The sequence below is a fragment of the Pseudomonas sp. GW822-FHT03F08 genome (assembly GCF_058801265.1).
Window position 1 is genome coordinate 622,270 of the sequence record NZ_JBXANC010000002.1, and the last position, 55,581, is coordinate 677,850.

At 60.2% G+C, this 55,581-nt stretch carries 58 protein-coding genes (2 of these 58 cut by a window edge); 33 read left to right on the top strand and 25 right to left on the bottom strand.

Features of this window, described 5'->3' with window-relative positions; genetic code table 11:
• Positions 1-789, top strand: partial view of an iron uptake transporter deferrochelatase/peroxidase subunit gene (efeB, locus tag AC1RME_RS06610; protein ID WP_096821486.1) — the 3' portion only. Its footprint begins 510 nt before the window's first position; the window shows 789 of its 1,299 coding nt (coding positions 511-1,299); the start codon falls outside the window, past its left edge; its stop codon occupies positions 787-789.
• 21 nt (positions 790-810) lie between these two features.
• Positions 811-1,635, top strand: a complete 825-nt coding sequence (gene efeO / locus AC1RME_RS06615) for an iron uptake system protein EfeO (protein WP_096821487.1) — start codon at positions 811-813, stop codon at positions 1,633-1,635.
• A 63-nt stretch (positions 1,636-1,698) separates the two neighbouring features.
• On the opposite strand, the gene pssA is transcribed toward efeO, so the two are convergent.
• Positions 1,699-3,042 carry a CDP-diacylglycerol--serine O-phosphatidyltransferase gene (gene pssA / locus AC1RME_RS06620; protein WP_096821488.1) on the bottom strand — a complete coding sequence of 448 codons (1,344 nt, stop codon included), beginning with the start codon at positions 3,040-3,042 and terminating at the stop codon, positions 1,699-1,701.
• A gap of 235 nt (positions 3,043-3,277) precedes the next feature.
• Between pssA and AC1RME_RS06625 the strand changes: the two genes are divergently transcribed.
• Together AC1RME_RS06625 and AC1RME_RS06630 are read left to right on the top strand one after the other, a co-directional pair.
• The gene (locus AC1RME_RS06625; protein WP_096821489.1) at positions 3,278-3,844 is read left to right on the top strand and encodes a TetR/AcrR family transcriptional regulator; all 567 of its coding nucleotides are present in this window, start codon (positions 3,278-3,280) and stop codon (positions 3,842-3,844) included.
• Between the two features lie 52 nt (positions 3,845-3,896).
• Complete coding sequence (locus AC1RME_RS06630; protein ID WP_096821490.1) at positions 3,897-4,376, top strand: nuclear transport factor 2 family protein; 480 nt, start codon at positions 3,897-3,899, stop codon at positions 4,374-4,376.
• Between the two features lie 42 nt (positions 4,377-4,418).
• On the opposite strand, the gene sfnG is transcribed toward AC1RME_RS06630, so the two are convergent.
• The gene (gene sfnG / locus AC1RME_RS06635) at positions 4,419-5,513 is read right to left on the bottom strand and encodes a dimethylsulfone monooxygenase SfnG (RefSeq protein WP_096821491.1); all 1,095 of its coding nucleotides are present in this window, start codon (positions 5,511-5,513) and stop codon (positions 4,419-4,421) included.
• Between the two features lie 256 nt (positions 5,514-5,769).
• On the opposite strand from sfnG, the gene AC1RME_RS06640 reads away from it, so the two are divergent.
• On the top strand, positions 5,770-6,549 hold the full coding sequence (locus AC1RME_RS06640; RefSeq protein WP_027611974.1) for a TSUP family transporter: 780 nt from the start codon (positions 5,770-5,772) through the stop codon (positions 6,547-6,549).
• On the opposite strand, the gene nudC is transcribed toward AC1RME_RS06640, so the two are convergent.
• The 3 genes from nudC to AC1RME_RS06655 form a co-directional block, all read right to left on the bottom strand.
• Positions 6,517-7,347 (bottom strand): NAD(+) diphosphatase, encoded by an 831-nt coding sequence (gene nudC / locus AC1RME_RS06645; RefSeq protein WP_096821492.1) that lies wholly within the window; start codon positions 7,345-7,347, stop codon positions 6,517-6,519. The genes AC1RME_RS06640 and nudC overlap by 33 nt on opposite strands.
• A gap of 6 nt (positions 7,348-7,353) precedes the next feature.
• Entirely contained in the window at positions 7,354-8,166 is an 813-nt protein-coding gene (locus tag AC1RME_RS06650; RefSeq protein WP_096821493.1) for a crotonase/enoyl-CoA hydratase family protein, read from the bottom strand.
• An 82-nt stretch (positions 8,167-8,248) separates the two neighbouring features.
• Complete coding sequence (locus AC1RME_RS06655) at positions 8,249-9,022, bottom strand: class I SAM-dependent methyltransferase (RefSeq protein WP_096821608.1); 774 nt, start codon at positions 9,020-9,022, stop codon at positions 8,249-8,251.
• 157 nt (positions 9,023-9,179) lie between these two features.
• On the opposite strand from AC1RME_RS06655, the gene AC1RME_RS06660 reads away from it, so the two are divergent.
• From AC1RME_RS06660 to pncA, 4 genes are all read left to right on the top strand, one after another.
• The gene (locus tag AC1RME_RS06660) at positions 9,180-9,713 is read left to right on the top strand and encodes a tetratricopeptide repeat protein (RefSeq protein WP_096821494.1); all 534 of its coding nucleotides are present in this window, start codon (positions 9,180-9,182) and stop codon (positions 9,711-9,713) included.
• Positions 9,714-9,775: 62 nt separating this feature from the next.
• Positions 9,776-10,261, top strand: coding sequence for an RNA polymerase sigma factor (locus AC1RME_RS06665; RefSeq protein ID WP_141401792.1), 486 nt, complete (start codon positions 9,776-9,778; stop codon positions 10,259-10,261).
• On the top strand, positions 10,258-11,016 hold the full coding sequence (locus AC1RME_RS06670; protein WP_096821495.1) for an anti-sigma factor family protein: 759 nt from the start codon (positions 10,258-10,260) through the stop codon (positions 11,014-11,016). The genes AC1RME_RS06665 and AC1RME_RS06670 overlap by 4 nt, the downstream gene beginning before the upstream one ends.
• 51 nt (positions 11,017-11,067) lie before the next feature.
• Positions 11,068-11,694, top strand: coding sequence for a bifunctional nicotinamidase/pyrazinamidase (gene pncA / locus AC1RME_RS06675; protein ID WP_096821496.1), 627 nt, complete (start codon positions 11,068-11,070; stop codon positions 11,692-11,694).
• A 39-nt stretch (positions 11,695-11,733) separates the two neighbouring features.
• On the opposite strand, the gene AC1RME_RS06680 is transcribed toward pncA, so the two are convergent.
• Together AC1RME_RS06680 and AC1RME_RS06685 are read right to left on the bottom strand one after the other, a co-directional pair.
• Entirely contained in the window at positions 11,734-13,035 is a 1,302-nt protein-coding gene (locus tag AC1RME_RS06680; protein ID WP_096821497.1) for an ATP-binding protein, read from the bottom strand.
• Positions 13,036-13,039: 4 nt separating this feature from the next.
• Positions 13,040-13,741 carry a response regulator gene (locus AC1RME_RS06685; protein WP_007960391.1) on the bottom strand — a complete coding sequence of 234 codons (702 nt, stop codon included), beginning with the start codon at positions 13,739-13,741 and terminating at the stop codon, positions 13,040-13,042.
• Positions 13,742-13,961: 220 nt separating this feature from the next.
• On the opposite strand from AC1RME_RS06685, the gene AC1RME_RS06690 reads away from it, so the two are divergent.
• From AC1RME_RS06690 to AC1RME_RS06725, 8 genes are all read left to right on the top strand, one after another.
• Positions 13,962-15,119 (top strand): efflux RND transporter periplasmic adaptor subunit, encoded by a 1,158-nt coding sequence (locus AC1RME_RS06690; protein WP_096821498.1) that lies wholly within the window; start codon positions 13,962-13,964, stop codon positions 15,117-15,119.
• Positions 15,120-15,134: 15 nt separating this feature from the next.
• On the top strand, positions 15,135-18,233 hold the full coding sequence (locus AC1RME_RS06695) for a multidrug efflux RND transporter permease subunit (RefSeq protein ID WP_096821499.1): 3,099 nt from the start codon (positions 15,135-15,137) through the stop codon (positions 18,231-18,233).
• Positions 18,234-18,312: 79 nt separating this feature from the next.
• Positions 18,313-18,954: a DUF1345 domain-containing protein gene (locus tag AC1RME_RS06700; protein ID WP_096821500.1), complete on the top strand. Its 642-nt coding sequence runs from the start codon at positions 18,313-18,315 to the stop codon at positions 18,952-18,954.
• Positions 18,955-19,112: 158 nt separating this feature from the next.
• Positions 19,113-20,138 (top strand): LacI family DNA-binding transcriptional regulator, encoded by a 1,026-nt coding sequence (locus AC1RME_RS06705; protein WP_096821501.1) that lies wholly within the window; start codon positions 19,113-19,115, stop codon positions 20,136-20,138.
• A gap of 63 nt (positions 20,139-20,201) precedes the next feature.
• Positions 20,202-20,984, top strand: coding sequence for a sugar phosphate isomerase/epimerase family protein (locus tag AC1RME_RS06710; RefSeq protein WP_096821502.1), 783 nt, complete (start codon positions 20,202-20,204; stop codon positions 20,982-20,984).
• Positions 20,977-21,927 carry a sugar kinase gene (locus AC1RME_RS06715; protein ID WP_096821503.1) on the top strand — a complete coding sequence of 317 codons (951 nt, stop codon included), beginning with the start codon at positions 20,977-20,979 and terminating at the stop codon, positions 21,925-21,927. Before AC1RME_RS06710 ends, AC1RME_RS06715 begins: the two co-directional genes overlap by 8 nt.
• A 64-nt stretch (positions 21,928-21,991) precedes the next feature.
• On the top strand, positions 21,992-23,290 hold the full coding sequence (locus AC1RME_RS06720; RefSeq protein ID WP_096821504.1) for an MFS transporter: 1,299 nt from the start codon (positions 21,992-21,994) through the stop codon (positions 23,288-23,290).
• A 21-nt stretch (positions 23,291-23,311) separates the two neighbouring features.
• Positions 23,312-24,280 (top strand): 2-hydroxyacid dehydrogenase, encoded by a 969-nt coding sequence (locus AC1RME_RS06725; protein ID WP_096821610.1) that lies wholly within the window; start codon positions 23,312-23,314, stop codon positions 24,278-24,280.
• A gap of 6 nt (positions 24,281-24,286) precedes the next feature.
• On the opposite strand, the gene AC1RME_RS06730 is transcribed toward AC1RME_RS06725, so the two are convergent.
• From AC1RME_RS06730 to AC1RME_RS06745, 4 genes are all read right to left on the bottom strand, one after another.
• The gene (locus tag AC1RME_RS06730) at positions 24,287-25,474 is read right to left on the bottom strand and encodes a pyridoxal phosphate-dependent aminotransferase (RefSeq protein ID WP_096821505.1); all 1,188 of its coding nucleotides are present in this window, start codon (positions 25,472-25,474) and stop codon (positions 24,287-24,289) included.
• 41 nt (positions 25,475-25,515) lie between these two features.
• The gene (locus AC1RME_RS06735; RefSeq protein WP_096821506.1) at positions 25,516-27,141 is read right to left on the bottom strand and encodes a methyl-accepting chemotaxis protein; all 1,626 of its coding nucleotides are present in this window, start codon (positions 27,139-27,141) and stop codon (positions 25,516-25,518) included.
• Positions 27,142-27,365: 224 nt separating this feature from the next.
• On the bottom strand, positions 27,366-28,505 hold the full coding sequence (locus AC1RME_RS06740) for a glycerate kinase (protein ID WP_096821507.1): 1,140 nt from the start codon (positions 28,503-28,505) through the stop codon (positions 27,366-27,368).
• A gap of 91 nt (positions 28,506-28,596) precedes the next feature.
• Positions 28,597-29,721: a sugar diacid recognition domain-containing protein gene (locus AC1RME_RS06745; RefSeq protein ID WP_493090813.1), complete on the bottom strand. Its 1,125-nt coding sequence runs from the start codon at positions 29,719-29,721 to the stop codon at positions 28,597-28,599.
• 171 nt (positions 29,722-29,892) lie between these two features.
• Between AC1RME_RS06745 and AC1RME_RS06750 the strand changes: the two genes are divergently transcribed.
• Positions 29,893-31,203: an MFS transporter gene (locus tag AC1RME_RS06750; protein ID WP_096821509.1), complete on the top strand. Its 1,311-nt coding sequence runs from the start codon at positions 29,893-29,895 to the stop codon at positions 31,201-31,203.
• A 63-nt stretch (positions 31,204-31,266) separates the two neighbouring features.
• Here AC1RME_RS06750 and AC1RME_RS06755 read toward each other — a convergent pair whose 3' ends face one another.
• Complete coding sequence (locus AC1RME_RS06755; RefSeq protein ID WP_096821510.1) at positions 31,267-31,638, bottom strand: DUF6124 family protein; 372 nt, start codon at positions 31,636-31,638, stop codon at positions 31,267-31,269.
• Positions 31,639-31,989: 351 nt separating this feature from the next.
• Positions 31,990-32,355: a VOC family protein gene (locus tag AC1RME_RS06760; protein ID WP_096821511.1), complete on the bottom strand. Its 366-nt coding sequence runs from the start codon at positions 32,353-32,355 to the stop codon at positions 31,990-31,992.
• 97 nt (positions 32,356-32,452) lie between these two features.
• On the opposite strand from AC1RME_RS06760, the gene AC1RME_RS06765 reads away from it, so the two are divergent.
• From AC1RME_RS06765 to rarD, 3 genes are all read left to right on the top strand, one after another.
• The gene (locus AC1RME_RS06765; RefSeq protein ID WP_096821512.1) at positions 32,453-33,352 is read left to right on the top strand and encodes a LysR family transcriptional regulator; all 900 of its coding nucleotides are present in this window, start codon (positions 32,453-32,455) and stop codon (positions 33,350-33,352) included.
• Positions 33,353-33,421: 69 nt separating this feature from the next.
• Complete coding sequence (locus AC1RME_RS06770) at positions 33,422-34,435, top strand: aldo/keto reductase (RefSeq protein WP_096821513.1); 1,014 nt, start codon at positions 33,422-33,424, stop codon at positions 34,433-34,435.
• A 139-nt stretch (positions 34,436-34,574) separates the two neighbouring features.
• On the top strand, positions 34,575-35,456 hold the full coding sequence (rarD, locus tag AC1RME_RS06775; RefSeq protein WP_096821514.1) for an EamA family transporter RarD: 882 nt from the start codon (positions 34,575-34,577) through the stop codon (positions 35,454-35,456).
• A gap of 60 nt (positions 35,457-35,516) precedes the next feature.
• Here the strand turns inward: rarD and hppD are convergent, their stop codons facing one another.
• Both hppD and AC1RME_RS06785 read right to left on the bottom strand, forming a co-directional pair.
• On the bottom strand, positions 35,517-36,593 hold the full coding sequence (gene hppD, locus AC1RME_RS06780) for a 4-hydroxyphenylpyruvate dioxygenase (RefSeq protein ID WP_096821515.1): 1,077 nt from the start codon (positions 36,591-36,593) through the stop codon (positions 35,517-35,519).
• Positions 36,594-36,839: 246 nt separating this feature from the next.
• Positions 36,840-37,787: a DMT family transporter gene (locus AC1RME_RS06785; protein ID WP_096821516.1), complete on the bottom strand. Its 948-nt coding sequence runs from the start codon at positions 37,785-37,787 to the stop codon at positions 36,840-36,842.
• A gap of 77 nt (positions 37,788-37,864) precedes the next feature.
• On the opposite strand from AC1RME_RS06785, the gene AC1RME_RS06790 reads away from it, so the two are divergent.
• From AC1RME_RS06790 to AC1RME_RS06800, 3 genes are all read left to right on the top strand, one after another.
• Entirely contained in the window at positions 37,865-38,737 is an 873-nt protein-coding gene (locus AC1RME_RS06790; protein ID WP_096821518.1) for a LysR family transcriptional regulator, read from the top strand.
• A 115-nt stretch (positions 38,738-38,852) separates the two neighbouring features.
• On the top strand, positions 38,853-40,388 hold the full coding sequence (locus AC1RME_RS06795) for an EAL domain-containing protein (RefSeq protein ID WP_096821519.1): 1,536 nt from the start codon (positions 38,853-38,855) through the stop codon (positions 40,386-40,388).
• Between the two features lie 235 nt (positions 40,389-40,623).
• Positions 40,624-40,989, top strand: coding sequence for a histone-like nucleoid-structuring protein, MvaT/MvaU family (locus tag AC1RME_RS06800; RefSeq protein WP_096821522.1), 366 nt, complete (start codon positions 40,624-40,626; stop codon positions 40,987-40,989).
• 208 nt (positions 40,990-41,197) lie between these two features.
• On the opposite strand, the gene AC1RME_RS06805 is transcribed toward AC1RME_RS06800, so the two are convergent.
• A complete protein-coding gene (locus tag AC1RME_RS06805; protein ID WP_096821524.1) occupies positions 41,198-41,716 on the bottom strand; it encodes a DUF4946 domain-containing protein in 519 nt (172 codons plus the stop codon).
• Between the two features lie 142 nt (positions 41,717-41,858).
• Between AC1RME_RS06805 and gloA the strand changes: the two genes are divergently transcribed.
• Positions 41,859-42,380 carry a lactoylglutathione lyase gene (gloA, locus tag AC1RME_RS06810; RefSeq protein WP_065260490.1) on the top strand — a complete coding sequence of 174 codons (522 nt, stop codon included), beginning with the start codon at positions 41,859-41,861 and terminating at the stop codon, positions 42,378-42,380.
• 92 nt (positions 42,381-42,472) lie between these two features.
• Here gloA and ahpF read toward each other — a convergent pair whose 3' ends face one another.
• The 3 genes from ahpF to AC1RME_RS06825 form a co-directional block, all read right to left on the bottom strand.
• Positions 42,473-44,035: an alkyl hydroperoxide reductase subunit F gene (gene ahpF, locus AC1RME_RS06815; protein WP_096821525.1), complete on the bottom strand. Its 1,563-nt coding sequence runs from the start codon at positions 44,033-44,035 to the stop codon at positions 42,473-42,475.
• A gap of 128 nt (positions 44,036-44,163) precedes the next feature.
• Positions 44,164-44,727, bottom strand: a complete 564-nt coding sequence (gene ahpC / locus AC1RME_RS06820; RefSeq protein ID WP_003224621.1) for an alkyl hydroperoxide reductase subunit C — start codon at positions 44,725-44,727, stop codon at positions 44,164-44,166.
• A gap of 136 nt (positions 44,728-44,863) precedes the next feature.
• A complete protein-coding gene (locus AC1RME_RS06825) occupies positions 44,864-45,802 on the bottom strand; it encodes a site-specific integrase (RefSeq protein WP_096821526.1) in 939 nt (312 codons plus the stop codon).
• A gap of 177 nt (positions 45,803-45,979) precedes the next feature.
• Here AC1RME_RS06825 and AC1RME_RS06830 point away from each other — a divergent pair, with 177 nt between their 5' ends.
• Complete coding sequence (locus AC1RME_RS06830; protein ID WP_096821528.1) at positions 45,980-46,984, top strand: DNA-binding protein; 1,005 nt, start codon at positions 45,980-45,982, stop codon at positions 46,982-46,984.
• Here the strand turns inward: AC1RME_RS06830 and gorA are convergent.
• Both gorA and galU read right to left on the bottom strand, forming a co-directional pair.
• Positions 46,981-48,339, bottom strand: a complete 1,359-nt coding sequence (gene gorA / locus AC1RME_RS06835; RefSeq protein WP_096821530.1) for a glutathione-disulfide reductase — start codon at positions 48,337-48,339, stop codon at positions 46,981-46,983. The two genes, AC1RME_RS06830 and gorA, sit on opposite strands and share 4 nt — an antisense overlap.
• A gap of 129 nt (positions 48,340-48,468) precedes the next feature.
• A complete protein-coding gene (gene galU, locus AC1RME_RS06840; RefSeq protein ID WP_085710029.1) occupies positions 48,469-49,308 on the bottom strand; it encodes a UTP--glucose-1-phosphate uridylyltransferase GalU in 840 nt (279 codons plus the stop codon).
• A gap of 247 nt (positions 49,309-49,555) precedes the next feature.
• On the opposite strand from galU, the gene AC1RME_RS06845 reads away from it, so the two are divergent.
• Complete coding sequence (locus tag AC1RME_RS06845; protein WP_096821531.1) at positions 49,556-49,744, top strand: hypothetical protein; 189 nt, start codon at positions 49,556-49,558, stop codon at positions 49,742-49,744.
• Positions 49,745-49,894: 150 nt separating this feature from the next.
• Positions 49,895-50,176, top strand: a complete 282-nt coding sequence (locus AC1RME_RS06850; RefSeq protein ID WP_176504872.1) for a hypothetical protein — start codon at positions 49,895-49,897, stop codon at positions 50,174-50,176.
• A 3-nt stretch (positions 50,177-50,179) separates the two neighbouring features.
• Here AC1RME_RS06850 and AC1RME_RS06855 read toward each other — a convergent pair whose 3' ends face one another.
• Positions 50,180-50,410: a hypothetical protein gene (locus tag AC1RME_RS06855; RefSeq protein ID WP_096821535.1), complete on the bottom strand. Its 231-nt coding sequence runs from the start codon at positions 50,408-50,410 to the stop codon at positions 50,180-50,182.
• A 72-nt stretch (positions 50,411-50,482) separates the two neighbouring features.
• A complete protein-coding gene (locus AC1RME_RS06860) occupies positions 50,483-50,839 on the bottom strand; it encodes a hypothetical protein (RefSeq protein WP_096821537.1) in 357 nt (118 codons plus the stop codon).
• Between the two features lie 211 nt (positions 50,840-51,050).
• Here AC1RME_RS06860 and AC1RME_RS06865 point away from each other — a divergent pair, with 211 nt between their 5' ends.
• The 5 genes from AC1RME_RS06865 (at position 51,051) to ada (ending at position 54,188) form a co-directional block, all read left to right on the top strand.
• Positions 51,051-51,353: a DUF1883 domain-containing protein gene (locus AC1RME_RS06865; RefSeq protein ID WP_007958929.1), complete on the top strand. Its 303-nt coding sequence runs from the start codon at positions 51,051-51,053 to the stop codon at positions 51,351-51,353.
• 28 nt (positions 51,354-51,381) lie between these two features.
• Positions 51,382-51,558, top strand: a complete 177-nt coding sequence (locus tag AC1RME_RS06870) for a hypothetical protein (protein ID WP_169430549.1) — start codon at positions 51,382-51,384, stop codon at positions 51,556-51,558.
• Between the two features lie 92 nt (positions 51,559-51,650).
• Positions 51,651-52,364, top strand: coding sequence for a 2OG-Fe(II) oxygenase (locus tag AC1RME_RS06875; RefSeq protein ID WP_096821538.1), 714 nt, complete (start codon positions 51,651-51,653; stop codon positions 52,362-52,364).
• 5 nt (positions 52,365-52,369) lie between these two features.
• Positions 52,370-53,032, top strand: a complete 663-nt coding sequence (gene alkB / locus AC1RME_RS06880) for a DNA oxidative demethylase AlkB (RefSeq protein WP_493090818.1) — start codon at positions 52,370-52,372, stop codon at positions 53,030-53,032.
• Positions 53,033-53,120: 88 nt separating this feature from the next.
• Positions 53,121-54,188, top strand: a complete 1,068-nt coding sequence (gene ada, locus AC1RME_RS06885; protein ID WP_096821541.1) for a bifunctional DNA-binding transcriptional regulator/O6-methylguanine-DNA methyltransferase Ada — start codon at positions 53,121-53,123, stop codon at positions 54,186-54,188.
• On the opposite strand, the gene AC1RME_RS06890 is transcribed toward ada, so the two are convergent.
• Together AC1RME_RS06890 and acuI are read right to left on the bottom strand one after the other, a co-directional pair.
• Positions 54,185-54,643 (bottom strand): GyrI-like domain-containing protein, encoded by a 459-nt coding sequence (locus tag AC1RME_RS06890; RefSeq protein WP_096821543.1) that lies wholly within the window; start codon positions 54,641-54,643, stop codon positions 54,185-54,187. The two genes, ada and AC1RME_RS06890, sit on opposite strands and share 4 nt — an antisense overlap.
• Before the next feature lie 61 nt (positions 54,644-54,704).
• Positions 54,705-55,581, bottom strand: partial view of an acrylyl-CoA reductase (NADPH) gene (acuI, locus tag AC1RME_RS06895; protein ID WP_096821545.1) — the 3' portion only. Its footprint extends 107 nt past the window's final position; the window shows 877 of its 984 coding nt (coding positions 108-984); its start codon lies off the right edge, out of view; its stop codon occupies positions 54,705-54,707.

Consider the following 55,581-nt stretch of genomic DNA (forward strand, 5'->3'; position numbering starts at 1 on the left):
GATTGCTGCCACGGCGACCTGAGCCTGCAGTTCTGCTCCAACACCGCCGACACCAACATCCACGCCCTGCGCGACATCGTGAAGAACCTGCCGGACCTGCTGCTGGTGCGCTGGAAACAGGAAGGCAGCGTGCCGCCGCAAGCCCCGGCGAAACCCGGTGTGCCAGCGCAATCGGCGCGTAACTTCCTCGGTTTCCGCGACGGTTCGGCCAACCCGGATTCCAACGACGGCAAAGCCATGGACCGCATCGTCTGGGTGCAACCGGGCAGCGACGAGCCGGCCTGGGCCGTTCACGGCAGTTATCAGGCCGTGCGGATCATCCGCAACTTCGTCGAACGCTGGGATCGCACGCCGTTGCAGGAGCAGGAAAGCATCATCGGCCGAGTCAAAACCACCGGCGCGCCGATGGGCGCCAGCCATGAGACCGAAGTCCCTGATTACAGCAAGGACCCGGAAGGCAAGCTGACCAAGCTCGACGCGCACATTCGCCTGGCCAACCCGCGCACCACCGCGAGCCAGGCCAACCTGATCCTGCGCCGCCCCTTCAACTATTCCAACGGTGTGAACAAGAACGGCCAACTCGACATGGGCCTGCTGTTCATCTGCTACCAGGCCGATCTGGAAAAAGGCTTCATCACCGTGCAGACCCGCCTCAATGGCGAGCCGCTGGAGGAATACCTCAAGCCGGTCGGCGGCGGTTACTTCTTCACCCTGCCGGGTGTTACGGGCGACAAGGATTTCATCGGTCGCTCGTTGCTCAACGCTACCCAACCAAAAACAACTGCATAGCATTCAACAGGAGCCGCCCCCATGAAAAAGACGCCCATCGCGTTATTGCTGACCCTCGGTCTACTCAACACCCCGCTGTCGGCGTTCGCGGCGACCGCACCGCTGGATCTGGTCGGGCCGGTTTCGGACTACAAGATCTACGTCACCGAGCAACTGGACCAACTGGGCACCCACACCAAGCAATTCACCGATGCCGTGAAAAAGGGTGACCTGGCTACCGCGCAGAAGCTCTATGCACCGACCCGCGTCTACTACGAGTCGATCGAGCCGATTGCCGAGCTGTTCAGTGACCTCGATGCATCCATCGACTCCCGCGTCGATGACCACGAAAAGGGTGTGAAGGCTGAAGACTTCACCGGTTTCCACCGCCTCGAGTACTCGCTGTTCTCGGAGAAGAGCACCCAGGGCCTGAACGATCTGGCCGACAAACTGGATAAAGACGTCCAGGACCTGCAGACCCGCGTCGCCGGCCTGACCTTCCCGCCCGAGAAAGTCGTGGGCGGCGCTGCCGCACTGCTGGAAGAAGTCGCTGCCACCAAGATCTCCGGAGAAGAAGACCGTTACAGCCACACCGACCTCTATGACTTCCAGGGCAACATCGACGGCGCGAAGAAAATCGTCGACCTGTTCCGTCCGCAGATCGAGAAACAGGACAAAGCCTTCGTTGCCAAAGTCGACAAGAACTTCGCCACCGTGGACAAGATCCTGGCCAAGTACAAGACCAAGGACGGCGGCTTCGAGACCTATGACAAAGTGAAGGAAAACGACCGCAAGGCGCTGGTGGGCCCGGTCAATACCCTGGCGGAAGACCTGTCGACCTTGCGTGGCAAGCTCGGTCTGAACTGAGTTCTGCGCATAAAAAAATCCCCCGGACGCGTCCTGCGTTCGGGGGATTTTCGTTTTCCGGTCTTACAGAATCCGGTACAGCAACCGCTCGACCCTCACCCGGCTCACGCGTTTGAGGAATTTGGCCACCCCGCTCGGATAATCCGGCAAGGCTTCCAGATCCTGGAATCGTGCGATTCGCTGGGTGTGTTCGAAGATGTTTTCCAGCTCCAGACGCCGAGGCTCCAGCCACTCGCCTTTCGGGTCATCGATCAACAGCGCATTTTCCAGATCGAGACGAAACGCCCGCGGATTGAGGTTGTTGCCGGTCAGCAAGGTGTAGCGCTGATCGATCCACATCCCCTTGAGGTGATAGCTGTTGTCGCCCTCACGCCACAGATGCAGGTTCAACTGACCGCTGTCGATGTTGCGCTGATGGCGCTTGGCGAAACGGCGCAGGCTGATCTCGTAGAGATACGGCAGCGCGGCGATCACCTTGAACGGCTCGGTCGGCGGAATGTAGAAGTCGTTGGCGGTCTTGTCGCCGACCACGATGTCGATCTTCACGCCGCGAGCCAGCGCCCGGTTGATCTCGCGGATCACTCCCAGTGGCAGGTTGAAGTACGGCGTGCAGATGGTCAGTTGCTTCTGGGCGCTGGCGATCAGCTCCAGAATCACTCGGTTCAGCGGGTTGTTCTTGCCCACACCGAGCAACGGGCTGACGGACAGGCCGGTATGCGCCGTGCTGCCGGCGCTGGTGTCGTACGTCGCGTATTTGAGGCGGCTGCGCAGGTCGCCGATGTCGTTGCGCAGGCTGCGGGTGGTCGGCAGGTTCGGCAAGTCGAGGCGATGCACCGCTTTCGATTCGATCAGGCCGTGCTTGACCAGATGGTGCATCGAATCCGCCAGTTCCCGGCTCTGCAGCACGTGATAACGGTCGAAGCGGTACTTGTCGAACTTGTGCAGATAGACGTTGTTCAGGCTCGCACCGCTGTAGACCACGCAATCGTCGATCACGAAGCCTTTGAGGTGCAGCACGCCGAACAGCTCACGAGTCTGCACCGGCACGCCGTAGACCGGCACCACGCTCTGGTGGGTGCGAGTCATTTCCTGATACCAGGCCGAGTTACCTGGCTGCTTGCCGGCACCGATCAAGCCGCGCTGGGCGCGCAACCAGTCGACGACCACAACGATTTCAAGCTCGGGACGCTTGAGTTTGGCGGCGTGCAAGGCATCGAGGATTTCCTGACCGGCTTCGTCATTTTGCAGATAGAGCGCGACGAGGTAGATGCGCTGGGTCGCCTGGGCGATTTTCTCCAGCAGGCAACGACGGAACTCGGCGGCGCCGGACAGAATGGTCACGGCCTCGGCGGTCAGCGGAAAGCTGCGCAACTTGGGCAGCAGAGAGCGTTTGAAAAGCAACGGCATAGGGCTCGCAATGGGTCGAATCCGAAGAACCCGAGAGCTTACACCATCAACTCCTTCGGGTCTTCCCGCCTGATTGATCGTTCCCACGCTCTGCGTGGGAATGCAGCCCGGGACGCTCCGCGTCCCTTCCAGAGCTGGAACGCGGAGCGTCCCTTGAGGCATTCCCACGCAGAGCGTGGGAACGATAAATAAAAAACATTTGACCAAGGAGAACGATCGTTCTACTGTTCGCTACATGAACGAAATCACCAGCAACGACACGACCCGCGACATCATTCTGGATGTCACCGAAAAGTTGATCTACAAAAGTGGCATCGCCGCCACCGGGATGGATCTTCTGGTGAAAACCGCCGGTGTCTCCAGAAAGAGTATCTACCGCTACTTCGCCAACAAGGAGGAGCTGACCGTCGCCGCCCTGCAGCGCCGCGACGTGCGCTGGATGCACTGGTACAGAAGCGCCGTCGATCAGGCCGAAACCCCGGCCGATCGCCTGCTCAACCTGTTTACCGTGCTCAAGGGCTGGTTCGCCTCGGAAGGCTTCCGGGGCTGCGCCTTCATCAATACCAGTGGCGAAACCGGCGATCCGCAGGATCCGGTGCGCCTGGTCGCCAAAGACCACAAACAAAAGCTGCTCGACTACGTGTGCGAGCTGTGTACCGAACATGGTGCCGAGGACCCGCAACTGCTGGCCAAACAGTTGCTGATCCTGATTGACGGCGCCATTACCGTAGCGCTTGTGATGGGTGATCACAGTGCCGCCGATAATGCGCAATGCATGGCGCGAAAGTTATTGGACCTGTAAAGCCTCAATAAGCGACAAGTTGTTCAATCGTTAATTTGATCGGGAGACAAACATGTCTACTGCAGCCGAAGTGCGTCCGCCATTGCCACCCTTCAACCGTGAATCGGCCATTGAAAAAGTTCGCTTGGCCGAAGATGGCTGGAATTCCCGCGACCCGCACCGCGTATCGCTGGCTTATACCCTCGACACAAAGTGGCGCAACCGCGCCGAATTCGCCAACAACCGCGAAGAAGCAAAAGGCTTCCTGACCCGCAAATGGGCCAAGGAACTGGATTACCGCCTGATCAAGGAGCTCTGGGCGTATTCCGACACCCGCATCGCCGTGCGCTACGCCTACGAATGGCACGACGACTCGGGCAACTGGTTCCGCTCCTACGGCAACGAGAACTGGGAATTCGACGAGCACGGCCTGATGTTCCAGCGTTATGCCTGCATCAACGATATGCCGATCAAGGAAAGCGAGCGCAAGTTCCACTGGCCGCTGGGCCGACGCCCGGATGATCATCCGGGGCTGTCCGAGCTGGGTCTGTAATTAAGCCGTCGATCCTTCCTGCAGATTGTGCAGGAAGGGTCTTCAGGCCACTTCGGCGCTGTGCTTCAGCGTTGCTTTGGCTTCCAACTCCCGCACCAACGGCAACACTCGCTTGCCGAAATACTCCACCTCTTCCTGAAAGTGCAGGAACCCCGCCAATACCAGGTCCACTCCCACCGCTTTCAACGCCACGATCCGCTCGGCAATCTGCTGAGGCGTGCCGATCAGATTGGTCTTGAAGCCATCGTTGTACTGCACCAGATCTTCAAACGTCGATTTCGCCCAGTTGCCCTCGCCCTCCGGCGACGCCCTGCCCGCCTGTTTCGCCGCATCACCAAAGGCATTCACCGCTTCCGGGTCAGCCTGATCGATGATCTGCGCCAACACCGCTTTGGCTTCTTCTTCGGTATCCCGGGCAATGACAAACGCGTTCACCCCGATTTTGACTGAATGATGGTTCGCTGCCGCTTTGGCGCGAATGTCATCGACCTGGGCCTTGATGCCTTCGACGCTGTTGCCGTTGGTGAAATACCAGTCCGACACCCGTGCCGCCATGTCCCGCGCCGCACGGGAGCTGCCGCCCTGAAAGATTTCCGGCCGGCCCAGCGGTTTAGGCTTGAGGCTGTAGTTGTCGAAACGATAGAAATCGCCACGGAAGGTGAAGTTGTCCAGGCTCCAGATCCCTCGCAATGAACGGATGAACTCTTCCGAGCGACGATAGCGCTCGTCGTGCTCCAGCCAGTGTTCGCCAATGGCCTGGAACTCACCCTTGAACCAGCCGCTGACGATGTTCACCGCGATCCGGCCGTTGGTGAGTTGATCGATGGTCGCCAACTGTTTGGCCGCCAGCGCCGGTTGCCACGGGCCGGGCAGAATGGCGGCAATGACTTTGAGCTTGCTGGTGGCGGCGAGCAGCGCGTGGCTGAACGCCACCGATTCATGCTGGAACTCGGCGCCGTAGCCGGCGGTGAAGCGGATTTGCGTCAAGGCGTATTCGAAGCCCGCCGCCTCGGCCAGTTGCGCCAACTTGCGGTTGTAGTCGATGCCCCAGTCGGTGCGTTGTTCGATCTTGCTGACCACCAGCCCACCGCTGACGTTCGGCACCCAGTAGGCAAATTTCACGGCTTGCTGACTCATTGGCGTGTCCTCGGGACAGTTGATGAAGGTGAGAGAGGTAGAGCAGCAAGCGTGCCAGCCTCGATAGCCCGGTTTTATTGAGGCTTCAGGTGATCGGGATGCATGACGGGAGGGTGATTTGTTGTGTGCGTGTTGGCTGGGCAACAGTTGAACAGTCGGTGCCCGGGCCTTATGGGTCGCCGCAACACTTGGAAATGAGTAACATGACTGCCCTCCCCGCAGCCCAGCTCTGCAACCTGCCGAATAAGCCGATTCCATGCCTTTCGAACTCAGCGTTGACCTCACTACCCTGGCCGTTCTGGCCCTTGTCGCTTTCATTGCCGGATTCATCGACGCCATCGCCGGCGGTGGCGGTCTGTTGACCACACCTGCATTGCTCACCGCCGGTCTGCCGCCGCACCTGGTGCTGGGCACCAACAAGTTGAGTTCGACCTTCGGCTCGGCCACCGCCAGCTTCACCTTCTACCGGCGCAAGCTGTTTCACCCAAGGCAGTGGATGCACGCCATCGTCGGCACGCTGGTCGGCGCGCTGACCGGTGCCATCGTCGCCCACTATCTGCCGGCGGAATGGCTGAACAAGATGCTGCCGGTAATCGTGTTCGCCTGTGGCCTGTACCTGTTGTTTGGCGGCACGCCGAAGGCCCCGCTGGACAGCGATGCACCGATCAAGAAGAAGTGGCAATCGACCCAGGGCTTCAGCCTCGGTTTCTACGACGGCGTGGCCGGCCCCGGCACTGGCGCCTTCTGGACTGTCAGCAGCCTGCTGCTGTACCCGATCGATCTGGTCAAGGCCAGCGGCGTGGCGCGCAGCATGAACTTCGTCAGCAACATTGCGGCGCTGTCGGTGTTCGTGTTTTCCGGGCAGGTGGACTGGATCATCGGCCTGAGCATGGGCCTGTCGGTGATGGTCGGCGCGTTCTTCGGGGCGCGCACCGCGATCAGCGGCGGCGCCAAGTTCATTCGTCCGGTGTTCATCACCGTGGTGCTGGGGTTGACCGTGCGTCTAGCCTGGCAACACTGGTTCAGCGTGGCCTAAGCGCCGCGCCACGTAGACGTCGATCAGGTAACGGGCAATCGATTTGGACGCCGGCAACGGCGGCAAATCGTGCACGTTGAACCACTGGGCGTCCTCGATCTCGTCTTCCTGACAGACAATTTCGCCGCCGGCGTATTCGGCATGGAAACCCAGCATCATCGAGTGCGGGAACGGCCAGCACTGGCTGCCCAGGTACTGGATGTTCTTCACTTCGATGCTGACTTCCTCTCGCACTTCGCGAATCAGGCAATCCTCGGCTGACTCCCCAGGCTCCGCAAACCCCGCCAGCGTGCTGTAGACCCCGGTGACGAAACGCGGCGAACGCGCCAGGAGCACTTCATCGCCACGAGTCACCAGCACGATCATGCTCGGCGAAATACGCGGATAACTGCGCAGATCGCACGGTTGGCAATACATCGCCCGCTCCCGTGGCACTTGAGTCATGGCCTGACCGCAGTTTCCGCAGAAACGGTGTTCACGGGCCCACGTCCCGATCTGCGCCGCATAACCCAACACTTTGTAGATCGTGTGATCGCCGTCGAGCATGAACGCCCGCAAGCCTTTCCAGTTGCAGCCCGGCACCTCGCTGGTGCTGCGCAGTTCCAGCAGGTAGACCGGCTCGCCATCGAGATGGCCGATGCCATGCTCGGCGAGGATCGACAAGTCCTGACGCTTGAGCCATTCCCGGGGGAACAGCGCGCCGTTGTCATCGAACAGAAAACCCTCGGGGCTGCGCGCGACGGCCCAGCCGCCGGGTTGATCGGTGTCCAGTACTGCGGTGGTCCAGCGAGATGTCATGGTTTCTCAATCCAGAAATTCGGGTTTCTGTTTGCTCATATGGGCGGCCATGGCCACGCGCAAGTCGGTGGATTGCAACATGGCGGCGTTCCAGGTGGCAACGTACTCCAGACCATCGTCGATACGGTGGTCGCGCATATAGCTGATCATTTCCTTGGTGCCGGTGACCGCGATCGGCGACTTGCCGGCGATGTCCCGGGCAATGTCCATCACACCTTCGATCAGGCTGTCCTTGTCGCTGTAAACGCGGTTGACCAGCCCGATGCTGCGCGCTTCGTCGGCGCCAAAGGTGCGACCGGTGTAAGCCAGCTCACGCAGCATGCCGTCACCGATGATCCGTGGCAACCGTTGCAAAGTGCCTACGTCAGCCGCCATACCGATATCGATTTCTTTAATAGAGAATTGCGCGTCTTCGGCAGCGTAGCGCATGTCGCAGGCCGCGATCAGGTCGATGGCACCGCCCAGGCAATAACCCTGGATCGCCGCGAGCACCGGCTTGCGGCAATTGTCGACGGCATTGAACGAGGCTTGCAGGGTCAGGATCTTTTTGCGCAGCAGGCGCGCGTTGCGGCCGACGTCCTTGCCCAGCTCATTGGCCACGCCGGCCAGCATCATCAGGTCGATGCCCGAGGAAAAGTGTTTGCCGGCACCGCTGAGCACCACCACCCGCACTTCGTCGGTGTCGTCGATCCACTGGAACACCTCGACGATTTCGCTCCAGAACGCGGCGTTCATCGAGTTGATCTTTTCCGGACGGTTGATCTGCACATGGGCGATGTTGTCGGCCAGTTCGACGCTGAAGGCGGTGTATTGAGTCATGGCAGAAATCCTTTACCGGTCTGAAAATGAGGCCTGAACTATATCAAGGCCTCAGAACGGCGGTTCGGCCAAATGCAGGACTCTAGCCGCCCTTCACCGCCACGAACGCGGCAGTCTCGTAAGGCACGGTCATCACATCCCTGCCCCGCAGCTCGGGATCGGACGCGACCAGCGCCCGCAGCTGCTCATCGATCCGGGCTCGCTCTGCATCCGGCAGCGCCGCGATGAAACTGGTGGAACGCACCCGGTTGAAAATCACATCCTCCGGCGAGCCCGTATGACCATGGTGAAAATGCTGAGCCTGCAACGGCCCGAACGCCGGGTGCGGAAACACCTTGCGCCAGGCGCCGGTGTAGTAACGCGGCGTGTCGCCTTCCTGAGCGTTGACGATGGCATCGAGCTTCGGTACCCAGCCGACCTTGGTGTCGCGCAGGTTCCAGATCAGCCCGAGCTTGCCGCCGGGCTTGAGCACCCGGGCGATTTCGTCCAGTGCCTCGGTGCTGGCGAACCAGTGAAAGGCCTGGGCGCAGACCACGGCGTCCACCGAGGCATCGGGCAATGGCAAATCGGTCGCCATGGCGCTGACGGCCAGCACTTCCGGCCAGTTGGCAGACAGTTTTTCCAGCATCTGCGCCACCGGCTCCACGGCAATCACCTGGGCTCCGGTCGCCACCAGCCGTCCGGTGAACTTGCCGGTGCCGGCGCCGAGGTCGATAACAGTCTTGTGGCCATCCAGGTCCAGTGTTGTCGTCAGCCATTCGGTGACCGCCGGCGGATAGTCCGGCCGGCCTTTGATGTACGTGTCGGCGGCGGTCTTGTAACCGGCGGCAGCCGAGTGGTGAACCTGATCTTTCATGGCGCGACTCCCAATGTGGAACGGCGGATCGACGACAGACGTCAGGAGCATAGCGCTCGGGTTTGCGCTTTCCTTGAATGGCACCTGACAAAGCAATGAATAAAACTTCACCTTGCGGTGTTCAACGTGAAACATGACCCACTATGGAGCCTTGCCCATGACTTTCCGTTCCGTTATGTTCGCCGCCCCGTTGCTGATGGCCGCGATGTTGTCCAGCCCTTTGGCCCTGGCCCACGGTGATGAAGACGAGCCGGTGCAGAAACCCAACTGCCCGAAAGGCCAGGTGCTCGATAGCAAGACGCAGAAATGCGTCAGACAGACCAGCAGCCTGGTGCCGGACGCCGACCGCACCGACTACGCCTATCGTCTGGCCAAGGACGGTCGATATGAAGAAGCCCTTGCCTTGCTCGACACCCTGAAACAACCGAACACCGCCAAGGCCCTCAACTATCGCGGTTACGCCACGCGCAAGCTGGGCCGAACCGACGAAGGCATCGGTTATTACCTGCAATCGGTCAAGCTTGATCCGCAGTACGCGCAAGTCCGCGAATACCTGGGCGAGGCCTATGTCATCAAGGGTCGCGTCGATCTGGCGCAGGAACAGTTGCAGCATATCCAGAAGATTTGCGGCACAACCTGCGAGGAATACCGGGACCTGGCCGAAGCCATCAACGATTCATCGAAAACCTGACACGACACGCGGAGGCGAACATTTTCAGCGATCAGGCATTCAGAGCCGAACTCGGACAACACCTGGCGCGCCTGTGGCGCTACGGCTTGCTGCTGTCGCGCAATCGGCACGTGGCCGAGGATCTGGTGCAAGCCACTTGCGTGCGAGCGCTTGAACGTTCAGGCCAGTACGTGGCCGGCACGCGCATGGATCGCTGGCTGCTGAGCATTCTGCATTCGATCTGGCTCAATGAAGTGCGCGCCCGCCGGGTGCGCCAGGGCCAGGGTGTGGTGGACGCCGACAGCCAACTGACGTTCGACGGCGAATACGCTGCGCAGACTCACGTGATGGCGGCGCAGGTGATCCGCCGCGTCGATGCGCTGCCGGAAACCCAGCGCGAAACGGTGTATCTCGCCTACGTCGAAGGCCTGTCCTATCGCGAAGTCGCCGAGATCCTGCAAGTGCCGATCGGCACGGTCATGAGTCGCCTCGCCACCGCACGCCTTAAACTGGCCGAATACCCGCCGCTGCAAGCGGTACCGAACACCCCCGCAGGAGACCGGCAATGAATACGCCTTCGGACGAGCAACTGGTGGCGTATCTGGACGATGAACTGGACCGCGAACAACGCAGCCAGCTCGACAGCCTCATCGCCGACGATCCGCTGCTTAATCTTCGGGTGCAGTGGCTGAGCCGCAGCAACCTGCCCTATCGCGACGCCTACAATGAACTGGCCCGACAGGCACCGCTTGATCGCCTGCAAGCGCGACTGGATGCCGCGCCCTCCCCGCAGCGGCCCGGTTTCAGCCGGCGCTGGTTTATCGGCGCGGCGGCAGCGGGCATGGTGCTCGCGGGAGTCGCGGCCGACCGTCTGTTCCTTGGCTGGCAAGCGCAACAATCGCACAACTGGCGCGAGCTGGTGGGCGATTACATGGCGCTGTACGTACCGCAAACCCTTGAACATCTGGCCACCGACGAAGCCTCTGAGCTGGCGCAGTTACGAACTGTCGATGCGCGGCTGGGCCTGAGCCTGTCGCCGGCGAAACTGAAACTGCCCGGTGCACAATTCAAACGTGCGCAACTGCTTGAGTATGACGGTGTGCCGATTGCACAGATGACCTGGCTCGACGCCACCCATGGCCCGCTGGCACTGTGCGTCACGCGCTCCAACAGCGGCAGCCAGCCGCTGGCCCATGAACGCCGGCACGGGATGAACGTGGTGTACTGGACCGAACGCGAACACGCGTGGATGCTGATCGGGCATAACCCGGCCACCGAGCTGGAAGGTCTGGCAAAAATGTTTAAAGAGCGGCTGAGCACATGAGCCAGCCAGTCACTATGCTTGGCGAGTGATTATCCAGGGAGGAACCCTTACATGGCGATTTCACCGCGTACTGCATTGCTGGTCATCGACGTCCAGAACGACTTCACTCCCGGCGGCCAACTGGCCGTGCCCGAGGGTGACCAGATCGTCCTGCTGATCAACCGTCTCGCCGAGCAGTTCAAGCAAGTGGTCATTGCTCAGGACTGGCACCCGGCGGGTCATGCTTCATTTGCGTCAAGCCATCCCGGCCGTCAGCCCTACGACGTGATTCAACTGCCGTACGGCGAACAGACACTCTGGCCGGATCACTGCATTCAGGGCACACACGGTGCCGAGTTTCACTCGGGTCTCAACCTGCCCCACGCGCAACTGATCATCCGCAAGGGCTGCAACCCGGACATCGACAGTTATTCGGCGTTTCTGGAAGCGGACCGTGCCACCACCACAGGACTGGCGGGTTATCTCAAGGAGCGCGGTGTCGACACGGTGTACATGGTCGGGCTGGCGCTGGATTTCTGCGTGATGTTCTCCGCGCTGGATGCGCGGGCGGCGGGGTTCAATACGTTTGTGGTGCTGGACGCCTGTCGGGCGATCGATATGAATGGATCACTGGCGTCGGCGATCGAGCGGATGCAGGTGGCCGGGGTCGGGTTGATTCAATCCACTGAATTGCTCTGATCACCGATCGCTCCCGCGCCATGCGCGGGAGCGATCGAATCAAACCGGGGTCGGCAACCAAAGCCTGAACCGCGCTCCGCCCAACGGCGAACCTTCCACGGTCAACGTCCCACCCTGCGCTTCCAGCGCCCGACGGCTGATCGCCAGTCCCAGGCCAAACCCGCCGGTCGCTCGGTCGCGGCTGCGATCCAGTCGATAGAACGGTTCGAAAATCCGCTCCCGCTCGTCTTCCGGGATACCGATGCCATCGTCATCCACCCAGATCTCACAGCCTTTCGGGCAGACCTGAACACCGATCTGAATACGTTTTTCGCAGTAACGCATGGCGTTGCGCAACAGGTTCTGAATCGCGCGGGCCGTCAGGCGCGGGTCGAGGGAGAAGCGTTCCAGCTGATTGTGCAGCAGCACGTCGATGACGATTTCCGGGGACTCCAGCTCTTCGTCGACGCTGCCCAGAATACTGTCGATGAACTCGTCCAGCGCCACCTCGACCTGTTCCGGCAGACGCGCCGGGTTTTGCAGGCGGCTGTAGGACAGCAACTCCAGCACCAGTTCATCGAGTTCACGAATGTGCGCGACCAGACCTTGCAGGCGTTCGCGGCTGGCTTGCGGCAAATCATCGGATAACGCCAGCGCCAGGCCGAAGTCCAGACGGGTCAGCGGCGTACGCAATTCGTGAGACACCGCGTTGAGCAAATCACGCTGCTGGTTGAGCAGGTTTTCGATGTCGCCGGCCATGGTGTCGAACACCGTGGCCAGGCTGCCGATGTTCGAGCTCGAGCCGATTTGCGTACGCTCGCTCAAGTGGCCTTTACCGAAGCGTTCGGCGGTGCCCTTCAGGCGTTCAAGATCACGCCAGTGCGGCCGCAGCCACAGCAACAGGCACGCCAGCAAGCTCGCGCCGATCAGGACGTTGATGCTCCAGTACAGCAAGTTCACGTCCATTGGGTCCGGCGGCACCACCATTTGCACGGCCACCTGGTCGTTCAGCGGCGTCACCGCCAGCGTGCGCCAGCCCCAGTCGCCGATGCGCACCACGTTTTCGCCACGACGCAGGCGTTCCTGCTCGATCGGGGTGAAATCGGCGTTATCGATGCGGGCGAGGACGATGTGCAGCGGCTGGAAATCCTTGTCCATCGCAGCGGCGACCGCCGGCCACTGATCCTGCGGCACCGCGCGAAACTGCTTGGTGATCAGCGATTGCAGGCCACGGGAATAATCGAGGTTGTAGGTGACGAACCGATCCCTGAACGCCATCACCACCAGATCCGGCACCAGATAGATCGCCGCGCTGTAGGAAACGATCGTCACCAGATAGAGGCGAAACAGGATTCTGAACATCGACTCAGCATTCCCACTCGGAACGGCTGAACAGATAACCCTTGCCCCACACGGTCTTGATCTTGCGCGCTTCGCCCGCGTGGTCGTCGAACTTGCGCCGCAGTTTGGAAATCGCCACATCCACCGAGCGGTCGGTGCCGTTGAACTCTATGCCGCGCAGGCGTTGCAGGATCTGGTCGCGGCTCAGCACTTCACCGGCGTGACGGGCCAGCACCACCAGCAGGTTGTATTCGCCGCTGGACAGCTCGACCGGTTGTTCGCGCCAGGTCACAGTGCGCTCCGACAGGTCGATGCACAGGTTGCCCATCAGGATGCGGTCGTTGGCGGTCATCGGTTCGCCAAGGCTGCTGCGGCGCAGCAAGGTGCGTACCCGCGCCAGCAAAACCCTTGGCTCACAGGGCTTGGTGACGTAATCGTCGGCACCCATTTCCAGGCCCAGTACCTGATCGTGGCTGTCGTCGCGGGCCGTGAGCATCAGGATCGGCAGCGTTGCCGAGTCGGCGCGCAGCAATCGACAGACCTGCAAACCGTCGAGGCCCGGCAGCATCAGATCGAGAATCACCAGGTCCGGCGGATTGAGCCGCGCCCGTTCGCGCACATGGTCGCCACGACCGATCACGCTGACGGAGTAACCGTTGCGTTCCAGGTAGCTGGAAATCAGTTCGGCGAGGGCGGTGTCGTCTTCGACCAGGAGGATGTTGGGCATTGATGATCCAGAAAGTGCTGTGGCGACTGGCAGGGGCTCTTCGCGGGCTTGCCCGCGAAGGCTGCATATCTGTCGCAATAAATTTCAAGGCGTAAAGGATATACGCCCTCACTCGTCCCTGAGCAAAACCCTTACACAATTTCACACAGCACCTACAAAGCTTCACCGCTACCTTCGGTGCCTGGCCGTAGGATGCGCACATCAATATTGGGGGTTGTACATGTCGAAGAATCTGCTGGCCGGGCTCGGCCTGATCGCATTGGCGCTGACGCTGAGTGCCTGTGGTAAATCCTCAAGCACTGAGGAACAGGCGCCACCGGCCACCGTGCGGGTCGAAACTCTTGAGGCACGCCCCCTGTCGATCAGCAGCGAACTGAGCGGGCGCATTGCCGCGCCGCGCATTGCCGAAGTCCGCGCCCGGGTGGCCGGTGTCGTGCTGCAACGCACCTACCGCGAAGGCAGCGACGTGAAAAAGGGCGACGTGCTGTTCCGCATCGATCCGGCGCCATTCAAGGCTGACCTGGACAGCGCCGAAGCTGCCCTGCGCAAAGCCGAAGCCAATGCGTTCCAGGCAAAACTGCAGGAACAGCGCTACGCCCAGTTGATCGATGACAAGGCCATCAGCGCTCAGGACTACGACAACGCCCGCGCCAACGCCCGGCAGACCGCCGCCGACGTCGCCGCCAACAAGGCTGCCGTGGAACGAGCGAAGCTGAACCTCGGTTACGCCACCGTCACCGCGCCGATCTCCGGACGCGTCGGCCGTGCGCTGGTGACCGAAGGCGCACTGGTCGGCCAGAACGAAACCACGCCCATGGCGCTGATCCAGCAACTGAATCCGATCCACGCCGACCTCACCCAGTCGACCCGTGAATTGAATGAGCTGCGCCGTGCCTTCCGTTCCGGCCAGTTGCAACAGGTCGGCCAGGATCAGGTCAAGGCCACGCTGATCCAGGACGACGGCAGCCTCTATCCGCTGCCGGGCAAGTTGCTGTTCAGCGACATCACGGTCGATCCGGGCACCGGTCAGATTATTTTGCGCAGCGAGTTTCCCAACCCGGATCTCGATCTGTTGCCCGGCAGCTACGTTCGCGTGCGTCTTGAACAAGGCGTGATTCAGCACGGCCTCACCGTTCCCCAGCGCGCAGTACAACGTGACAGCGCCGGTGTAGCGCAGGTCCTGACCGTCGACGACCAGATGCGCGTGGCCCAGCAGCCAGTGCAGCTCGGCGCGGTGCAGAACGACCGCTGGATCGTCACCGGTGGCCTCAAGCCCGGCGACCGCATTGTCATCGAAGGCCTGCAGCACGCCCGTCCGGGCGAAGTGGTGCAGATCGACGACACCCCTCTTCCACTTGCCCAGACCTCTGGTCAGTAAGCAGGACGCTCTTCTATGCCGCAGTTCTTTATCGACCGCCCGGTGTTCGCCTGGGTCGTCGCGTTGTTCATCCTGTTGGCCGGCGTGCTGGCCATCCCGCAATTGCCGGTGGCGCAGTACCCCGACGTCGCGCCGCCGCAGATCGAAATCTATGCCGTGTACCCGGGCGCCTCGGCGCAGACCGTCGACGAGAGCGTGGTCAGCCTGATCGAAGAAGAGCTCAACGGCGCCGATCACCTGCTGTATTTCGAATCGCAAAGCAGCCTCGGCAGCGCTACGATCAAAGCCACGTTCCAGCCGGGCACCAACCCGGAACTGGCGCAGGTTGATGTGCAGAACCGCCTCAAGGTGGTCGAGTCGCGTCTGCCGCAAGCGGTCAACCAGCAAGGCTTGCAGGTGGAGAAAGTCTCCGCCGGTTTCCTGCTGCTGATCACCCTGACTTCCAGCGACGGCAAACTCGACGACGTAGCGCTCAGCGATTACCTGGCGCGCAACGTGATGAACGAGATCAAGCGCATCGACGGCGTCGGTAAAGCCCAGTTGTATGGCGCCGAACGGGCGATGCGGATCTGGGTTGATCCGCAGAAGCTGATCGGTTTCAACCTGACGCCGGCCGACGTCAACGCCGCCATCGTCGCGCAGAACGCTCAAGTATCGGCGGGCAGCATTGGCGATCTGCCAAACCCGAGCACCCAGGAAATCACCGCGACAATTCTGGTCAAGGGTCAATTGTCGACGCCGGAAGAATTTGCCGACATCGTGCTCAAGGCCAATCCGGACGGCTCCACCGTGCGCATCAAGGATGTGGCGCGGGTCGAGATCGGCAGCCAGGAATACCAGTTCGGCACCCGTCTGAACGGCAAGCCGTCCACCGCCGTCGGTGTGCAACTGGCGCCGGGCGCCAACGCCCTCAGCACCGCCACTTTGATCCGGGCGAAGATGGATGAACTGTCGCGCTACTTCCCGGCGGGCGTGGAATACAAGATCCCCTACGACACTTCGCCGTTCGTGAAGGTCTCGATCACCAAAGTGGTCTACACCCTCGGCGAGGCGATGCTGCTGGTGTTTGCGGTGATGTTCCTTTTCCTGCAGAACATCCGCTACACCCTGATCCCGACACTGGTGGTGCCGGTGGCGCTGATGGGCACCTTCGCGACGATGCTGGCGCTGGGTTTCTCGATCAACGTGCTGACCATGTTCGGCATGGTGTTGGCCATCGGCATTCTGGTGGACGACGCCATCGTGGTGGTGGAGAACGTCGAACGGATCATGGCCACTGAAGGTCTGTCACCGAAAGAAGCGACGCGCAAGGCAATGACCCAGATCACCGGGGCGATCATCGGCATCACGCTGGTGCTGGTGGCGGTGTTCATTCCGATGGCGTTCATGCAAGGTTCGGTGGGCGTCATTTACCGACAGTTCTCGCTGTCGATGGCCACTTCGATCCTGTTCTCGGCCTTCCTTGCCCTGACCTTGACCCCGGCACTGTGCGCAACGCTGCTCAAGCCGATCGCCAAGGGCGAACATCACGAGAAAACCGGGTTCTTCGGCTGGTTCAACCGCCGCTTCGAGCAACTGACCGATCGCTATCAGGGCTGGGTCGGTTACGCGCTGAAACGCACCGGTCGTTATCTGCTGATCTACGTTGTGTTGCTGGTGGGTCTGGGCCTGTGCTTCGCGCGCCTGCCCTCCTCGTTCCTGCCGGTCGAGGATCAGGGTTACACCATCACCGACATTCAACTGCCACCCGGTGCGAGCAAGAACCGCACGGTGCAGGTGGTCGAGCAGATCGAAGCGCACAACGCCGGCGAACCGGGTGTCGGCGACAGCACCGTGATCCTCGGCTTCAGTTTCTCCGGCAGCGGGCAGAACGCTGCGCTGGCGTTCACCACGCTCAAGGACTGGTCGCAGCGTGGTCACGACGACTCGGCCAGCTCGATTGCCGACCGCGCCAACATTGCCCTCAGCCAGATCAAGGACGCCGTGGCCTTCGCCGTGCTGCCGCCGCCCGTGGATGGTCTCGGTACGTCCAGCGGCTTCGAGTTTCGCTTGCAGGATCGCGGCGGCCTCGGCCATGCAACCTTGATGGAGGCGCGCACCCAGCTGCTGGCCGCCGCCGAGAAAAGCCCGATCCTGATGAACGTGCGTGAAAGCGCGCTGGCCGAAGCACCGCAAGTGCAGCTGGAAGTGGACCGCAAGCAGGCCAATGCCCTGGGAGTTTCGTTCGCTGACGTCGGCAACGTGCTGTCCACCGCCATCGGCTCCTCGTACGTCAACGACTTCCCCAATCAGGGGCGGATGCAACGCGTTGTCGTGCAGGCTGAAGGCGATCGCCGCAGTCAGGTCGATGACCTGCTGAGAATGCACGTGCGCAACGACGCCGGAAAAATGGTGCCGCTGTCGGCCTTCGTGAGAGCCACATGGACTCAAGGCCCGGCGCAGCTGACCCGCTACAACGGCTACCCGGCGATCTCGATTTCCGGCGAGCCGAAACCCGGCCACAGCACCGGCGAAGCCATGGCGGAAATCGAACGTCTGGTGGCCCAGGGGCCGAAAGGCCTGGGTCAGGAATGGACCGGCCTGTCGTTGCAGGAACGTTTGTCCGGCAGTCAGGCGCCGATTCTGCTCGGGTTGTCGCTGCTGATCGTGTTCCTGTGCCTGGCGGCGTTGTATGAGAGCTGGTCGATTCCGACTTCCGTGCTGCTCGTTGTGCCGCTCGGTGTACTCGGCGCGGTGCTGGCAGTGACCCTGCGCGGGATGCCCAACGATGTTTTCTTCAAGGTCGGCCTGATCACCATCATCGGCCTGTCGGCGAAGAACGCGATTCTGATCATCGAGTTTGCCAAGAGTCTGTATGACGAAGGTCACGATCTGATTGATGCCACGCTGCAAGCGGCACGTCTGCGGCTACGGCCGATTGTCATGACCTCGCTGGCGTTCATTCTGGGTGTGGTGCCGCTGGCGATTGCCACGGGCGCGAGTTCGGCAAGTCAGCAGGCGATTGGTACCGGGGTGATTGGCGGGATGATTACGGCCACTTTGGCGGTGATTTTTGTGCCGGTGTTTTTCGTTGTCGTGATCAAGCTTGTGCGCAGGTTTGCCAAGCCTGATTGATCGAGCGCTCCCGGCGCGGTGGCCACAGGTCGCCGCGCTGGGCTAAGGTGTCTGAACCACCCTGGCCCATCGAGTCCCCATGCGCTTCCTCGCCCGAACCCACCCTCGCCTCTCCGCCGCCGCCCTGTTCGGCCTTGCCGTCGGCCTGCTGGTACCCGCCGATTCCGTCATCAGTAAAATCCTCATCGGCTGGAATGCCGGGGTCTGGACTTATCTGGCGCTGATGCTCTGGCTTACTGCCCGATCCAAGGCGCCGGACGTCAAGCAGATCGCCGTCATCGAAGACGAAAACGCCGGGCTGGTGCTGTTCGTGGTGTGTATCGCGGCGCTGGCCAGCCTGGCGGCCATCACGATTGAACTGGCCGGCAGCAAGGACCTGGAAACCACCCGCAAACTGCTGCACTACGGCTTTACCGCACTGACGGTCATCGGCTCATGGCTGCTGATCGGGGTGATTTTCTGCGTCCACTACGCCCGGCTGTTTTACACCTGGGACGGCAAGGAACCGGCGCTGCGCTTTTCCGAAGGCCTGACGACGCCCAATTACTGGGACTTCCTGTACTTTTCGTTCACCATCGGCGTGGCGGTACAGACCGCTGATGTCGGGGTGGCGACGCGCGAGATACGCAAGATCGTGCTGGCACAGTCGCTGATCGGGTTTGTGTTCAACACCGCCATCCTCGGGTTTTCGATCAACATCGCAGCCGGGTTGTTCGGCTGACGTCCCCAATTCCCGACTGAGCGCCATTTGTCGGTGTCTTACGATTTTCTCCCGATCATTTACTTGACGATCGAATCGCTTCTGGTGTTTCCTGAAACCGGTTTCAGATCCTGATACAGCGATCTGACCTGACAAATCCAATAATAAGGTTTCAGACCGTGAACGATTTCTCCGCCGCCCAGCGCAGCCGCGTGACCATGCTCGACGTCGCCGAACACGCTGGCGTGTCCAAGGCTAGCGTCTCGCGTTTCATCGGCGATGACCGCGCCCTGCTCTCCGATGCCATCGCCCAGCGCATCGAGCAGGCGATTACCGAACTCGGCTATCGTCCCAATCAGATGGCCCGAGGCTTGAAGCGCGGCCGCACCCGCCTGATCGGCATGCTGGTGGCCGATATCCGCAACCCTTATTCGATTGCCGTGATGCACGGCGTGGAAACCGCTTGCCGGCGGCACGGCTACAGCCTGGTGGTGTGCAACACCGACCGCGATGACGAGCAGGAACGCCAGCACCTGGCGCTGCTGCGCTCGTACAACATCGAAGGGCTGATCGTGAACACTCTCGGTCATCACCGGGATGAACTGGATGAGTTGAAGCGGGAAATGCCGCTGGTGCTGGTGGATCGCAAGGTCGACGGGCTGGACAGCGACATGGTCGGGCTGAACAACCCGCAAGCCATCGAAATTGCACTTGAACACCTTCAGCAGCGCGGCTACCGCGATGTATTGCTGGTGACGGAACCCTATGACGGCACCAGTTCGCGGATCGAGCGGGTCAGCAGTTTTCAGCAACAGATTGGCCAGCGCCAACGCATGAACGGCGCAGTACTGGAAACCGGTTCGAGCCTTGCGAACGATGTTCAAACTTTTTTGAACACACCTGATTCGGGCCCGAAAGCCCTGTTCTGCGCCAATGGCGTGGCGGCGCTGGCTTGCACTCTGGCCTTGCGCGAGATTGGCTGCCGGCTGTTCGAGGATATCGGGCTGATCGCGCTGGATGATCTGGATTGGTATCCGCTGGTAGGCAGCGGGATCACCGCCCTCGCCCAGCCAACCGCCGAGATTGGGGCGCAGGCATTTGAATGCTTGCTCAAGCGTTTACGTGGGAATGATGAGGCGGCGCGAACCCTGGATTTTGCGCCGGTGCTGGTCGAGCGTGGTTCGACGCGCAGTAAGGCGGAATAAGGCCCTTCGGGGCCACCCATTTTTTTTGAACAAAAATGAAACCGGTTTCAGAGGTAGATAACAATGAATAAACCTGACGTTTCCATCAGTCTTTCCAGCTACGGCGCTGACCTCGTCCGACGCCATGGCCAGGCTTCGTTCATCGAAGTGCTGGCCGCTGCGGGCGCCAATCGCATCGAATGGCGCGAAGAGCTGCTGACCAACGAAGTCCCCGAACAGCTCGCCGCCGCAACACAAGCCGAAGGCCTGCAAAGCATCTACTCCTCGCCCACCGAACTGTGGCTGGCCGGCCAGTCGCGCCCCAATCCCGAACTCATCACCGCGCTGCAAAACGCCGAAGCGTTCGGTTCGAAGTGGCTGAAAGTGTCGCTGGGCTTCTTCACCGACAACAACGATCTGCAGACGCTGGCGCAAATCCTTGCGCAAAGTCCGGTGCAACTGCTGGTGGAGAACGATCAGACCTTGCATGGCGGTCGCATCGAACCGTTCCAGCGCTTCTTCGCCGCCGTCGAGCAACACAACCTGCCGATCAAAATGACCTTCGATATCGGCAACTGGCAGTGGCAAGACCAGTCCGCCAGCAGCGCCGCACGGTTGTTGGGCCGTCACGTCGGCTATGTGCATTGCAAAGCCGTGGCCCGCCGTGCCGACGGCAAACTGGTAGCGGTGCCTCCGGCCGCCACTGACCTGCATCTGTGGGAACAACTGCTGCGGCACATGGCCCAAGGCGTTATGCGCGCCGCCGAATACCCGTTGCAGGGCGATGACCTGGTGCAACTCACTACCGAACACGTCGCCGCCCTCGCCCGCCTCGGCCAGTCCCGCCTGGAGCCTGCTCATGTCTGAGATCGATATTCTGTCGTTCGGCGAAACCATGGCCATGTTTGTCGCCGAACAGAGCGGCGATCTGGCATTCGTCGACCGGTTTCACAAACGGATTGCCGGGGCCGACAGCAATGTGGCTATCGGCTTGTCTCGACTGGGTTTCAACGTTGCGTGGCTGAGCCGGGTCGGCGCCGATTCGCTGGGTCGCTTCGTGGTCGAAACCCTGCACGGAGAGGGTCTGGATTGCAGCCACGTTGAAGTCGATCCAGCACACCCGACCGGTTTCCAGCTCAAATCCCGCAACGATGACGGCAGCGATCCGACGGTCGAGTATTTCCGTCGAGGCTCGGCGGCCAGTCACCTGTCGCCGAAGTCGATCAACCCAACGCTGCTCGGCGCCCGGCATCTGCACGCCACCGGCATTCCACCGGCGCTGTCCGCATCGGCACGGGAAATGTCCCATGAACTGATGACCCGCATGCGCAACGCCGGGCGCAGCGTGTCGTTCGACCCGAACCTGCGCCCGAGCCTGTGGGCCAGCGAACGGGAGATGATCACCGAGATCAACCGCCTCGCCGCCCTCGCCCACTGGGTGTTGCCAGGGTTGAGCGAAGGTCGCTTGCTGACCGGGTTTGAGGACCCGGCGGACATTGCGGCGTTTTATCTCGATCAGGGTGCCGAAGCCGTGGCGATCAAGCTCGGGCCGCAGGGTGCGTATTACCGCACGCATCTGGATCAGGGGTTTGTCGCCGGTGTGCCGGTTGAAACCGTGGTCGATACGGTCGGCGCCGGGGATGGATTTGCGGTGGGGATGATCAGTGCCCTGCTGGAGCACCTGAGTTTTCCCGAAGCCGTCAGACGCGCCAACTGGATTGGCAGCCGGGCGGTGCAGAGCCGTGGCGACATGGAGGGTTTGCCGACGCGATCCGAACTCACCGCTGATCGTTCCCACGCTGCGGCGTGAGCACAGGCAACAACCAATCTATTGAACCTGCTGCGACAAAAACAACAAGCTCAGGAGCAAGACCATGAAAACCGCAACCCTCGCCACCCGCCGCTGGTGGTACATCATGCCGATCGTGTTCATCACCTACAGCCTGGCGTACCTCGACCGTGCCAATTACGGTTTCGCCGCCGCGTCCGGAATGGCTGCCGACCTGATGATCACTCCGGGCCTGTCCTCGCTGCTCGGCGCGCTGTTCTTCCTCGGTTACTTTTTCTTCCAGGTGCCAGGCGCGATCTACGCGCAAAAGCACAGCGTGAAGAAACTGATCTTCGTCAGCCTGATCCTCTGGGGCGGGCTCGCCACGCTGACCGGTGTGGTCTCCAACGCCTATTGGCTGATCGTCATCCGCTTCATGCTCGGCGTGGTCGAAGCGGCGGTGATGCCGGCGATGCTGGTCTACCTCTGCCACTGGTTCACCCGTGCCGAACGCTCACGGGCCAACACCTTCCTGATCCTCGGCAACCCGGTAACCATGCTGTGGATGTCGGTGGTTTCGGGGTATCTGGTGCAGCATTTCAGCTGGCGCTGGATGTTCATCATCGAAGGGTTGCCGGCGGTGCTTTGGGCATTCATCTGGTGGAAGCTCGCCGATGATCGTCCGGCTCAGGCCAAGTGGCTGAGCGACCGGGAAAAGCACGATCTGGAAAGCGCCCTCGCCGCCGAACAGGTCGGCATCAAAGCCGTGAAGAACTACGCCGAAGCCTTCCGTTCGCCGAAGGTGATCATCCTGGCGCTGCAATTTTTCTGCTGGAGCATTGGCGTTTACGGCTTCGTGCTGTGGCTGCCGTCGATCCTCAAGGCCGGTGCGCAGATGGACATGATCGAGGCCGGCTGGCTGTCGGCATTGCCGTATCTGGCGGCAGTGATCGGCATGCTGCTGGTGTCGTGGGGCTCGGACAAGCTGCAAAAGCGTAAACGTTTCGTCTGGCCGCCGCTGCTGATTGCCTCGGTGGCGTTCTATGGTTCCTACGCTTTGGGCGCGGAGCATTTCTGGTGGTCGTACACGCTGCTGGTGATCGCCGGCGCCTGTATGTACGCGCCTTACGGGCCGTTCTTTGCCATCGTCCCGGAGATCCTGCCAGCCAACGTTGCCGGTGGTGCCATGGCGCTGATCAACAGCATGGGCGCTCTCGGCTCGTTTGGCGGCTCGTATCTGGTCGGCTACCTGAACAGCTCCACCGGTTCGCCCGGCGCTTCGTATCTGTTGATGAGCGGCGCGTTGATGCTCTCGGTGGTGCTGACGATTTTTCTCAAGCCCGGCGCCAGCGACCGGGTGACGGCCAAGCGTGTCGCAACGCGCCCGCTGCCGGCCCATTCCTGAATTGACAGAGAGATGACTGCGATGAAAAAGCAGGTTGTGTTGTACAAGAAACTGTCGCCTTCTCTGATGGCGCGTCTGCAAGAGCAGGTCGATGTGACGCTGATCGACAGCCTCGACGCCACTGGCCTGATGAAACTGCGCGACGCCCTGCCCGCCGCCCACGGTCTGCTTGGCGCCAGCCTGAAACTGGACGCGGCGCTGCTCGATCTGGCGCCGCAACTCGAAGCGATTTCCAGCGTTTCGGTGGGCGTCGACAACTACGACATCGACTACCTGAGCCGGCGCCGGATCCTGCTGACCAACACCCCGGACGTCCTCACCGAAACCACCGCCGACACCGGTTTCGCGTTGATCCTGGCCACCGCCCGGCGGGTGGTGGAACTGGCGAACATGGTGCGCGGCGGTCACTGGCACCGCAGCATCGGCCCGGCGCATTTCGGTACCGATGTGCACGGCAAGACCTTGGGCATCATCGGCATGGGGCGGATCGGTGAGGCGTTGGCGCAGCGCGGGCATTTCGGATTTGGCATGCCGGTGATCTATCACAGTCAGTCGCGCAAACCGGCGGTTGAAGCGCGGTTCGATGCGCAGTACCGCAGCCTGGAGGATCTGTTGCAGCAGGCGGACTTCATCTGCCTGACGTTGCCGCTGACTGCACAGACAGAAGGCTTGATCGGCGCCGAACAGTTCGCGTTGATGCGCCCGGAAAGCATCTTCATCAACATATCCCGGGGCAAGGTGGTGGACGAAGCCGCGATGATCGAAGCGTTGCGACATAACCGGATTCGCGCGGCGGGGCTGGATGTGTTTGAACGCGAGCCGCTGAATCATGACTCGCCGTTGTTGCAGTTGAACAACGTGGTGGCGACACCGCACATGGGCTCGGCGACCCATGAGACGCGCGAAGCGATGGCGCGGTGTGCGGTGGAGAATCTGTTGGCAGCGTTGGCGGGTGAAAGGCCCGCCAACCTGGTGAATCCCCCGCGCTGATCGAGGTCAGGCGCTGCGCACTTGCAAAAGTTGCGCAGCGCACAGCGCGATCCTTGAACACGCATCCGCAAGCTTCACCCGATCCACCACCAGCCCGATGCGAATATGCCCCGCCGCACTCGGCCCGAACGCCTCACCGGCCAGCACAGAAACCCCATACCCCTCCAGTAATTGCTCGGCAAAGTCCTGCGCGCCGATCCCGGTCTGGCGCACATCGACCATCACGAACATCCCGCCATCCGGTTTGATCGGGTACAACCCCGGACAGCCGCGCAACCGTTCGCACACCAGATCCCGGCGCAAACGGTATTCCTCGCGCATCTGCGTCACTTCCGGCAGATCCCTCTCCAGCGCCACTTGCGCCGCTTTCTGCACAAAGTCCGGCAGACCGAACAGCATGCTCAGCGACAGATTCACCAGATGTTCGGCCAAGGGTTTGGGGCCGATCATCCAGCCTATGCGCCACCCGGTCATGGCGTGGGATTTGGACAGGCTGTTGATGGTCGCGGTGCGCTCGGCCATGCCCGGCAGGCTCGCCGGGCTGACATGCTCGCCTTCGTATAACAATTCGCTGTAGACCTCATCGCTGATCAGCCACAAATCATGGCGGATGCACAGTGCCGCCAGCTCCTGCCAGATCAACAGCGACAGACTGGCGCCGGAGGGATTGTTGGGACTGTTGAGCAATATGGCCCGAGTCTTCGAGGTGATTCGCGCCGCAACATCCACCGGATCGACGCGAAAGCCGTTTTCCGGCCGTACCGGCACCGGCACGACTGTTGCGCCACAGGCACCAAACACGCCTTCGTAGGTGACATACATGGGTTCGGCGACGATGACTTCATCGCCCGGATCGAGCAGACACTGCGCCACCGAATACACCGCGCATTGCGCGCCGGGCAGCACGATCACATGCTCGGCATCGACATCCTGGCCGCTGCGTCGCCGATGGCGCTCGGCAATCCGCTTGCGCAGCTCCAGCCGGCCACGCACTTCGGAATAATGGGTATCGCCTGCCAACAGGCTGTCGATGGCGCCGTGGATGATCGGTAGCGGCGTATCGAAATCCGGATCACCCACAGACAGCAGCAAGACATCAATGCCCCCGGCGCGCAGCTCCAGCGCTCGGTCGTGAATCCGCCAGGCCGCTGCTCCCTCCCCGGCGATTCGTTGGGTCAAGGCTGAATAGCGCATGTACGTCTCCTGATTGCGCGGTCTCCAGCCTTCACCCTAGGTCAAATCACAAACCGCGCCACCATCGCATTCAAATCCACCGCCAGGCGCGACAGTTCATGGGTCGCGGCGCTGGTCTGGTTGGCGCCGGCGGCCGATTGCGTGGCCAGGTCGCGGATGTTGACCAGGTTGCGGTCGACTTCACGGGACACCTGCGCCTGCTCTTCCGAGGCACTGGCGATCACCAGGTTGCGTTCGTTGATCTGGTTGATCGACTGGGTGATCTGCTCCAGTGCGACGCCAGCGGCGCGGGCCATTTCAAGAGTGGACTGGGTGCGCTGGTTGCTTTGCTGCATCGACTCGACCGCTTCGCCGGTGCCGTTCTGGATGCCGGCGACCATTTTTTCGATTTCCTGGGTCGATTGCGCGGTGCGATGAGCCAGTGCGCGAACTTCGTCCGCTACCACGGCGAAACCGCGTCCGGCTTCACCGGCACGGGCTGCTTCGATGGCGGCGTTGAGCGCCAGCAGGTTGGTCTGTTCGGCGATGGCGCGGATCACGTCCAGCACCTTGCCGATGTCGCGGCCCTGAGCCGCCAGGCCTTCGATCATTTGCGCGGTGTTCTGCACGTCGTGGGTCATGGTCTGGATCGCGTCGACGGTTTTCACCACCTGATCGCGACCTTCGCGGGCGGCGTGGGTCGACTGGTTCGACGCTTCGGAGGTCGACACCGCGTTGCGTGCGACCTCTTCCACCGCTGCGGTCATTTCGTTGACGGCGGTGGCGGCCTGTTCGATTTCGTCGTTCTGCTGTTGCAGGCCACGGGACGCTTCTTCGGTCACGGCGCTGAGTTCTTCGGCAGCGGCGCCCAGTTGCGTGGCGGAACCGGCAATCTGTTCGATGGTTTTACGCAGGTTGGCCTGCATCGCAGCCAGGGCTTCGAGCAGACGCGCCGGTTCGTCCTTGCCGTCAATTTCGATGGCTTTGGTCAGGTTGCCGCCAGCAATGGTTTGCGCGGCAGCGACGGCACGGTTCAACGGGGTAACGATGCTGCGGGTCAGCAACCAGGCCAACAACACCGTGGCAAATGCTGCGAAGACCGCCACGATGACAATGCCGGTGATCGCGCTGTCGTAATGTTCACCGGCCTGAATGGACGCGTCCTTTGCACCCGCGGCATTGATCGCAATCAGTTTGTTGAGCTGCTCGCCCATCTGGTCGGTGCCGTCCTTGATCTTCGTGTTGATCAGGGTGCGCATGTCCTCGACCTTGTCCTGACGCGACAAGTCCATCATCTGGTTCTGGGCTTGCAGGTAGTTGTCCAGGGTCGTCGCGAAAGCCTGGTATTGCGCGCGCTCTTCACTCTCGGCCGGCAATGCGGCGTAGGCGGCCTGAGCGCTGCGTACCTTGTCCACCAGCACGCCGATGCGAGTCTGTGCTTCTTGCAGGCCGGCAGCGTCACGGTTGACCAGAATCCGGAACGACAGGATCCGCAGGCGCAAGACGTTTTCCGTCACCACGCCAAGGTAAGCGACGCTGGGCAACTGATTGGTCTGCATTTCGACAGAGGCCTGGCGGATGACCGACATGCGGTTGACGGCGAACACGCCGAGCACGATCACCAGCAGGGCAATAAAGGCAAAACCGAGGAAGGCACGGGGCGCGATATTCAGATTACGCAAGGACATAGGAAGGCTCTCGGAAAGTCGAAGCTAAGAGCATCCATGCCGTAATCACTGGCCCGCGAGGGCGGGCTTCAGTCCGGCGTCACTGTTTGTGGAGGTCTTGTGCGCGCCTGATCTTTATATCGGCCAGGCTTGAGGAATTTTGCAGGTAAAGAACAAATATTTTTCAAATTATTGCGAGTGTTTCGCTATTGAAACACCCGACGTTTTAGATGATGGGTGACAGGTCAGTCCGGAGTCGCCATGCGCCAGACGCGGGCAATGTCCGTAGCGCGCTCGCGCAGCAGACGCGGTGCTTCGGCGCAGGCTTGTTCCAGCGTCATCGGACCGCTGGTGACGGCGAATGCGGCGTCGATGCCGTGACCGTAGAGTTCTTGATAGCCCTCGCCGAGGGTGCCGGCAATGACGATCACGGGTACACCGTGTTGCTTGGCGATCCGTGCCACGCCAAACGGGGTTTTGCCGCGCAAGGTCTGCGCGTCGAAGCGCCCTTCCCCGGTGATCACCAGATCTGCGTCTTTCACTGCATCGGCCAGCCCGACCAATTCGGCGACCACTTCGACCCCGGCCTGGAACCGTGCGCCGAGAAACGCCTTGGCGGCAAAACCCAGCCCGCCTGCAGCACCGCTGCCAGGCTCATCACGAACGTCTTTATCCAACGCTTGCGCGCAGAGTTCGGCGAAGTGACCGAGGGCCTGATCCAGTTGCTGCACTTGCGCGGGTGATGCGCCTTTCTGCGGGCCGAAAATCGCCGAGGCGCCATGGGGGCCGCACAGCGGATTGTTGACGTCGGCGGCGATGTCGAACCGGACTTGCGCCAGACGCGGGTCGAGTTCGGCGAGATCCAGTCTGGCAAGTTGCGCCAGTGCGAGACCGCCCGGCACCAACGATTGCCCTTGAGCATCCAGCAGTTTCACGCCCAGCGCCTGCATCGCCCCGGCGCCGCCGTCGTTGGTGGCGCTGCCGCCGATGGCCAGAATGACTCGTTGTGCGCCGGCATCCAGCGCTGCGCGGATCAGTTCACCGGTACCGAACGTGCTGCTGATGCACGCATCGCGTTGCCCCGGCGGTACCAGTTGCAGACCACTGGCCTCGGCCATTTCGATGATCGCGGTGTGGTTGTGCGGCAACCAGCCCCACGCGGCTTCAACCGCCGCGCCCAACGGGCCACGCACACGGGTGCGACGCAGTTCGCCTTCGCACGCGGCGAGAATCGACTCCACCGTGCCTTCGCCACCGTCGGCCATCGGGCATTTGACCAGCGTCGCCTGCGGCCAGACCTGCGCCAGACCCAGCGCAATGGCTTCTGCAACGCCTTGGGCACTCAGGCTGTCCTTGAACGAATCGGGGGCGATGACGATTTTCATGCGAATTCTCCAGTTCCAATGCCCCTCATGCTGCCAGTCGCTTTGCGCGTTGACGCCTGTCCGCTGCACAAGTTGGACAGGCGTTTATTGTTCATTTCGACAAATCGTCAGTCTGCGGCAGCAATTGCACACCCAGATACAACGCCAGCATCCCGTCGAGCCTCAGCGGATCGACCCCGCTCAACTCGGCAATTCGTTCCATCCGATAGCGCAGGCTGTTGCGGTGAATCCCCAACGCATCGGCGCAGGCCTGGCTCTGCCCGTCGTGATCGCACCAACTGCGCAGGGTCGCGAGCAACTGGCCGTTGTTGTCCTTGGCGATGACCTTGCGCAACGGTTTGAGCAGTTCATCCAGCGCATCATCGTTGCGATGGCGCCAGAGCATGACCGGTAAGCGATAGCGATTGAGAGTCAGCAGTCGAGAACGTGGCAACACTTCGCGGCCATAGGCGAGCAAGTCGCCGACCCGTCGATAGCAACGGCGTAACCCGGCCAGCCCATCGGCCTGCCCACCGACAGCGATGCGCAGAATGTTCCAGCCCAGGCCATCGAGTTTTTCCAGCAGGCGATCATGCTCGACGTTCTGACTCGCTGGCCGGCACCACAGCAGTGACGACTTCGCGGAACTCATGCACCAGCTGTCCGGATAGCGCGTCATCAACCAGGCACTCAGCGCCTCAACGGTTTGCCCCGGCCCGTGCTCCAGACCCAACTCGAACAGATACGGCACTCGCGTCAGTTGCGGTTTGAGGCCGAGTTGCTGAGCTTCATCCACCAGCCTTGGCGAATCCCCCGCTTCGCTCAACAGCAAGGCGAGCAAGTCATCGCAACGTTGCCGCCGCCATTGCTGTTCGGATTGCTGGTTGCGCTGGCCAACCAACATTTCAGCCGTCATGCGCACCAGTTCGGCGTAAGTGCGCAGTTGCTCCGGCTCACCGGTGATCCCGAGCACACCGATCAAACGCTGATCAAGCAGCAACGGCAGATTGATCCCCGGCTGCACGCCCTTCAAATGCACCGCCGTCTGCGCGTCGATCTCTACCACCCGACCGTTGGCCAGCACCAGTTGCGCACCTTCGTGGCGGGTATTGATCCGCTCCGGCTCGCCGCTGCCGAGGATCAGCCCCTGGCTGTCCATGACGTTGACGTTGTACGGCAAAATGGCCATGGCCCGGTCGACGATGTCCTGGGCGAGGTCGTGATCGAGTTCGAACATAAGGGCTGGAATCCTTGAAAACAGGCGCGGACGGTTGTTCACCCGCACAGGGTCTGGCGGCAAACCCTGTGCTCAGGCACAAAGACAATCCGGCCAAAGGTGGCCGAGACTCTCAGGGCGATCAACGTTACCCTTTGCATCGCAAAAAATCATAATAAAGAGAGAGCCGCCATGTCGCAGAGCGCCGCTGCCGCCCAGACCATCGATGACGATAAAAATGCCGTCTACAAACGCATCACCCTGCGTTTGATCCCCTTCATCTTCATCTGCTACCTGTTCAACTACCTCGACCGGGTCAACGTTGGATTCGCCAAACTGCAGATGCTTGACGCGCTGAAATTCAGCGAAACCGTGTACGGCCTTGGTGCCGGTATCTTCTTCATTGGCTACGTGCTGTGCGGCGTACCGAGCAACCTGGCCCTGACCAAATTCGGCCCACGGCGCTGGATTGCCGTGATGATGATCACCTGGGGCACGCTGTCGACCTGCCTGCTGTTCGTCACCACGCCGACCGAGTTTTACACCTTGCGCCTGTTCACTGGCGCCGCCGAAGCCGGGTTCTTCCCGGGCGTGGTGCTCTATCTCTCGCAGTGGTTCCCGACCTTTCGCCGTGGCCGGATCATGGCGCTGTTCATGTCGGCGATCCCGGTGTCGGGACTGCTCGGCAGCCCGTTTTCTGGCTGGATCCTGAATCACTTCGCTGCGGGCCAAGGTGGCCTTGCCGGTTGGCAGTGGATGTTCCTGCTGCAAGGTATTCCGACCGTGATACTGGGCGCACTCGCCTACTTCCTGCTCAGCGATAACTTCGCCAACGCCAAATGGCTGACCCCGCATGAGCGTTCGGTGCTGGAAGCGGATCAGGCGGAAGACCTGGCGAACAAGCCGAAAACCACTTCCGATTCGCTGATTGCGGTGTTCAAGAACCCGGCCATCTGGGCGTTTGGCCTGATCTATTTCTGCATCCAGAGTGGCGTGTACGCGATCAACTTCTGGTTGCCGTCGATCATCAAGAACCTCGGCTTCAGCGACAACCTGGTGATTGGCTGGTTGAGTGCGATTCCGTATCTGCTGGCAGCGGTGTTCATGCTGGTGGTCGGTCGTTCGGCGGACCTGCGCAAAGAGCGTCGCTGGCACTTGGTGGTGCCGATGTTGATGGGTGCGATTGGCCTGTTGATCGCGGTGAACTTCGCGGCGAACCCGGCGATTGCGATTCTCGGTCTGACCATTGCGACCATGGGCGCGCTGACCGGTTTGCCGATGTTCTGGCCGGTGCCGACGGCGATGTTGAGCGCGGGTGCGGCGGCGGGTGGGTTGGCGTTGATCAACTCGATGGGGCAGATGGCCGGGTTCTTGAGCCCTTACCTCGTGGGTTGGGTCAAGGACAGCACCGGGTCGACGGATGCGGCGCTTTATCTGCTGGCGGGTGTGATTGTTGGCGGGAGTCTGCTGGCGTTGCGGATGACGCGGACGTTGCGGGCCTGATTATTGGCAGGCACACAAAAACGGCCCACTTCGGGCCGTTTTTTGTTGGTGCTCTACGATCGGTCAGGGCCGGGCTTCAGCTGCCGTGTCCAGATTATCCAGCACCCGATTGACCGCCAGTTCCGCCAGCATGATCAGTTGCCCGATGCCCAGCATCACATGCCGCTGCGGCGCATCGATCATCCCGGCGAAATCGCTGGCCATGGTTTTGGCCGAGGTCAGGGTTTCGCAGGCGTCGGCCAGCAGTTCTTCGCTGTCGATGCCGGGGGCGATGAGGTAGCGGGTGTTGGGCTTGAGCAGCGGTTTTCTGGGGAGCAGCGGATTGAGGTAGTGATCGAGCGCGCGTTCGGCGGCTTCGTGGAATTTCTTTGAATCGAGGGTTTCGTAGGGGGACGTTGAATCGGCTTCGGGTGGATTGGGTGTTGGTTTGATCATGGTGAAACTCCTAAGGCGCTTATTGGAGCCACCACACTCGCTACCAAACGATGGTGGTGGCCAGACGCAGGTTGGTAGACCGGGCCTTAGGAGAAACGGCGCGCCCGAAGGCGCCCTGCGAATGGCCACCATAAAACAGAGACGAAAGACTCTGCAAAATGGAGCACTCTGCATTTAAAGACCCGGGCTACCAAACCCGATCGCTGTTCTTTTCAGCGACGGGACAACGATAAAACCCGGCCCCCAAGCGCACAAGCCGGCGGATTCTGGCTTAGTCGTAGGCAACGGCGCAAGGTTGTGTAGCCTGCGGTGCGTGTCTGGACGTGTCCTTTAAACGCCACGATTAAACGCTCACAAGATCCCCGTTTTCGCATCCAGTTCCAGCACCAACCCGCCCGGCATCTGCACAAAAATCTGCCAGATCCCGTCCTCCGGCACCTGCGCCACCTGATACGGCAACCCACTGCCCTGCACCCGCTTCAAAACCACCGCCGCGTCTTCATCCGTACGAAACGCAATATGACTCAAAGCAGTCTCGCCCGGCGCAGGCTGCTCAATCACATGCACCAACGCCTCCCCATCCTGATACAACCAGCGCCCGGGAAACGGAAACGGTGGCCGACGCCCCGGCGTCAATCCCAATAACCCGCCGAAAGCGTCCTGCAGCGTCTGCCCGTCAGCGGTGTTGAAGGCCAGATGATCGAATGTCCACGTCATGTCTGTCTCCTGCGGTTATTCAGGATTCCAGTATCTGCGCTTGCCAATCCCGGAAAAATCCCGCAAAACGCCAAGGATCTTTAAAGGATTTTTACCAATGAGCTCGATTCTGGATCTTGAGATCTTCGTCCGCACCGCCGACTCCGGCAGCATTTCCGCCGCCGCCCGGGCGCTTGAGCTGACGCCGGCCGCCGCCAGCATCGCGTTGAAACGCCTGGAAACCCGCCTCGGCATCCGCCTCTTCGCCCGCTCGACCCGCAGCATGCGCCTGACCGAAGAAGGCCGGCGCTATCTGGAAAGCGTGCGCTTGGCACTGGCCACACTGGCCGAGGGCGAACAGGCGCTGAAGCTGCAAACCGAGGGTCTGAGCGGCGTGCTGCAACTGGCGGCGCCGTCGGACTTCGGGCGCAATGTGTTGCTGCCGTGGCTGGACGATTTCAAGCGCGAGCATCCGCACATTCAGCTGCAATTGCTGCTCAACGACCGGCATGCGGACCTGTTTCGCGAAACAGTAGATGTGGCGCTGCGCTTTGGCGTGCCGAGCGATTCGACGCTGGTGGCGTTGCCGATTCTGCCTGAGCATCGCCGCGTGGCCTGCGCCAGTCCTGCTTATCTGGAGCGCCATGGCACACCGCTAAATCCTGCCGATTTGAGCGAGCACAGTGCCCTGCTCTACCTGCGCAACGGCCGTCCTTACAACACTTGGCGGTTCCATCGCGAGGACGAAACGGTCGAGGTCGAAGTACGCGGCGACTACCTCAGCGACGACGGCGAAGTCGCCCGCCGATGGGCACTGGCCGGGCACGGGATCGCCTACAAGGCCTGGCTCGATGTAGCCGAGGACGTGCGCGCCGGGCGGCTGGTGACGCTGTTCGATGACTGGCACGGCGAGAGTGTGCCGTTCAATCTGCTGTGCCCGCACCGGGTGCAGGTGTCGGAACGGGTCAAGGTGTTGCAGGCGTTTTTGCGCGAGCGTTGCGAGGCGTTGCGCCGATAAATTCACTTTGCCGCGCCCGGCGCTTCTGGTATTTGATGGAAGCTTTCCCACCGACAAAAGGATTTCGGCATGAGCTATCGCACACTGGGTCACTCGGGGTTGCAGGTGTCCACCCTCACCCTCGGCACGATGATGTTCGGCGAACAGACCAGCGCGGAAGACTCGCTGCGCATCATCGACAAGGCCTGGGATCAGGGCATCAACTTCATCGACACCGCCGACGTCTACACCAACGGCCGCTCGGAAGAGATCGTCGGCGAAGCCATCGCCCGTCATCGGCATGAATGGGTGCTGGCGACCAAGGTCGGTTTCGGCCCGGTGGATGGCGTGCCGAACCGCAGCGGTCTGAGCCGCAAGCACATCTTCAATGGTCTGGAGGCCAGCCTGACCCGGCTCGGCACCGACTACCTCGACATCTATTACCTGCACCGCGAAGACCACAACACCCCGCTGGAAGTGACGATTTCGGCGATTGGCGACCTGATTCGCCAGGGCAAGATCCGTTATTGGGGCCTGTCGAACTATCGCGGCTGGCGGATTGCCGAGGTGATTCGCGTGGCGGACAAACTGGGCGTTGATCGCCCGGTCATCAGCCAACCGCTGTACAACATCGTCAACCGTCAGGCCGAAACCGAACAGATCACCGCCGCCCAGACTTATGGCGTCGGCGTCGTGCCTTACAGCCCGCTGGCCCGTGGCGTGCTCAGCGGCAAGTACGCACCGGACGTGACCCCGGACGCCAACAGCCGCGCTGGCCGCCAGGACAAACGGATTCTGGAAACCGAATGGCGCGTGGAGTCGTTGCGCATTGCCCAGCAGATTCAGCAATACACAAAAGAGCGTGGGGTCGGGATTGTCGAGTTTGCGATTGCCTGGGTGCTGAACAACGGCGCAGTGACCTCGGCGATTGTCGGGCCGCGTACTGAAGAACAGTGGGATGCGTACACCAAGGCGCAGGCGGTGAGGATCACGGCTGAGGATGAGGCGTTTATCGATTCGCTGGTGACGCCGGGGCATGCGTCTACGCCGGGGTTTAATGATGTGAGCCATTTTGTGCCGGGGCGTAAACCGCATCAGGCTTAAGCACCTATGCTTCGACACAGGTCCCTGCTCTCACGGGACCTGTGTCGAATGTTGGAAATATTGATCACTCGGCCAATATTCAGCACAAAAACCACGTATCCTGCGCGCCCCGTTTGACCATCACCCCCGCGAGGACAGTTTGTCTAAAGGCATTGCTCTATCGGTGACAGCATCGACGCTGTTTGCCGTCATGTATTACTACACCTCGTTGCTCACTCCGTTGAGCGGCGTGGAAATCTTCGGTTGGCGGATGCTGCTGACCGTGCCCTGCATGACCGTGTTCATGTTGTTGTCCGGCGAATGGCGGCGGGTGCTGGAACTGCTGCGCCGGATCCCAGCGCTACCGAAGTTGATCGGTGGCCTGATCGTTTCGGCAGCGTTGCTGGGCGTGCAGTTGTGGTTGTTCATGTGGGCGCCGCTCAATGGCTACAGCCTCGATGTATCGCTGGGCTACTTCCTGCTGCCGCTGGCCATGGTGCTGACCGGGCGCATCGCTTATGGCGAAAGCCTGTCGTATCTGCAAAAAGTCGCGGTGTTTTTTGCCAGCCTCGGCGTGTTGAACGAGTTGTATCAGGTCGGCGGGTTTTCCTGGGCGACGCTGGTCGTAGTCGTCGGCTACCCGTTGTATTTCGTGCTGCGCAAATACCTCAAGACCGACAACCTCGGCGGCTTGTGGGTCGACATGACGCTGATGCTGCCGGTGGCGTACTGGTTTGTGCGCGGCGGTGAACAGGGTTTTGGCGTGTTCGATCAGTATCCGGCGCTGGCGTGGCTGATTCCGCTGCTCGGTCTGATCAGTGCGTCGGCGCTGGTGGTGTACATCATCGCCAGCCGCTTGCTGCCGTTCAGCCTGTTCGGTTTGTTGAGTTACGTGGAGCCAGTGCTGCTGCTCGGTGTGGCGCTGCTGCTCGGCGAAAGCATCAAACCCGGTGAATGGCTGACCTACATCCCGATCTGGCTGGCGGTGGTGGTGCTGGTGTTTGAAGGGTTCAAGCATCTGATGCGCCAGCGGCGCCCGTAAGACGCGCAATAAAAAGCCCGGCCTGCAACATTGCAGGCCGGGCTTTTTTACATCTGCAGATTACTCGGTGGCGAGTACGCCACGACGCACCTGGTCACGCTCGATCGATTCGAACAGTGCCTTGAAGTTGCCTTCGCCGAAGCCATCGTCGCCTTTGCGCTGGATGAATTCGAAGAACACCGGGCCCATCAGGGTTTCCGAGAAGATTTGCAGCAGCAGACGCTTGTCTTCCTTATCCGACGCACCATCCAGCAGGATGCCGCGCGATTGCAGCTGATCGACCGGCTCGCCGTGGTTCGGCAGGCGGCCTTCGAGCATTTCGTAGTAGGTGTCCGGCGGCGCGGTCATGAAGCGCATGCCGATCTTCTTCAACTGATCCCAGGTCTTGACCAGGTCGTCGGTGAGGAACGCCACGTGCTGGATGCCTTCGCCGTTGAACTGCATCAGGAACTCTTCGATCTGCCCGGCGCCCTTCGACGATTCTTCGTTGAGCGGGATGCGGATCATGCCGTCCGGCGCGGTCATCGCTTTCGAGGTCAGGCCGGTGTATTCGCCCTTGATGTCGAAGTAACGGATCTCGCGGAAGTTGAACAGTTTCTCGTAGAAGTTTGCCCAGTAGGCCATGCGACCGCGATACACGTTGTGGGTCAGGTGATCGATGATCTTCAGGCCGGCACCGACCGGGTTGCGGTCAACACCTTCGATGAACACGAAGTCGATGTCATAGATCGAGCTGCCCTCGCCGAAACGGTCGATCAGGTACAGCGGCGCACCGCCAATGCCTTTGATCGCCGGCAGGTTCAACTCCATCGGACCGGTTTCGATGTGGATCGGCTGAGCGCCGAGTTCCAGAGCGCGTTTGTAGGCTTTTTGCGAATCCTTGACCCGGAACGCCATGCCACACACGGACGGGCCGTGTTCAGCCGCGAAGTACGAAGCAACGCTGTGGGGTTCGTTGTTGAGGATCAGGTTGATCGCGCCCTGGCGATACAGGTGCACGTTTTTGGAACGGTGGGTCGCGACCTTGGTGAAGCCCATGATCTCGAAGATCGGCTCCAGGGTGCCAGGTGTCGGCGATGCGAACTCGATGAACTCGAAGCCCATCAGGCCCATTGGGTTTTCGTATAAATCTGCCATGGTTGGCGCCTCATCATTCTTATCAATTAACCAGAGTTATTTGTCAGTAATGCTGAGACCGGTGGGTGGCGCACAGGAGATGCCACGCACACTGCGGGCGAGGAAGTCACCGTAGATCAGTTGAAACCCGAATATCTTCATTGTCGACCCAAGGCTCTTGCGGGCGAGGCTTCTGCTGCCAGAAGACGATTATTATTGTATGCGTAACCCGATTCTACACAGCGTAAATAGGGTTGTCTGCCCTCTCTATAAAATCCGCTTTTTTCGGCCCGGTGCAAGGGGTTTGTTGCACAGCCAGATGCCCGACAGAATCAGCACGCCGCCTAGGCACATGGGCAGCGTCAGTTGCTCGCCCAGCAGGATTGCACCGGCCAGCACGGCGGTCAGCGGGTTGAGCGCAATGAACACGCCGGAGCGGGTCGCGCCGATTTTGCGGATGCCATCGTAATAGCCAATGTAGGCCAGCGCCGAGCCCAGCACCCCGAGATAGATCAGGCTCAGCCATTGCGACATCCCCAGACTGGCCACCGCCGCCCCGCTCACTTCGCCGCGAACGGCAGCCAGTGCCCAGAGCATCAGCGTGCCGAGCAAAATCGAAAAGGTCACCGTCTGCAATGGGCCGATGCTCTGGTTGAGGCGGCGGGAGAACAGCGAATAAACACCCCAACTCAACACGCAGCCGAGAATCAGCAGATCGCCGATCCAGGCGTCTGGCGTTGCGGCCAGCAATTGCGGATTGCGGCTGACGATCACTACACCCGCACCAGCGATGCAAACCAGGATGCCGATGACTTTCAATCGACTCAGGCGTTCCTTGAACAGCAACCATGACGCCAGGCCAATCACCGCCGGATTCAACGCAACGATCAAAGAGGCCCGCGATGCATTGATGTATTGCAAGCCGTAAAAGAAGCACAGGTTGTAGAAGAAAATCCCGAAGAACCCCAGCGATGCCAGTTGCAGCCATTGCCCCGCCGTCGGCCGTGCGAAGGGAATCCGCGCCAGCCACAAAAATCCAAGCAGCGCGACGCTGGCCAGCAAGAACCGAAGACTGGCAGCGAAGATCGGACTCAGACTGCCGGCCAGAAACCGCCCGGCCACCCAAGTCCCGCCCCAGATCATGCTGACCATGGCGAGGTTCAGATAGACGGGCATGTCCGAGGCGACCGGACGAATGGATTCATGACTGTTCATAACACTCCCGACGATGAAACTGACGAATGACGTATCATTCGACTGATTCAACATCATCGTAAAATGAGTCTTTACTCATGACCCTGACCCAACTCGAGATCTTTTCGCTGGTGGCCGAGCTACGCGGCTTCACCCTCGCTGCTCATCGCCTGGGGATTTCACAGTCGGCGGTGTCCCACGCCTTGAAGTCGCTGGAGCAGGAACTGGGCGTCGAATTGCTGCGCCGCCATCAATCGCACGTGGAGCTCAGCGACATTGGCGAACAATTGCTGTTGCGCGCAAGGGCCATGCTCGGGCTGGCCAATACATTGCGCCAGGAAGCCGCCGATGCGCGGGGCATGAAACGCGGCACGTTGCGTATCGGCTCGTTCGGCCCGACGTCTTCGATCAGGTTGCTGCCGAACATTCTTCGGCATTACCGCGAGGCGCATCCGGGCATCGAGGTGCACATCGACGAAGGGCCGGATCGGCAAGTGGTCCAGTGGCTTGAGGAGCGGCGGATCGATATCGGCTTCGTGGTCCTGCCTGAAGATCGATTCGACACGTTTGCCCTGGTGGAAGATCAGATGGTCGCCCTGCTCCCTCTCGATCATCCGCTGGCGACTCGTGACACGTTGACCCTGAAGGAGCTGTGCAACGACCCGTTCGTGCTGACCGAGGCGGGTTCCTCGGAGTTGGTATCGCGGATGTTCAACGCAGCAAAGTTGAGCCCGAATATCCGCTACCGCTGCTCGCAGTTGCTGAGTACCCTCGACACCGTGGGCCGGGGCGATGCCATTACCGTCGTGGCCGAAGGTTCTCTGCCGGTTGAGGCGGATCCGCGCTACGTGAAGCGACCGCTGTCACCCATCGTGCAACGACAAGTCGGTCTGGCCGTGCTTGATCAACGTCAGGCTTCACCCGCCGCCCTGGCCTTTATCCAGCTGGCGACACGGCTGGATTACCGATGAGCGGCACAAGCGCCATCGGCCATCTATCATGGGCACAGAGCAAATGCTTTCCGGAAGGTGCCCCGTTGCCCCGTCTGCAATCGAGAATCCCATTTCATCGCGACAGGATGCGCCCATGCCGCTGACCGCCCGGCCCCGCCGCAAACGCAGCACCCGAATCATTGTGACACTGCTTTGTGGCGCGCTTCCGATCATCATCGGCAGCGTCATTCTCCACATGCAGGCCGAACGCACACTCCAGCAGAGCTCCCGGGAAACCGCCAACGAAGCCCTGCGCCAATTCGAACTGATGCTCGACAACACCGCCCAGGCCGCGCGTGATTTGCTGCCGCTGGCAGGCCAGACGTGCGAAAACGTCAAACTGGCCTTGCGCGAACAGGTAACCCGCCGCCCGTTCGTTCGCTCGACCAATCTGGTGTGGGACAACAACCTCTATTGCAGCTCGCTGTTCGGCGACTTCAAGGAAGCGGTCAATCCCGGCGATTATGCCCAGGGCAAGTTGTGGCTCATGAACGGCAACCCGGTCACGCCTGACACCGCGCTGCTGGTGTATCGGCTGAGCGACGGTCGTGGTGGCGCACTGACCACACTGGACGGTTATCACTTGAGCAATATTCTGCGGCTGATCGGACGGCAGACATTGCTGTTGCTGCAAGTGGGCAACACCTGGCTTTCCGCCGACGGCAAAGTGCACCAAGGCCCTCTGCCCGAGTTGCCGGTTGCGCAAAGTACCTTGAACTCATCGCACTACGCTTTCACGGTGTCGGCCGGTTTCCCTGAAGGTGAAACCTGGCGGTACATGAGCAACGAATACCCGCCGTTGTTCAGCCTGCTGATGTTTTTTGGCGCGGTGTCCGGCGCGATCGGCTACAGCATGCAAAGACGCTCTACGTCGCCGAGTCACGAAATGCTTCGCGCACTGGAAGCGGGGGAATTCATTCCGTACTTTCAACCGGTAGTGCATGGCGACAGCAAACAATGGTCAGGCACTGAAGTGTTGATGCGCTGGAAGCATCCCAAAGAAGGCCTGGTGCGTCCGGACCTGTTCATACCGTTTGCCGAACACTCCGGGCTGATCGTGCCGATGACCCGTTCATTGATGCAACAGACCGCCGTTGCACTCGGGCCGCTGTCGTCTTCCTTTGTGGCGCCTTTTCACATCGGCATCAACATTACGGCCAGTCACTGCCAGGATCTGGAGTTGCTGGAAGATTGCCGCGAGTTTCTGGCGGCATTCGCCCCCGGCAGCATCAGTCTGGTGCTGGAGTTGACCGAGCGGGAGTTGATCGAGCCCACCGACATCACCCATCAACTGTTTGCACAACTGCGCGCCATGGGCGTGAAGATCGCCATCGACGACTTCGGCACCGGTCATTCAAGCCTGGGTTACTTGAGAACATTCAATGTCGACTTCCTGAAGATCGACCAGACATTTGTCGCCATGATTGATAAGGACGCCCTGTCCCGCCACATTCTGGACAGCATCATCGAACTGTCCGCCAAACTGGACCTTGGCACGGTAGCCGAAGGCGTGGAAACACAGACCCAGGCAGATTACCTGACCGCGCACCACGTCAACTTTCTGCAAGGCTATCTGTTTGGCAAACCGATGTCGGCCGCAGACTTCATCGACGCATTAACTCACCATTAACTAATCGCGATAAAACCGGCGGGCTCAGACCGATCGCACCAAATTGATACAAGACATCGCTGTTTTTACATAAAGAAAAAGTCATGATTTACTCTTGACGCATTAACTACTACAATTTTTCTAACCTGTTGCTAGATTGGCAGGTGAGCCACTATCACCGAGTCGCTTCAAGGCTCTTGGCTTATAGCTTTGTTTGCGGTTGGTATCAGCCAAACACACTATTGGAGTAAAGATATTGTCCAGACTCGCTGAATTTCGCGCAGCCGAAAAGGCCCTTCAAGAACAGCTCAAGCAGCTGGAGTCGCTGAAGAACGATGCCGGGCTCAAGAAAGAAATCGAATTCGAAGAAAAGCTCCAGGGGCTGATGAAAACCTACGGCAAAGGCCTGCGCGACATCATCGCCATCCTCGATCCGAATCCGGCAAAATCCGGCCTGCAACAGGCCGCGGCACCTAAAACCCGCCGCGCTCGCGTGGTCAAGGTCTATCAGAACCCGCACACCGGCGAGCTGATCGAGACCAAGGGCGGCAACCATCGCGGGCTGAAGGCCTGGAAGGAACAATACGGTGCAGCCACCGTTGATTCCTGGTTGCGCGGTTAATCCCTCGCAAACATAAAAGCCCTGCATTTGCAGGGCTTTTTTTTGGACGATATCTAACAAATGCAACAATTTCTTGTTGCGAAAGTTGAGAGCCAAACACCGTCTTGCACTGGAACTATGCTTCCGGATGTTGCGTCATTGCCGGGCGATCAACTTTGTATTTAATCACTTCAGGTATCTAACGCCCCACTGACCACCGAACAGATGACTAAAATTTCAAGCTGTTTCTCGCCGCCACTATTTCATCCGCACTGGCCTTGTAAACCTCGGCCTGCCCGGCATAGGAAAGTACATAGGCTTTGTCTGCCTCTACTGCGGCAACCAATGTTTGTGACAGCACATGACGGCCGTTTTCGGTGACGGTACAAGTGGTTTCAAGCGCCGCCAGTGAACCGAGCGTACTCGAATGAACCTTGTTGCAGACACTCTGATAGCCGCCCTGGAAAAAGTCTTTCTGTACCGACTTGCGCATCTCCAGCAACACGCCTTGCAAATTGACCTGATGACCCGTTTCCACACGCGTCATCGTCAACTCCATCACCATGACCTGATTGCCATCGGCATCAGTCTTCACCGCCCGCTGACGGGAAACCTCCGGTGCGGTTTCGGGCAGCGCTTCGACTTGCCAGCCGGCGGGCCAGGTAATGCTCGGCGCCTCGGCGCAGGCCGCAGCCGCGATGAGGGACAAGCCGAAGAAAACGAACAGCGATTTGAACGGTCGGATCATTACCAGAGGCACTCGCGGATTGAGCCGTAAAGTCTGAGGCTCGCCCGCTTGCAGGGCAAGCCCGCGCTTTCGGTTTGGCGATGCCGCAAGGCATGCGTATCATTGCGCCCATTCACTCGCCCCAATTTGTTACGGAGGGCTCATGAGCCTGCAAGAACTGAACACTTTCCCTGGCGTGACCGCCACCCCGGACAGCGCAACCCGCAACTTCGTCTTCAACCACACCATGCTGCGCGTGAAGGACATCACCAAGTCGCTGGATTTCTACACCCGCGTGCTGGGTTTCTCGCTGGTGGAAAAACGTGACTTCCCGGAAGCGGAATTCAGCCTGTACTTCCTCGCCTTGGTCGACAAATCGCAGATTCCGGCCGACGCCGCCGCGCGCACCGAGTGGATGAAGTCGATTCCCGGCATCCTGGAACTGACCCACAACCACGGCACCGAGAACGACGCGGACTTCGCTTATCACAACGGCAACACCGATCCGCGCGGTTTTGGCCACATCTGCATTTCGGTGCCGGACATCGTCGCCGCCTGCGCACGTTTCGAAGAACTGGGCTGTGACTTCCAGAAGCGCCTGACCGATGGCCGCATGAAAAGCCTGGCGTTCATCAAGGACCCGGATGGCTACTGGGTCGAGATCATTCAGCCGGCGCCGCTGTAAGCGCCTAAACCTCTCTTCCTTGGGGAGAGGACGTTGAAGAAATAAAAAACCCCATCATCGCTGATGGGGTTTTTCTTTTTCAGGCCCGGGATTTACGCCGGCGCTGAAGTGCGGATCAGGTGATCGAAGGCGCTGAGGGAAGCCTTGGCGCCCTCGCCTACCGCAATCACGATCTGCTTGTACGGCACGGTGGTCACGTCACCGGCAGCGAAGATGCCGGGGATCGAGGTTTCACCACGGTTGTCGACGATGATCTCGCCGCGCGGCGACAGCTCGATGGTGCCTTTGAGCCAATCGGTGTTAGGCAGCAGACCGATCTGCACAAAGATCCCTTCCAGCTCGACAGTGCGCAGCTCGTCACTGTTGCGATCCTTGTAACGCAGGCCGTTGACCTTCTGCCCGTCGCCGGTGACTTCAGTGGTCAACGCACTGGTGATCACGGTGACGTTCGGCAGGCTGTGCAGCTTGCGTTGCAAGACCGCGTCGGCACGCAGTTGTACGTCGAACTCAAGCAAGGTTACGTGGGACACGATACCGGCCAGGTCGATGGCCGCCTCGACGCCGGAGTTACCGCCGCCAATCACCGCCACACGCTTGCCTTTGAACAGCGGACCGTCGCAGTGCGGGCAGTACGCCACGCCTTTGTTGCGGTATTCCTGTTCGCCCGGCACGTTCATTTCTCGCCACCGCGCACCGGTCGCCAGAATCACGCTCTTGGCTTTGAGGGTTGCGCCGCTGGCAAAGCGAACCTCGTGCAACTCGCCGTTCTTGCCCGGAATCAGCTTGTCGGCACGCTGCAGGTTCATGATGTCGACGTCGTACTGCTTGACGTGTTCTTCCAGCGCGGTCGCAAGTTTCGGGCCTTCGGTTTCCTGTACGGAAATGAAGTTCTCGATGGCCATGGTGTCCAGCACCTGACCGCCGAAACGCTCGGCCGCAACGCCGGTACGAATACCTTTACGTGCCGCATAGATTGCCGCCGAAGCACCAGCCGGGCCACCGCCGACGACCAACACATCAAAAGCCTGCTTGGCGCTGATTTTCTCGGCCTGACGCTCGATGGCGCCGGTGTCGAGTTTGGCGAGGATTTCTTCCAGGCCCATGCGGCCCTGGCCGAAGTTTTCGCCGTTCAGGTAAATGCTCGGCACGGCCATGATCTTGCGATCGTTGACTTCGTCCTGGAACAGCGCGCCGTCGATGGCGACGTGGCGGATGTTCGGGTTCAGCACGGCCATCAGGTTCAGCGCCTGAACCACGTCCGGGCAGTTCTGGCAGGACAGCGAGAAGTAAGTCTCGAAGTTGAACTCGCCCTTCAGCGAGCGGATCTGTTCGATCACTTCGACACTGGCCTTCGAAGGGTGGCCACCGACTTGCAGCAGGGCCAGCACCAGCGAAGTGAATTCATGGCCCATCGGGATGCCGGCGAAACGCAGGCTGATGTCGGCACCCGGGCGGTTGATCGAGAACGACGGTTTGCGTGCATCGTCGCCGCTGTCGATCAAAGTAATCTGGTGCGAAAGACTGGCAACGTCTTTCAGCAGGTCGAGCATTTCACGGGATTTCGCACCGTCGTCGAGTGAAGCAACGATCTCGATCGGCTGGGTGACCCGTTCCAGGTACGATTTCAACTGGGCTTTAAGATTGGCGTCCAACATACGGGCGATCTCCTGACTTTATTTGAGACGAAAAAAAGCCCGAGCGAATCTCGCCCGGGCTTTTCTATTGGGCGGTGCAGCTTACTTAGGTAGGTGCGGAGTTCCGCCCTGCGTTGCGTGTCACAGACTTAGATCTTGCCGACCAGGTCCAGGGACGGAGCCAGAGTGGCCTCGCCTTCTTTCCACTTGGCTGGGCAAACTTCGCCTGGGTGAGCAGCAACGTACTGAGCAGCCTTGATTTTGCGCAGCAGCTCGGAAGCGTCACGGCCAACGCCGCCATCGTTCAGTTCAACGATTTTGATCTGGCCTTCAGGGTTGATCACGAAGGTGCCACGGTCAGCCAGACCAGCTTCTTCGATCAGTACGTCGAAGTTGCGGGAGATGACGTGGGTCGGGTCGCCGATCATGGTGTATTCGATTTTGCCGATGGCTGGCGAAGTGTTGTGCCAGGCAGCGTGGGCAAAGTGGGTGTCGGTCGAAACGCTGTAGATTTCTACGCCCAGTTTCTGGAAGGCAGCGTAGTTGTCGGCCAGGTCTTCCAGCTCGGTTGGGCAAACGAAGGTGAAGTCGGCTGGGTAGAAGAACACTACGGACCATTTGCCTTTCAGGTCAGCGTCCGAGACTTGTACGAAGTCGCCGTTTTTGAACGCGGTAGCTTTGAACGGTTTTACTTGGCTGTTGATGATAGGCATTGATGACTCTCCGTCAGGGTTGTGAATTCGATGGGTGAATCCTACCCACTCACTCGACGGATGGCTCATTGGCAAACCTGATGCTGCTGATTTGTTTTCGCTATTAGCTGACTGTATTAATAGAAGAAAACGATATCTACGACGACAACGGCTTATCCGTAATCCGGGCCATCCCGTGAAAGGGGCTCGCTTCAACATAGCGCATGGCGGACTTCATATCCTTCCAGCCCACGTAACTCATCAACGACTTGAGATCCCAGCCGCTTTGATGAGCCCAGGTGGCAAAGCCGCGCCGCAACGAGTGGCTGGTGTAGCGCTCGGCGGAGATCCCGGCGCGTTCCAGGGCCTGACGCAGCAGCGGAATCACGCTGTTGGCGTGCAAGCCCTCCTCGCTCAGATTGCCCCAGCGATCGACACCTCGAAACACCGGGCCGCGTACGAGCGCCGCTTCGGTGATCCAGTCGATGTAAGCCTGCACCGGGCACAGCTTCAGCAACGCAGGGGCCTGATAGGTCTGACCGAGGTTTTCCCGGTCGCCCTTGCTGCGCGGCAGGTACAGGGTGATACCGCTGCCGGCGTGGGCCTGCACATGCTCGATCTGCACCCGGCACAGCTCGTCACTGCGAAAGCCCCGCCAGAACCCCAGAAGAATCAGCGCTCGATCCCTACAGGCTCTGAGTAGCAACGGCCGGTCCTGTTGTTCTCGGGCCTCTTTCATTTCCTGTTCAAGCCAGGCCACGGTCTGTTCAAGATCACGCAGTTGCAACGGCTCGGCCTGTTTTTCCTGCGCGGGATGCAGCGCACGGATGCCCTTAAAGACTTTGCGCACCACTGGCGTCTTGGTCGGATCGGCGAACCCCTGACTGTTGTGCCACTGCGCGAGTGCCGACAAGCGCAACTTCAGCGTATTGACCGACAGCACGCCTGCATGAGCCACCAGATACCGCGCGACACTGTCAGCCGTCGCGGGCAGGAACCCGCCCCATACCGTTTCGAAATGCTCGACGGCCGCACGATAGCTGCGGCGGGTGTTGTCACGGGTGGCGGCTTGCAGATAGCGATCGATATCGCTCATGGGCTGATTTCTCGCAGATGTACTGATTTGAAGATTGAAAAGCGGATTCTGGCGCTTCACACGGGGTAATACCAGTATATCCCGCCCGTTCATCTTGAAACATTTAACTTTATTTTCAGCATGGTACACTGCGTACTTTGGTGGCATGTACCACAGTACGTAATCGTAGGAGCACATATGGCCCGTGGCGGCGTTAACAAAGCAGTAGTCCAGATCGCGCGCTCAGCGATCCTCGCCCGTGGCGAACACCCAAGCATCGACGCAGTACGCATCGAGCTGGGCAACACCGGATCGAAAACCACTATTCATCGCTATCTGAAGGAGCTGGATGACGGCAGCGAACCGGCTGATCCGTCGGCAGAACCGATTGATGACGAGCTGCTGGCGCTCGTCACGCGCCTGGCGCAACGCCTGAAAGAACAAGCACAGGAGCCGATTGACCAGGCTCGCGAACAGTACGAGCAGCAACGACAGGCATTGGAAGCAGAGCTGAATCAGCTCCGTCAGAACCATGCGCAACTGGAGCAAAAGCACGACATCCAGGGCGCTGCGCTGGCCAAAGAGTCCGAAGCCTTGAGCGACACCCGCTCGATGCTGCAAACCGAACAGACACGCAATGCCGGCCTGAATCAGGCGCTGGCAGATTTCGAATTACGCTTGCAGGACAAGGACGAGCAGATCCGCTCGCTGGAAGAAAAGCACCTGCACGCTCGCGACGCGCTTGAGCATTACCGCAATGCCGTCAAGGAGCAGCGCGAACAGGAACAGAGCCGTCACGAAAGTCAGGTTCAGCAGTTGCAGATGGAATTGCGTCAGGCGCAGCAAAGCGCACTGGTACGCCAGGATGAAATCACTCAATTGCACCGCGACAACGAACGCTTGCTGACCGAAAACCGCGGCACATTGCGGGAACTGAGCCTGCTGCAGGATCAGCTCAAACACAGCAATCAACGTCAGGATCAACTGCTGGAGCAAGCGACGCGTGTTGACAGCGAACGCACCCTCCTCCAGGAACGTTTGCGCGTGGCATTGCTGGACAGCCAGACACTCAAGCAGAGCGTCGACGAGCACGCCCAACTCAACCAGTCACTGGAAAAGCAACTGACCCAGGCTCAGGACAGTTTGCGCCTGGCCACTACCGCTGCGGCAGCGCCAGACGCAAAAACTTCAAAGGACGATTAAGCGCCGACCGGCGTGCGCATGGTGACAAACTCTTCGGCCGCCGTCGGGTGCACCCCGATGGTGTCGTCGAAGTCACGTTTGGTTGCGCCGGCCTTCAGCGCGATCGCCAGGCCCTGCACGATCTCGCCGGCATCCGGCCCGACCATGTGGCAGCCCAGCACCTTATCGGTTTTGCCATCGACCACCAGCTTCATCAGCGTGCGCTCCTGGCATTCGGTCAGGGTCAGTTTCATCGGGCGGAAACGGCTTTCGTAGATCACCACGTCGTGCCCCGCCTTCCGCGCCTCTTCTTCAGTCAAGCCGACGGTGCCGATATTCGGCAGGCTGAACACTGCTGTCGGGATCATCTTGTAATCCACCGGGCGGTATTGCTCTGGCTTGAACAGACGTCGCGCCACCGCCATGCCTTCAGCCAGCGCCACCGGCGTCAGTTGAACGCGACCGATGACATCGCCCAGCGCAAGAATTGACGGCTCGGTGGTCTGGTATTGCTCATCGACCTTGATAAAGCCCTTCTCATCCAGCTGCACCTCGGTATTTTCCAGCCCGAGATTGTCCAGCATCGGACGCCGACCGGTGGCGTAGAACACGCAGTCCGCTTCCAGTACACGACCATCCTTGAGGGTCGCCTTCAGGCTGCCATCCGCTTGCTTGTCGATCCGCTCGATGTCGGCATTGAACTGCAGATTCATGCCGCGCTTGGTCAACTCTTCCTGCAGATGCTTGCGCACCGAGCCGTCGAAGCCGCGCAGGAACAGATCACCGCGATACAGCAACGTGGTCTCCGCACCCAGACCATGGAAGATTCCGGCAAATTCGACCGCAATGTAACCGCCGCCGACGACCAGGACACGCTTGGGCAGCTCTTTCAGGAAAAACGCCTGATTGGAGCTGATGGCATGCTCATGCCCCGGAATTTCCGGAATCTGCGGCCAGCCGCCCGTGGCGATCAGAATATTTTTCGCGGTGAAACGCTCACCATTGACCTCGACCTCATGCGGGCCAACGATCTTCGCGTGAGCTTCGTGCAGGGTCACGCCACTGTTGACCAGCAGATTGCGATAAATGCCGTTCAGGCGATTGATCTCGCGATCCTTGTTGGCGATCAGGGTCGCCCAATCGAAATTCGCCTCACCCAAGCTCCAGCCGAAACCGGACGACTGTTCAAAGTCTTCGGCGAAATGCGCGCCGTACACCAGCAGTTTTTTCGGCACACAGCCGACATTGACGCAGGTGCCGCCCAGATAACGGCTCTCGGCCACCGCCACTTTTGCACCGAAACCGGCAGCAAAACGCGCAGCTCGCACACCGCCGGATCCGGCACCAATCACATAAAGGTCAAAATCGTAGGCCATTTCTATCTCCTCGGCAGGCGATCAGCATACCCGGCGTCGTCCGCTGGGCAAGCACTCCTGCCGATATAGGGGCGAAAAATGAAAAAGCCACCCGAAGGTGGCTTTTTCGTACAGACAGATCAGGCGCTATCAGTAGGCCTTGCCAGTCTTGTAGAAGTTTTCGAAGCAGAAGTTGGTTGCCTCGATGTAACCCTCGGCACCACCGCAGTCGAAACGCTTGCCCTTGAACTTGTAGGCCATTACGCAGCCGTTCTGGGCTTGCTTCATCAGGGCGTCGGTGATCTGGATTTCACCACCCTTGCCTGGCTCGGTCTGTTCGATCAGGTCGAAGATGTCCGGAGTCAGGATGTAACGACCAATGATCGCCAGGTTGGACGGCGCGTCTTCCGGCTTTGGCTTCTCGACCATGCTGTGTACGCGGTAGATGTCGTCGCGGATCATCTCGCCGGCAATGACGCCGTACTTGCTGGTTTCTGCCGGATCGACTTCCTGGATGGCGATGATCGAGCAGCGGAACTGCTTGTACAGCTTGACCATCTGGGTCAGTACGCCGTCGCCTTCGAGGTTGACGCACAGGTCGTCCGCCAGCACCACGGCAAACGGCTCATCGCCGATCAGCGGACGACCGGTCAGGATCGCATGACCCAGGCCTTTCATTTCAGTCTGACGGGTGTAGGAGAACGAGCACTCGTCCAACAGCTTGCGGATACCGACCAGGTATTTCTCTTTGTCGGTGCCCTTGATCTGGTTTTCCAGCTCATAGCTGATGTCGAAGTGGTCTTCCAGGGCACGCTTGCCACGGCCGGTCACGATGGAGATCTCAGTCAGACCAGCATCCAGAGCTTCTTCGACGCCGTACTGGATCAGTGGCTTGTTTACCACCGGCAGCATTTCTTTGGGCATGGCTTTAGTCGCTGGAAGGAAGCGAGTACCGTAACCGGCTGCTGGGAACAAGCATTTCTTGATCATATAAGTCCTTGAAAGGGCTGTGTGTACGAGTTTCGGCGCAGTCTAATCAGGCGGCGTGCACCTTACAATGCCCCGCACTGGCTAACCGATGTCAACATAGAGAAATATTCTGGCGGATAGTTCAATCCGCACGCAGAAGCTGCGCATTCAGCGTAGCCCAAAGATTCAGGAACACCGCATCGACCCGCGCCCGCTTGCCCGTTTCCCGTTATCATGACGCCTTTGAACCAGCCAACGAGGCCGCTAGATGTCCGCAGCAAAAATCATCAACGGGTACACCGTCGCCAAGGCAAAAGATGGCCAGTGGCATATCACCGCCGCCAACGGCGAAGATGTGTCCGGTCCATTGCCCACTGAAGCGATGGCGATTGAGGTAGCCGCGGTGCTTGATTACACGCCTCCTGCACCGAAGCGTCGCGGTAAGGATCAGGACTGATCAGCTGTAACGCATCCAGAGCCCTGCCATTGCGCGGGGCTTTTTTTGAACATGAAGATGTGGCCAATCGCTATAACCTTTTCATGCCGGCGCTGTCATAGCGTCTAGCCCTCTCCTTCCGAAGACGACATCGCCATGAACACCCGTACGCTGCACCGCATGCTGCCCCTGTTAGCACTTCTGGCCCTGGCCGGCTGCGCCAGCTCTCAACCCACTTACCTGGACAACGGCGAGCAAGGGTTGAGCATCGATTGCTCCGGCGAGGCCAATTCCTGGGCAACCTGTTATGAAAAGGCTGATGCCTCCTGCGCCGGCACCGGCTATCGCATCGTCGGAACCGATGGCACACCGGCGTCCAAGGAAAGCGACAAAACGCTGGGTATCGATGTCGGCAACTACAAGAACCGTAGTGTCGTGGTGGTCTGCAAGTAGGTTTTACATGTGAATTTCGGCGAACTTGATCCCTAGCCCGCGAACGACCTCAATCAGGTCATCCAGACGGCCAAACGATTCGACTTCGTCGTTTTCATCCACCAGAAAATAACTGCGCCCGGCGCTCTTCTTGAAAAACACGATCCATTCACCCGAATTCGCCGGGTTCTGAATCACATGGGTGGCCGCGATCAGCCCCTCTTTATGGCGCTCGCGCACCTGTTCTCGCTTCATGCACATCTCCAGAAATGACAATGCCGCCCAGGCGTGACCTGGACGGCATCAATACCGATGACTGACAGTTTATCAGCCGGAAATGCACACCGTGGCGGCATTGCGCACATCCCTTGGACGTATCGGCACGTTGGACATGCGCTCGTGCAACTTGATGCTGCTGCCGCCGGAGCGGTCCTCAATGTCAAACACCGCTGCCGGGCCGGACGACAACTTCCCTGGCACGATCACCCGAACCCCGTCCTTGTGCGGCTCCATTTGCAGGGCCCCGCGGCTTTGCGCCAGCTTGTCGGCCAGACACTGTGCGTACTCGTGGGGTTTCTTGCCGGAAATGACGCTCATGGTCGGCAGTGTTTCATTGATTTCCGAAACACTTGCGCAACCACCCATCGCCAATGCCAACGGCACAAAGACCACACCCCACTTCATACAGAATCTCCTATAAAGACCCTCGGACAGCGTGAATGCCGTTTTTCTCCGAGGCTCATTGCATTTAACGCACATGAAATCGCGAATAACTGTTTTTAATTGTCAAAGCGGCGCCCGACGGCCGGATAATAACCTGTCCGGGCTGATAAACTGCGCCAATCGACCCTGCTATCGTTTTGATTTTGTAGAAAAAGCCCTTCTGGAGGCGCCCATGAAATTTATTCACCAGCGCGAGCACCTCAACGAAGACGACATCGTCGTCATCCAGTGCTCACAAACCTGCAACATCCGTCTGATGAACGACGCCAACTTTCGCAGCTTCAAGAACGGCGGCCGTCATACCTATCACGGCGGCGCGTTCGACACCTTTCCGGCCCGCATCACCGCGCCGAGCACCGGGTTCTGGAACATCACCATCGACACCGTCAACCGCCGTGCGATCAGTGTGACCCGCAAGCCGACCCTGACGCACTCGATCAAGATCATCCGTCGCTCCAGCTCGAAACTCAGCTGATCGGCTCCCTTAACGCAATCAGGTAAGCATGACCGTGGCCCAAACGACCAAATACGTCATCAAGTACAAACTGAACGGCGAGCGCCGCTTCGAATTCGCCCAGCTGGAAAACGGCACGCCGGAAGAAGCCAAGGCTGCGCTGGATGCCCTGCACGGCCAGAGCGAAGACGTGATCAGCGACATCAGCGTCAGCAAGGCGTTGTAAGACGCGGGTGACAATTCGACCGCAAGCGCCGGAGTGTTCCGGCCTGGCGGGCTGCCTAGACTGATCACCTGGACGCAAGCCAAGGAATCAGTATGCCGATGTCACCCGAATCGCCCCTCGATGCGCTCGACTGGGCCGCACTGGAACAACAACTGGATCAGGACGGTTGCGCCATCATCCGTTCGCTGTTGCGCCCGCAAACCTGTGATCGCCTGCGTGCGCTGTACCCGCAAAGCGAACCGTTCCGCTCACAGGTGATCATGGCCCGCCACGGTTTCGGTCGCGGCGAATACAAGTATCTGCGCTACCCGTTGCCTCCATTGGTGGAGCGCCTGCGCAATGCGCTTTATCCGCGCCTTGTTCCCCTGGCCAATCGCTGGCATGAACGGATGGGCTTGCCGCAACGCTTTCCACCCCTGCACAGCGAGTTTCTTGCGCGCTGTCATGCCGCCGGTCAACTGCGGCCTACCCCGCTCTTGCTGCAATACGGCCCACAGGACTACAACTGTTTGCATCAGGACCTGTACGGCGAACACATCTTCCCGCTGCAAGTCGCGATTCTTCTGTCAGAACCTGGCGAGGATTTCAGCGGTGGTGAGTTCGTCCTGACCGAACAACGCCCGAGAATGCAGTCTCGCCCACTGGTGATAGACCTGAAGAAAGGCGACGCGCTGATCTTTGCCGTCAACCAACGCCCGGTCAAAGGCGTGCGCGGCGACTATCGGGTCACCATGCGCCACGGTGTCAGCCGCCTGCACAGCGGAAAACGGCATACTCTGGGCATCATTTTTCACGACGCTACCTGACCATCATGCACACCCACTTCGATCTGTTCGCCGACACCGAATCCGAGCAGCCCCGACGCGTTGAGCAGATCGGCGAACAATCCTGGGTGCTGCGCGGCTTCGCCCTTCCCCGTATCGAACAATTATTGCCGGCTCTGAAATCGGTCATCGAACGCGCCCCGTTGCGGCACATGATGACGCCCGACGGTTTCAGCATGTCAGTAGCCACCAGCAGTTGCGGAGCGCTTGGCTGGATCACCGACCGCAGCGGTTACCGTTACTCGGTCGATGACCCTCTCAGCCACCAGCCTTGGCCGGAGATGCCCGAAGTCTTTCGCGACCTGGCGCAGACAGCGGCGAAGCAAGTCGGATTTTCCGATTTCATACCGGACTCCTGCCTGATCAATCGTTATGTCCCCGGCGCGAAAATGTCTTTGCATCAGGACAAGGACGAACATTCCTACACCGCACCGATCGTTTCTCTGTCATTGGGTTTGCCCGCCATGTTCCTGTTCGGTGGTTTCGCCCGCAGCGACAGGAGCCAGCGCATTCCACTGTTGCACGGCGACATGGTGATCTGGGGTGGCGTTGATCGGCTGCGCTACCACGGCGTCCTGCCGATCAAGTACGGCCGGCATCCGCAGTTGGGCGAACAGCGTTTCAACCTGACGTTTCGCACCGCCGGATAACCGCGCAAAGTTTGACCGCAAGGGCCGGAGTGTTACGGTTGGCGGCACTGGTTAACCTGAAATTCAACAGGTCAACGGACTCTCCATCATGAAAACGCTTTCGACCCCGCTGAACATTGAAGACGATCCACGCTGGTCCGCCGTCGTCGCCCGCGACCCACGGGCGGACGGTCAATTTGTCTACGCAGTGAAAACCACTGGCATCTATTGCCGTCCTAGCAGCCTGGCGCGTTTGCCCAAGCCGCAGAATGTCGAATTCTTCGACACCGCCGAAGAGGCCGAGGCAGCGGGTTATCGCCCCAGCAAACGGGCGAGCAAGGATCAAAGCGACGTGGCCGCGCAACATGCCGCAACGGTAGCCGCTGCGTGCCGACAGATCGAAACCGCCGAAACCCTGCCAGCGCTCAACGAACTGGCGGATGCCGCCGGCCTGAGCTCATTCCATTTCCATCGGGTATTCAAAGCCGCCACCGGCCTGACGCCCAAGGGTTACGCCGCGGCGCACCGTTCACGCAGAGTGCGGCAACGGTTGGCGGATGGCGACTCGGTGACCGACGCGTTGTACGACGCCGGCTTCAACTCCAACAGCCGTTTCTATGAAGCCGCTGACCAGTTGCTGGGCATGAAGCCCGGCGACTTCCGGGCCGCCGGGCAAAACAACGACATTCGTTTTGCGGTCGGCCAATGCTCGCTCGGCGCCATTCTGGTGGCACAGAGTGATCGAGGAATTTGCGCGATTCTGTTGGGGGACGATCCCCATCAACTGGTCTGCGACCTGCAGGATCAGTTTCGCCGGGCCAACCTGATCGGAGCCGACGCCGAGTTCGAACAACTGATCGCCCACGTCGTCGGCTTTATCGAAGCGCCGGCAATCGGTCTCGATCTGCCACTGGATGTACGGGGCACCGCGTTTCAGGAACGGGTCTGGCAGGCGCTGCGCGAAATACCGGTTGGCAGCACCGCCAGTTATGCCGACATCGCCCAGCGCATCGGCTCGCCAAAAGCGGTTCGGGCCGTGGCTCAGGCCTGCGGCGCCAACAGCCTTGCGGTGGCGATCCCTTGCCATCGCGTGGTCCGCAGCGACGGCAACCTTTCGGGCTATCGCTGGGGCGTGGAGCGCAAGCGTGAGTTGTTGTCCCGGGAAACGCAGCCTTAGAGGATGCCGATGTAAATCGACACTGACTCGGGGCCGAAATAGGCCTCGAAGTCAGTGGCGTAACGTCGCTGAATCTGCGGATTGGCTTCGAAGTGCTTCCAGATCCGGCCCCAAGTGGCAATGACCGCATCGGGCAATGCACCATGTCCCTGGAACACCAGATACTCACCGCTTTCGATCCGAATGGTTTCGAAATCCGTCTGCGGATTGACGACGGCAACACCCGCCGTCACATCGAATGCACCCGAAGCATCCGATTCATAGGCCGAGTACACCCCGTAAATCGGCGACTCGGTCAGCTTGCCGGGAATGGCCTCCGCCAGGTTCTTGCCGAAGAATTGCCCCCACATCGGGCCGATTTTCGCGGTCTCGGCCTTGTGTTCTGCGGCGTTGGTGGTTCGAACGCGCAAGCCTGAGACCGTGAACGACTCAACGTGCTGTTGTTGTAGATCCATCGAAGTGCCACTCCCTTTTTTTGAAGTGCGGCCCGGCAGGTCCGCGATGGCGCTTAATGTGTCAGCGATTGACGTCCACGACAACCCGTCCGCGCAGCTGCCCGGCGAGCAACTTCGGGGCCGCTTCGATGGCTTCGCTGAGACCGATTTCGTGGCTGATCAGCGGCAACAGGGAAAAATCCAGATCCTTGGCCAGACGTTCCCACGCCTCGATTCGACGCGCTTTGGGCTGGGTCACGCTGTTGATTCCGGCCAGCGTCACACCACGCAAGATGAAAGGCGCCACCGACGCCGGGAAATCCATGCCCTGAGCCAGACCGCATGCCGCGACAGTACCTTCGGCGCGGGTGCTGGCGCAGGCGTTGGCCAATGTGTGGCTGCCGACCGAATCGATCACCGCCGCCCAACGCTCCTTCGCCAGTGGCTTGCCGGGCTCGGACAAGGTCGCACGATCAATGATTTCGCTGGCGCCCAATTGCTGCAGATACTCATGCTCCGACACCCGGCCGGTAGATGCCACCACGCGATAGCCAAGCTTGTGCAACAAGGCGATTGCAAAGCTGCCGACCCCACCATTGGCACCGGTAACCAATACTTCGCCCTGCTCCGGCGTCACGCCATTACGCTCCAGCGCCATGATGCACAGCATCGCCGTGTAGCCCGCCGTGCCAATGGCCATGGCTTGCGCGGCGGAAAACGCCTTGGGCAGTGGAATCAGCCAGTCGCCGTTGAGCCGTGCCTTCTGGGCCAGGCCGCCCCAGTGGTTTTCGCCCACGCCCCAACCGTTGAGCAGCACCTGATCGCCAGCCTTATAGTCGGGATGCGAACTGATCTCGACCGTACCGGCCAGATCAATCCCCGGTACCATCGGAAACTTGCGCACCACCGGGCTGCTGCCGGTAATCGCCAGCCCGTCCTTGAAGTTGAGCGTGCTGTTC

Excerpts from the sequence above, each read along its gene's own strand:
- AC1RME_RS06660 (WP_096821494.1), top strand. The coding sequence starts at position 9,180 with ATGACTTTCCGTTCCGTTATGTTCGCCGCCCCGTTGCTGATGGCCGCG.
- AC1RME_RS06710 (WP_096821502.1), top strand. The coding sequence starts at position 20,202 with ATGAATAAACCTGACGTTTCCATCAGTCTTTCCAGCTACGGCGCTGAC.
- AC1RME_RS06630 (WP_096821490.1), top strand. The coding sequence starts at position 3,897 with ATGTCTACTGCAGCCGAAGTGCGTCCGCCATTGCCACCCTTCAACCGT.
- AC1RME_RS06855 (WP_096821535.1), bottom strand. The coding sequence starts at position 50,410 with ATGAAGCGAGAACAGGTGCGCGAGCGCCATAAAGAGGGGCTGATCGCG.
- AC1RME_RS06765 (WP_096821512.1), top strand. The coding sequence starts at position 32,453 with ATGAGCTCGATTCTGGATCTTGAGATCTTCGTCCGCACCGCCGACTCC.
- AC1RME_RS06650 (WP_096821493.1), bottom strand. The coding sequence starts at position 8,166 with ATGACTCAATACACCGCCTTCAGCGTCGAACTGGCCGACAACATCGCC.
- nudC (WP_096821492.1), bottom strand. The coding sequence starts at position 7,347 with ATGACATCTCGCTGGACCACCGCAGTACTGGACACCGATCAACCCGGC.
- AC1RME_RS06680 (WP_096821497.1), bottom strand. The coding sequence starts at position 13,035 with ATGTTCAGAATCCTGTTTCGCCTCTATCTGGTGACGATCGTTTCCTAC.
- AC1RME_RS06860 (WP_096821537.1), bottom strand. The coding sequence starts at position 50,839 with ATGAAGTGGGGTGTGGTCTTTGTGCCGTTGGCATTGGCGATGGGTGGT.
- AC1RME_RS06890 (WP_096821543.1), bottom strand. The coding sequence starts at position 54,643 with ATGGATCTACAACAACAGCACGTTGAGTCGTTCACGGTCTCAGGCTTG.
- AC1RME_RS06845 (WP_096821531.1), top strand. The coding sequence starts at position 49,556 with ATGTCCGCAGCAAAAATCATCAACGGGTACACCGTCGCCAAGGCAAAA.
- AC1RME_RS06785 (WP_096821516.1), bottom strand. The coding sequence starts at position 37,787 with ATGAACAGTCATGAATCCATTCGTCCGGTCGCCTCGGACATGCCCGTC.
- AC1RME_RS06755 (WP_096821510.1), bottom strand. The coding sequence starts at position 31,638 with ATGATCAAACCAACACCCAATCCACCCGAAGCCGATTCAACGTCCCCC.
- AC1RME_RS06875 (WP_096821538.1), top strand. The coding sequence starts at position 51,651 with ATGCCGATGTCACCCGAATCGCCCCTCGATGCGCTCGACTGGGCCGCA.
- AC1RME_RS06695 (WP_096821499.1), top strand. The coding sequence starts at position 15,135 with ATGCCGCAGTTCTTTATCGACCGCCCGGTGTTCGCCTGGGTCGTCGCG.
- alkB (WP_493090818.1), top strand. The coding sequence starts at position 52,370 with ATGCACACCCACTTCGATCTGTTCGCCGACACCGAATCCGAGCAGCCC.
- AC1RME_RS06735 (WP_096821506.1), bottom strand. The coding sequence starts at position 27,141 with ATGTCCTTGCGTAATCTGAATATCGCGCCCCGTGCCTTCCTCGGTTTT.
- ahpC (WP_003224621.1), bottom strand. The coding sequence starts at position 44,727 with ATGCCTATCATCAACAGCCAAGTAAAACCGTTCAAAGCTACCGCGTTC.
- AC1RME_RS06805 (WP_096821524.1), bottom strand. The coding sequence starts at position 41,716 with ATGATCCGACCGTTCAAATCGCTGTTCGTTTTCTTCGGCTTGTCCCTC.
- pncA (WP_096821496.1), top strand. The coding sequence starts at position 11,068 with ATGGCGATTTCACCGCGTACTGCATTGCTGGTCATCGACGTCCAGAAC.
- pssA (WP_096821488.1), bottom strand. The coding sequence starts at position 3,042 with ATGCCGTTGCTTTTCAAACGCTCTCTGCTGCCCAAGTTGCGCAGCTTT.
- AC1RME_RS06790 (WP_096821518.1), top strand. The coding sequence starts at position 37,865 with ATGACCCTGACCCAACTCGAGATCTTTTCGCTGGTGGCCGAGCTACGC.
- AC1RME_RS06795 (WP_096821519.1), top strand. The coding sequence starts at position 38,853 with ATGCCGCTGACCGCCCGGCCCCGCCGCAAACGCAGCACCCGAATCATT.
- AC1RME_RS06760 (WP_096821511.1), bottom strand. The coding sequence starts at position 32,355 with ATGACGTGGACATTCGATCATCTGGCCTTCAACACCGCTGACGGGCAG.
- ada (WP_096821541.1), top strand. The coding sequence starts at position 53,121 with ATGAAAACGCTTTCGACCCCGCTGAACATTGAAGACGATCCACGCTGG.
- AC1RME_RS06740 (WP_096821507.1), bottom strand. The coding sequence starts at position 28,505 with ATGAAAATCGTCATCGCCCCCGATTCGTTCAAGGACAGCCTGAGTGCC.
- AC1RME_RS06690 (WP_096821498.1), top strand. The coding sequence starts at position 13,962 with ATGTCGAAGAATCTGCTGGCCGGGCTCGGCCTGATCGCATTGGCGCTG.
- AC1RME_RS06720 (WP_096821504.1), top strand. The coding sequence starts at position 21,992 with ATGAAAACCGCAACCCTCGCCACCCGCCGCTGGTGGTACATCATGCCG.
- gloA (WP_065260490.1), top strand. The coding sequence starts at position 41,859 with ATGAGCCTGCAAGAACTGAACACTTTCCCTGGCGTGACCGCCACCCCG.
- AC1RME_RS06640 (WP_027611974.1), top strand. The coding sequence starts at position 5,770 with ATGCCTTTCGAACTCAGCGTTGACCTCACTACCCTGGCCGTTCTGGCC.
- AC1RME_RS06770 (WP_096821513.1), top strand. The coding sequence starts at position 33,422 with ATGAGCTATCGCACACTGGGTCACTCGGGGTTGCAGGTGTCCACCCTC.
- AC1RME_RS06725 (WP_096821610.1), top strand. The coding sequence starts at position 23,312 with ATGAAAAAGCAGGTTGTGTTGTACAAGAAACTGTCGCCTTCTCTGATG.
- AC1RME_RS06730 (WP_096821505.1), bottom strand. The coding sequence starts at position 25,474 with ATGCGCTATTCAGCCTTGACCCAACGAATCGCCGGGGAGGGAGCAGCG.
- AC1RME_RS06715 (WP_096821503.1), top strand. The coding sequence starts at position 20,977 with ATGTCTGAGATCGATATTCTGTCGTTCGGCGAAACCATGGCCATGTTT.
- hppD (WP_096821515.1), bottom strand. The coding sequence starts at position 36,593 with ATGGCAGATTTATACGAAAACCCAATGGGCCTGATGGGCTTCGAGTTC.
- ahpF (WP_096821525.1), bottom strand. The coding sequence starts at position 44,035 with ATGTTGGACGCCAATCTTAAAGCCCAGTTGAAATCGTACCTGGAACGG.
- AC1RME_RS06750 (WP_096821509.1), top strand. The coding sequence starts at position 29,893 with ATGTCGCAGAGCGCCGCTGCCGCCCAGACCATCGATGACGATAAAAAT.
- AC1RME_RS06825 (WP_096821526.1), bottom strand. The coding sequence starts at position 45,802 with ATGAGCGATATCGATCGCTATCTGCAAGCCGCCACCCGTGACAACACC.
- AC1RME_RS06700 (WP_096821500.1), top strand. The coding sequence starts at position 18,313 with ATGCGCTTCCTCGCCCGAACCCACCCTCGCCTCTCCGCCGCCGCCCTG.
- gorA (WP_096821530.1), bottom strand. The coding sequence starts at position 48,339 with ATGGCCTACGATTTTGACCTTTATGTGATTGGTGCCGGATCCGGCGGT.
- AC1RME_RS06655 (WP_096821608.1), bottom strand. The coding sequence starts at position 9,022 with ATGAAAGATCAGGTTCACCACTCGGCTGCCGCCGGTTACAAGACCGCC.
- AC1RME_RS06865 (WP_007958929.1), top strand. The coding sequence starts at position 51,051 with ATGAAATTTATTCACCAGCGCGAGCACCTCAACGAAGACGACATCGTC.
- AC1RME_RS06830 (WP_096821528.1), top strand. The coding sequence starts at position 45,980 with ATGGCCCGTGGCGGCGTTAACAAAGCAGTAGTCCAGATCGCGCGCTCA.
- sfnG (WP_096821491.1), bottom strand. The coding sequence starts at position 5,513 with ATGAGTCAGCAAGCCGTGAAATTTGCCTACTGGGTGCCGAACGTCAGC.
- galU (WP_085710029.1), bottom strand. The coding sequence starts at position 49,308 with ATGATCAAGAAATGCTTGTTCCCAGCAGCCGGTTACGGTACTCGCTTC.
- AC1RME_RS06745 (WP_493090813.1), bottom strand. The coding sequence starts at position 29,721 with ATGTTCGAACTCGATCACGACCTCGCCCAGGACATCGTCGACCGGGCC.
- AC1RME_RS06625 (WP_096821489.1), top strand. The coding sequence starts at position 3,278 with ATGAACGAAATCACCAGCAACGACACGACCCGCGACATCATTCTGGAT.
- AC1RME_RS06670 (WP_096821495.1), top strand. The coding sequence starts at position 10,258 with ATGAATACGCCTTCGGACGAGCAACTGGTGGCGTATCTGGACGATGAA.
- AC1RME_RS06870 (WP_169430549.1), top strand. The coding sequence starts at position 51,382 with ATGACCGTGGCCCAAACGACCAAATACGTCATCAAGTACAAACTGAAC.
- efeO (WP_096821487.1), top strand. The coding sequence starts at position 811 with ATGAAAAAGACGCCCATCGCGTTATTGCTGACCCTCGGTCTACTCAAC.
- AC1RME_RS06685 (WP_007960391.1), bottom strand. The coding sequence starts at position 13,741 with ATGCCCAACATCCTCCTGGTCGAAGACGACACCGCCCTCGCCGAACTG.